Annotated in this window: 41 protein-coding genes (2 of these 41 only partly in view); 37 read left to right on the top strand and 4 right to left on the bottom strand. The window is 36.9% G+C overall.

From position 1 onward, the window contains the following. The 3 genes from HND50_05120 to HND50_05110 all read left to right on the top strand — a co-directional run. Positions 1-1,019, top strand: the 3' portion of a protein-coding gene (locus tag HND50_05120; GenBank protein NOG44588.1) for a T9SS type A sorting domain-containing protein. The gene continues 835 nt to the left of window position 1, outside the view; the window shows 1,019 of its 1,854 coding nt (coding positions 836-1,854); the start codon falls outside the window, past its left edge; the stop codon is at positions 1,017-1,019. A gap of 25 nt (positions 1,020-1,044) precedes the next feature. After that, positions 1,045-3,486 (top strand): glycosyl transferase, encoded by a 2,442-nt coding sequence (locus HND50_05115; protein NOG44587.1) that lies wholly within the window; start codon positions 1,045-1,047, stop codon positions 3,484-3,486. Positions 3,487-3,600: 114 nt separating this feature from the next. Then, on the top strand, positions 3,601-5,367 hold the full coding sequence (locus HND50_05110) for a tetratricopeptide repeat protein (GenBank protein NOG44586.1): 1,767 nt from the start codon (positions 3,601-3,603) through the stop codon (positions 5,365-5,367). 19 nt (positions 5,368-5,386) lie between these two features. On the opposite strand, the gene HND50_05105 is transcribed toward HND50_05110, so the two are convergent. Continuing rightward, positions 5,387-7,684, bottom strand: coding sequence for a tetratricopeptide repeat protein (locus tag HND50_05105; GenBank protein ID NOG44585.1), 2,298 nt, complete (start codon positions 7,682-7,684; stop codon positions 5,387-5,389). Between the two features lie 481 nt (positions 7,685-8,165). Here HND50_05105 and HND50_05100 point away from each other — a divergent pair, with 481 nt between their 5' ends. The 6 genes from HND50_05100 (at position 8,166) to HND50_05075 (ending at position 14,132) form a co-directional block, all read left to right on the top strand. Then, entirely contained in the window at positions 8,166-9,686 is a 1,521-nt protein-coding gene (locus tag HND50_05100; GenBank protein NOG44584.1) for a T9SS type A sorting domain-containing protein, read from the top strand. 16 nt (positions 9,687-9,702) lie between these two features. Further along, the gene (locus HND50_05095; protein ID NOG44583.1) at positions 9,703-10,947 is read left to right on the top strand and encodes a DUF4861 domain-containing protein; all 1,245 of its coding nucleotides are present in this window, start codon (positions 9,703-9,705) and stop codon (positions 10,945-10,947) included. Between the two features lie 30 nt (positions 10,948-10,977). Next, positions 10,978-11,403, top strand: coding sequence for a cupin domain-containing protein (locus HND50_05090; protein ID NOG44582.1), 426 nt, complete (start codon positions 10,978-10,980; stop codon positions 11,401-11,403). 94 nt (positions 11,404-11,497) lie between these two features. Then, positions 11,498-12,331: a 5-dehydro-4-deoxy-D-glucuronate isomerase gene (gene kduI, locus HND50_05085; protein NOG44581.1), complete on the top strand. Its 834-nt coding sequence runs from the start codon at positions 11,498-11,500 to the stop codon at positions 12,329-12,331. 21 nt (positions 12,332-12,352) lie between these two features. Next, the gene (kduD, locus tag HND50_05080; GenBank protein NOG44580.1) at positions 12,353-13,114 is read left to right on the top strand and encodes a 2-dehydro-3-deoxy-D-gluconate 5-dehydrogenase KduD; all 762 of its coding nucleotides are present in this window, start codon (positions 12,353-12,355) and stop codon (positions 13,112-13,114) included. A gap of 40 nt (positions 13,115-13,154) precedes the next feature. Beyond that, on the top strand, positions 13,155-14,132 hold the full coding sequence (locus HND50_05075) for a Gfo/Idh/MocA family oxidoreductase (GenBank protein ID NOG44579.1): 978 nt from the start codon (positions 13,155-13,157) through the stop codon (positions 14,130-14,132). Between the two features lie 13 nt (positions 14,133-14,145). Here the strand turns inward: HND50_05075 and HND50_05070 are convergent, their stop codons facing one another. Then, on the bottom strand, positions 14,146-15,369 hold the full coding sequence (locus tag HND50_05070; protein ID NOG44578.1) for a hypothetical protein: 1,224 nt from the start codon (positions 15,367-15,369) through the stop codon (positions 14,146-14,148). A gap of 260 nt (positions 15,370-15,629) precedes the next feature. On the opposite strand from HND50_05070, the gene HND50_05065 reads away from it, so the two are divergent. From HND50_05065 to HND50_04960, 22 genes are all read left to right on the top strand, one after another. After that, a complete protein-coding gene (locus HND50_05065) occupies positions 15,630-16,868 on the top strand; it encodes a glycoside hydrolase family 88 protein (protein NOG44577.1) in 1,239 nt (412 codons plus the stop codon). Positions 16,869-17,488: 620 nt separating this feature from the next. Beyond that, positions 17,489-20,518, top strand: a complete 3,030-nt coding sequence (locus HND50_05060) for a TonB-dependent receptor (GenBank protein ID NOG44576.1) — start codon at positions 17,489-17,491, stop codon at positions 20,516-20,518. 128 nt (positions 20,519-20,646) lie between these two features. Then, complete coding sequence (locus HND50_05055; GenBank protein NOG44575.1) at positions 20,647-22,314, top strand: T9SS type A sorting domain-containing protein; 1,668 nt, start codon at positions 20,647-20,649, stop codon at positions 22,312-22,314. A 69-nt stretch (positions 22,315-22,383) separates the two neighbouring features. Beyond that, complete coding sequence (locus tag HND50_05050) at positions 22,384-23,769, top strand: glycoside hydrolase family 28 protein (GenBank protein ID NOG44574.1); 1,386 nt, start codon at positions 22,384-22,386, stop codon at positions 23,767-23,769. Beyond that, on the top strand, positions 23,753-25,087 hold the full coding sequence (locus tag HND50_05045) for a pectate lyase (GenBank protein ID NOG44573.1): 1,335 nt from the start codon (positions 23,753-23,755) through the stop codon (positions 25,085-25,087). The genes HND50_05050 and HND50_05045 overlap by 17 nt, the downstream gene beginning before the upstream one ends. A 49-nt stretch (positions 25,088-25,136) precedes the next feature. Next, the gene (locus HND50_05040) at positions 25,137-25,853 is read left to right on the top strand and encodes a FadR family transcriptional regulator (GenBank protein ID NOG44572.1); all 717 of its coding nucleotides are present in this window, start codon (positions 25,137-25,139) and stop codon (positions 25,851-25,853) included. 130 nt (positions 25,854-25,983) lie between these two features. Next, a complete protein-coding gene (locus HND50_05035) occupies positions 25,984-27,009 on the top strand; it encodes a LacI family DNA-binding transcriptional regulator (GenBank protein ID NOG44571.1) in 1,026 nt (341 codons plus the stop codon). 6 nt (positions 27,010-27,015) lie between these two features. Then, the gene (gene uxaC / locus HND50_05030; GenBank protein NOG44570.1) at positions 27,016-28,428 is read left to right on the top strand and encodes a glucuronate isomerase; all 1,413 of its coding nucleotides are present in this window, start codon (positions 27,016-27,018) and stop codon (positions 28,426-28,428) included. A gap of 33 nt (positions 28,429-28,461) precedes the next feature. After that, a complete protein-coding gene (locus HND50_05025) occupies positions 28,462-29,445 on the top strand; it encodes a TRAP transporter substrate-binding protein (GenBank protein ID NOG44569.1) in 984 nt (327 codons plus the stop codon). Between the two features lie 13 nt (positions 29,446-29,458). Further along, entirely contained in the window at positions 29,459-29,971 is a 513-nt protein-coding gene (locus tag HND50_05020; protein NOG44568.1) for a TRAP transporter small permease, read from the top strand. Positions 29,972-29,986: 15 nt separating this feature from the next. Beyond that, a complete protein-coding gene (locus HND50_05015) occupies positions 29,987-31,282 on the top strand; it encodes a TRAP transporter large permease (protein NOG44567.1) in 1,296 nt (431 codons plus the stop codon). A gap of 42 nt (positions 31,283-31,324) precedes the next feature. After that, entirely contained in the window at positions 31,325-32,575 is a 1,251-nt protein-coding gene (locus tag HND50_05010) for a hypothetical protein (GenBank protein ID NOG44566.1), read from the top strand. A gap of 27 nt (positions 32,576-32,602) precedes the next feature. Next, on the top strand, positions 32,603-33,427 hold the full coding sequence (locus HND50_05005; protein NOG44565.1) for an SDR family oxidoreductase: 825 nt from the start codon (positions 32,603-32,605) through the stop codon (positions 33,425-33,427). 14 nt (positions 33,428-33,441) lie between these two features. Continuing rightward, positions 33,442-34,851: a decarboxylating NADP(+)-dependent phosphogluconate dehydrogenase gene (gene gnd / locus HND50_05000; GenBank protein NOG44564.1), complete on the top strand. Its 1,410-nt coding sequence runs from the start codon at positions 33,442-33,444 to the stop codon at positions 34,849-34,851. Between the two features lie 18 nt (positions 34,852-34,869). Next, positions 34,870-36,141 carry a DUF2088 domain-containing protein gene (locus HND50_04995; GenBank protein ID NOG44563.1) on the top strand — a complete coding sequence of 424 codons (1,272 nt, stop codon included), beginning with the start codon at positions 34,870-34,872 and terminating at the stop codon, positions 36,139-36,141. Between the two features lie 50 nt (positions 36,142-36,191). Further along, entirely contained in the window at positions 36,192-37,235 is a 1,044-nt protein-coding gene (locus HND50_04990) for a sugar kinase (GenBank protein ID NOG44562.1), read from the top strand. A gap of 333 nt (positions 37,236-37,568) precedes the next feature. Continuing rightward, on the top strand, positions 37,569-39,029 hold the full coding sequence (locus tag HND50_04985) for a pyridoxal-phosphate dependent enzyme (protein NOG44561.1): 1,461 nt from the start codon (positions 37,569-37,571) through the stop codon (positions 39,027-39,029). Between the two features lie 47 nt (positions 39,030-39,076). Next, a complete protein-coding gene (locus HND50_04980; GenBank protein NOG44560.1) occupies positions 39,077-40,738 on the top strand; it encodes a hypothetical protein in 1,662 nt (553 codons plus the stop codon). A gap of 8 nt (positions 40,739-40,746) precedes the next feature. After that, on the top strand, positions 40,747-42,069 hold the full coding sequence (locus HND50_04975) for an amidohydrolase family protein (protein NOG44559.1): 1,323 nt from the start codon (positions 40,747-40,749) through the stop codon (positions 42,067-42,069). A gap of 122 nt (positions 42,070-42,191) precedes the next feature. After that, entirely contained in the window at positions 42,192-44,585 is a 2,394-nt protein-coding gene (locus HND50_04970) for a xanthine dehydrogenase family protein (GenBank protein ID NOG44558.1), read from the top strand. Further along, a complete protein-coding gene (locus tag HND50_04965) occupies positions 44,585-45,448 on the top strand; it encodes an FAD-binding protein (GenBank protein NOG44557.1) in 864 nt (287 codons plus the stop codon). The genes HND50_04970 and HND50_04965 overlap by 1 nt, the downstream gene beginning before the upstream one ends. Positions 45,449-45,673: 225 nt before the next feature. After that, entirely contained in the window at positions 45,674-46,129 is a 456-nt protein-coding gene (locus HND50_04960) for a (2Fe-2S)-binding protein (GenBank protein NOG44556.1), read from the top strand. 36 nt (positions 46,130-46,165) lie between these two features. On the opposite strand, the gene ygfK is transcribed toward HND50_04960, so the two are convergent. Beyond that, positions 46,166-49,303: a putative selenate reductase subunit YgfK gene (gene ygfK, locus HND50_04955; protein ID NOG44555.1), complete on the bottom strand. Its 3,138-nt coding sequence runs from the start codon at positions 49,301-49,303 to the stop codon at positions 46,166-46,168. 134 nt (positions 49,304-49,437) lie between these two features. On the opposite strand from ygfK, the gene HND50_04950 reads away from it, so the two are divergent. The 4 genes from HND50_04950 to HND50_04935 all read left to right on the top strand — a co-directional run bounded on the left by HND50_04950 (position 49,438) and on the right by HND50_04935 (position 53,697). Continuing rightward, positions 49,438-50,634: a YgeY family selenium metabolism-linked hydrolase gene (locus HND50_04950; GenBank protein ID NOG44554.1), complete on the top strand. Its 1,197-nt coding sequence runs from the start codon at positions 49,438-49,440 to the stop codon at positions 50,632-50,634. 122 nt (positions 50,635-50,756) lie between these two features. Further along, positions 50,757-51,767, top strand: a complete 1,011-nt coding sequence (locus HND50_04945) for an ornithine carbamoyltransferase (protein ID NOG44553.1) — start codon at positions 50,757-50,759, stop codon at positions 51,765-51,767. A 60-nt stretch (positions 51,768-51,827) separates the two neighbouring features. Then, complete coding sequence (locus tag HND50_04940; GenBank protein ID NOG44552.1) at positions 51,828-53,075, top strand: pyridoxal-phosphate dependent enzyme; 1,248 nt, start codon at positions 51,828-51,830, stop codon at positions 53,073-53,075. Between the two features lie 16 nt (positions 53,076-53,091). Next, the gene (locus HND50_04935) at positions 53,092-53,697 is read left to right on the top strand and encodes an NTP transferase domain-containing protein (protein ID NOG44551.1); all 606 of its coding nucleotides are present in this window, start codon (positions 53,092-53,094) and stop codon (positions 53,695-53,697) included. Between the two features lie 55 nt (positions 53,698-53,752). On the opposite strand, the gene HND50_04930 is transcribed toward HND50_04935, so the two are convergent. Then, positions 53,753-55,981 (bottom strand): NADP-dependent isocitrate dehydrogenase, encoded by a 2,229-nt coding sequence (locus tag HND50_04930; protein NOG44550.1) that lies wholly within the window; start codon positions 55,979-55,981, stop codon positions 53,753-53,755. 245 nt (positions 55,982-56,226) lie between these two features. Between HND50_04930 and HND50_04925 the strand changes: the two genes are divergently transcribed. Further along, positions 56,227-57,273 carry a hypothetical protein gene (locus HND50_04925; protein ID NOG44549.1) on the top strand — a complete coding sequence of 349 codons (1,047 nt, stop codon included), beginning with the start codon at positions 56,227-56,229 and terminating at the stop codon, positions 57,271-57,273. Positions 57,274-57,279: 6 nt separating this feature from the next. Continuing rightward, positions 57,280-57,671 carry the beginning of a polyphosphate polymerase domain-containing protein gene (locus HND50_04920; protein NOG44548.1) on the top strand. Its footprint extends 406 nt past the window's final position, so 392 of the gene's 798 nt are visible here — the first part of the coding sequence; the start codon lies at positions 57,280-57,282; its stop codon lies off the right edge, out of view.

The following is a 57,671-nucleotide window of genomic DNA, read 5'->3' as shown; positions in this document are numbered from 1 at the left end:
ATTCTGATTGGAATCCAAATTTAGGAAGTACATTTACGTTTACAGGCCATTTTCTTAAAACAGCATGGTGTTTGGCACGAATCTATTTAATAATTCCTGAACAAAAATATATTGATGGATCTACTTTGCTGCTTGACGAAGTACTGGCAAAAGGTTATGATGATCAATACGGTGGCTGCTATACAAATTACAACGGCCTGACAGGACAAAGATATAATACGAACAAAGAGTGGTGGCAAATGGAGCAAATGTTTACAGCCGCCATTATGAATTATTACATAACCGGAAATGAATTATTCCTTCAAAAAGCAGATGAAACACTTTCTTTTTACATGAAATATTTTCGGGATAAAGTATATGGTGATGTTTTTGGATCTACCAGCAGAACGGGCCAGGCACTTGGAACATCAAAAGCATCTTATTGGAAAGCCGGCTACCATTCTGTGGAATTAGCATTCTATACATATCTTTATGGAAATCTCTTTATTCACCAAAAACCTGCAGAGCTGTACTATTATTTTCCTGCAACTGACAGTGCCCGATCAATTTCACTTTATCCACTGGCAATTGAAGATGAAAATCTAATTGTAACTAATGTGTTGCTAAATGACAGTCTTTTTGATGATTATAATCCAATAACACGGGAGCTATCAATTGACTCCGGTGAAGGTGGGATTTTCAAAGTAACTTTTGAAAATATAAAAACCAGTACTATTATATCTCCACAATTTGAAGCTCCTGAGAATTTTGTTTTATTTCAAAATTGGCCAAACCCCTTTAATCCTAGTACCACAATACGATTTAATTTACCCAGCCAACAAGATGTTAACTTATCGATTTATAATGTTTTAGGAAAAGAGATATATACAATCGTTAATACACAGTTGCAAAGTGGAGAACATAATTATTATTGGGATGGATTTGATAAAAATAATAAAAAAGTGGCAAGCGGAGTATATTTTTATATTTTAAAAGCAACTAATTACAGTAAAATTAAAAAAATGATATTAGTGAAATAATTTGTATCCAATGGAGTGATCTTTAATGAAATACGGTTTTTTTGATGATAAAAATAAAGAGTATGTTATAACTCGGCCTGACACTCCGATGCCTTGGATCAACTATTTGGGAAGTGAAAAGTTTTTTGGGATTATCTCAAATACAGCTGGTGGTTATTGCTTTTACCAAGACTCACGTTTGCGCAGATTAACGCGTTACAGATATAATAGTATCCCACTAGATTCGAACGGGCGATATATTTATATAGCAGATGGTGACTCTGTTTGGAATCCTATGTGGAAACCTATGCGCGTTGCACTTGATAAATATGAATGCCGGCATGGAATGGGATATACAAAAATTATTTCTGAGAAAAACGATCTTGTTGTTGAAATAACTTTTTTCGTACCACCCGGGTTTAATACAGAAGTTTGGAACGTAACTGTAATCAACAAATCACAAAAAGTGAAAAATGTTAAATTATGGAGCTTTGTTGAATGGTGCTTATGGGATGCATACGATGATATGACCAATTTTCAAAGAAACTATTCGATTGGTGAAGTTGAAGTTGAAAAGAGTACTATTTTTCATAAAACAGAATACAGGGAACGACGCAATCATTATGCATTTTTTAGTTGTAATCAGGAAATTTCAGGATTTGATACAGACCGTAATCAATTCATTGGGGTTCATGAAGATTTAAGTAATCCGCTTGTTATTCAAAACAAGAATAGCAAAAACAGTTTTGCACATGGCTGGCAGCCTATTGCTTCACACCAGTTGGATTTGAATCTTTCTGCAGGCGAAGCAAAAAAACTTTCTTTTCTGCTAGGTTATGAAGAAAATGAAAATGAAAATAAACACATCGCACCTGGTGTGATCAATAAGGAAAAGTTTTACTCTACTCAAAAACAGTTAAAAAATGAAGAGTCAATATCAAACTCATTTAACGATTTAACTTCTTTTTGGCAAGGAATGCAAAATAAATTCCAGGTTAATACGGAAGATGATCTGGTCAATAGAATGGCAAATATCTGGAATCCATACCAATGTATGGTAACATTTAATCTATCCCGGTCAACATCTTTTTATGAGTCAGGAATTGGTCGCGGTATGGGCTATCGTGATAGCAACCAGGATATATTGGGATTTGTCCATATGATACCGGACAGGGCCAGGCAGCGGATTTTAGATATATCAGCAACACAACTTTCTGACGGAACATGTTTTCATCAATACCAGCCGCTTACAAAAAAAGGTAATGCCGATGTTGGCGGTGGCTTTAATGACGATCCTTTATGGCTTATTTTATCGACATCAGCTTATATACGTGAAACAGGTGATACATCAATTTTGCAAGAAAAAGTTGGTTTTGCAGATATTGAAAAGAAAGACGCCACATTAATTGACCACCTTGATATTTCCGTAAAATACACCTTAGATAATAGAGGGCCGAACAATTTACCATTGATTGGCCATGCAGATTGGAACGACTGTTTAAACCTCAATTGTTTTTCTACAACACCCGGAGAAAGTTTTCAGTTAGCTGAGCATGAAAGTGATGGCAAGACTGCAGAATCAGTTATGATTGCAGGATTGTTTTGTGCAGCGTGTGAAGATCTTTCCGCATTATATAATAATCTTGGTGAAAAAAGGAAATCTAAAAAAATGTCTGGACATGCTGAAGACATGCGGCAGGTTATAATGGAATCTGGTTGGGATGGCGATTGGTTTTTACGTGCTTATGATGCCAATGGTAATAAAATTGGTTCAAAAGAATGTACTGAAGGAAAGATTTTTATTGAAAGCCAGGGTTGGTGCATTATGGGTGGAATAGGTACCGAAAATGGTGTTGCCCGGAAATCATTGAAAAGTGTTAAAAAACATTTATCAACAGATAATGGGATTATGCTTCAACAGCCTGCATACTCTGAGTACCATTTAGAGCTTGGGGAAATTAGTTCTTATCCTCCTGGTTACAAAGAAAATGCTGGAATTTTTACTCATAATAATACCTGGATCCAAATTGCTGAAACAATTCTTGGGAATGGTGACCAGGCGATGGACTACTATAAAAGTGTATGCCCATCGTCAAAAGAATCGCAGATAGATATTTATAAATCTGAACCATATGTATATAGCCAAATGTCTGCCGGGTGTGACGCAGCTATTCCGGGTGAAGCGAAAAACTCATGGTTAACCGGAACAGCAGCCTGGTCATTTGTGGTTTTATCACAATATATTTTAGGGATAAGGCCGGATTTTGATGGACTTGTGATAGACCCTTGCATTCCAAAAGCCTGGAACGAATTTACTGTGGAAAAGCAATATCGAAATGCGTTGTATAAAATCCATATTACAAATCCTGATAATATCAGCAAAGGAGTCAGTTCAATTTGTGTGGACGGGAAAAGAATTGAAGGTAATATGTTGCCGGATTTCCAAGACAACAAAACACATATCATAGAAGTAATAATGGGCAAGTAGGCAATGCTTAGTTCTTTTAATCGAAGACAAAACCAGAAACAGAAAAAACAAAGAACTTTTTTTTTAATTACACTTCTACTCCCAATCCTTTTTTTTATTCTGTTAGAAATAATATTGTCACTATTGGACTATAGTGGCAATAAAGACTTGTTTATAAATACTCCCGAAAGTAATAACAAATATTATCGTATAAACCCCGATGTTGCCAAACGCTACTTTGTAAATCAAACAACAGTTCCAACGCCTTCATTTGATGTATTTCTAAAGCAAAAGCCAAAAAATGGATATCGTGTTTTTGTGCTAGGTGGATCCAGTGCGGCAGGCTTCCCTTACGGAAACAATATGATGTTTTCCAGGATACTTGAAAAGGACCTGCAAAAAAGGTTAACTGATAAAAAGGTAGAAGTTATAAACCTGGCAATGTCTGCAATAAATAGCATCACCTTGTTAGATTTCATGGATGAGATACTTGAACACGATCCGGATCAAATCCTAATCTATGCCGGCCATAATGAATATTATGGTGCTCTTGGTGTTGGCTCCAACGAGTCAATAGGAAATAAAAGGTGGATCGTAAGTGCATACCTTAGTTTTAGAAATTTTCAAACTTTCGATTTTTTAAAGGACATAATAACAAAAACTAAAAATGCATTTTTAAAACTATTTACTGGCAGCACACAAAAAGATCCAAATGAAACTTTAATGTCACGCATAGTTGCAGAACAGGTAATTCCGGAGGGAAGTGAGCTGTTCGATCTAGGTAATAAGCAATTTGAAGAAAACCTTAAGGAAATAATTGTTAAAGCCCAAAAAGCCAATGTTGATATCATTTTAAGTGAGGTAGTAAGTAATTTAAAAGGTCAGGCTCCATTTATTTCACTCGATTCGGAAAGCCCATCCGCAGATGATTTTTATGCGAAAGCGGTTCAATTTGAAACAAAAGAAGAATGGGCCAAAGCCAGGGAAAGTTATATTCTTGCCAAAGATAAAGATGTTTTGCGTTTTAGGGCGCATACGAAATTAAATTTAATCATTAACAAATTGGGCAATGAATTCCAGGTTCCAGTTGTACCAATGCAAAAAGTATTTGAAGCCAATAGCCCCAATGGATTAATGGGACATAATTTATTCCTGGAACATTTACATCCAAATATTAAAGGGTATTTTATAATTTCGAATGCATTTTTGAGTACCATGTTCAAATCAAATTTTTCTATAGAAGATATTAGCCTAAAAATTAAAAACTGGGGTATCTCAGAGTTAGACAGTGTTTATGGTAATTTGTCGGTAAAAAGTCTTAAAGCAGGTTGGCCTTTTAAGAAAGGTGATTTATTAAACACATTTTTTGATAATTATAAACCAGAAAATGAAATCGAGCAATTAGCATTTAACGTTCTAACCAATCCAGATTTTAACCTTCAAACTGCGCATTTGCAGTTAGCCTCAAAATATGAAGAGCAAGGGAAATTGAATAAAGCTTTTAAAGAGTACCAGGCATTAATCAATACAATCCCAAATGAAATTTCTTTTTACAATAAAGCCGCAACAATTAAACTTAAACAAAAGGAGTTTCTGGAAGCACGTTCCATTTTAAAAGAATCTTTACGTTATAAGAGAGGGTTATATGCTTTAAAGTGGATTGGTCAAATTGCAATTATGCAAAAACAGTTTAATCAGGCAATAAGGCATTTAACAGAAGCCCTGAAACTGGATTCAAATGATGAGCAAATTATTTTTAATTTATGCAGAAGTTATTACTTTGTTAAAGATTTTAAAAATGCAGAAAACACGTTTCAAAGATTGAAAAAGACAACGACCAATCCGGAATATGTTTCCAATATTGAACGTATAAGGGAACGGCTTGTGGGCTTTAAGAATTAGACTTGCTGTTTTATATGAACTATCTTGGTTTGTCTTTTATATAATTTAAAATTTGCTGGCCAACACCGCTGGCAGGAAAATTTGTATTAATCTTCTCAGCAATTATTTTGGCTTCTTTAAATTTATCTCTTTTTATATAATGATCAGCTAAAGTGTATAAATAATCTAAATTCATTGGCTCAATATTTAGTGCAGTTAGCAATGCTTTTTCTGCCTCATTATGTCTATTTAAAAATTGCAGCATCAACCCTAAGTTATAAAATATCCTTGGCCGTTCCGGCATTAACTCAGATGCTTTTTGTAGATAAGATACTGATTCTTCATATTTTTCTTTTTCAGCTAATAGTAAACCTAAGGAGTAGTAGGCATCAGGAAAATCAGGTTGAGTTAAAATCAAGTCACGCAGAACTGTTTCTGCCTCATCATTTCTTCCAAGCTTGTTTAACACAACAGATAAATTAGCTTTTGCCGGATAAAATAAACTATCAATTTTTATTGCTTCATAATAATGTTTTACCGCTAAATCATATTTCTCTAAATTATTATTTAATATACCCAGGTTGTGCTGCGAGCTTGCAAAATCTGCTGAATAGTTCATCGCAATAGTAAATTCTTCAATCACATTTTGTAGTAAGTTTTTCTTTTCTGCAGGAATTCTTTCCATTGGTAATGATGAAAGTTTAAAACCAGCTTCAATCCGGATGGATTTTATAGGATCATTTAGTAAAGGTAAAATGTTTTTTAGTAAATCCTCATAATCTTGATGGCTATATGAACGCACAGCATTTAACCTGATTAGTGGTTCGGTTTCATTTAATGCCCAGGTAATAGCATCAAAGCTTTCTTGATTTCTATAATTTGCCAAAAGTGATATTGCAGTGGCGCGAACAATTGGCAGGTACATTCCATTTTTTGCAATTTGAATAATTTCTGAAAGTGCTTGTTGGTTAGCCTCTCTTCCTAATTTAAAAATTGTTCCAAAGTGTGGTTTCCTTTTTTGCCCATACCACTGGTTGATGTAATTATCAGCCCATTTTGCTGATTGGTTTTCGTGGCATTGATTACATGCATTGGGAACTTCAATTGCAATTGTTAAATCGGGCCTTGGCACTCTGAGACTATGATCGTTTCTAAAATCATTACCCATGTAATATGCGCCCGGCATATGGCAATTAACGCAAAGTGCTCCCTCACCAATATCGTATGTATGGTCTTTAATAACTAAAGGATAGCCTGATTCTCCTTTTTTCTTATGAAAATGATGAGAGAAATCATCATAAACTTTTGGCTGATGGCATTGAGCGCAGAGGTCATTCCCCTCAAACAATAGTTTGCCGCTATGCACGTTATGACAATTGTTACATTTGATATTGTTTGCATACATTTTACTATGAGCAAAAGAACCGTACACATAATCTTCTTCTAAAACTTGTCCATCGGGATAGTAGTTTTCATCAAGAACCTGAGGTGTAGCTATGTTCATAAAATGCCCCTTGGAGAAATCCAACGGCCCTAATGATGAACGTCTGGAATGGCAATACCCACAAAGATCAACATACTCTCTATTGGTAATATTGCTGGTTTTTACAATTAAATCGTAATTGGTTGTTGAAGATCGCTCCGTTTCCAACAAATTTGCCCACTCTTCATGTTTTAAGCCAGGGCCATGGCAAGCCTCACAGCTGACATCTATCTCTGAATATGTTGTATTGTATTCTTTTGTCTCTGGATTATAATTCTTCTGCAGGTTTGTTGAATGGCATTCTGCACACATTCCATTCCAGTTCTGGGCATTATTGGTCCAGTACAACCAATCCGATGGTTCGGGAATATTTTCGCCATAGGCTGCTTCTATCAAAGAAAACCATTTATTCTTCTCAGAATCCCAGGCAATAGGAAGGCATTGATATCTGCCTTTTTCAAAAGGAATTAAATATTGCTGAAGTGGTGTGAATCCGAATGTGTGTGTAATTTCAAAATCATCAATTTTTCCACCGGGGCCATTTGTCCTTACAAAAAACTTTTTACCTTTTCTGAAAAACTTGCTTGTTACTCCATTGAACTCAAACTCGGCATCATCAAAGTCACCCAAAACAGTAGAATCAGTTGCAATGTCCATTGCTTTGTCATGATGAGATCCAAGCCAGGCTTTGTACTCTTGTTGATGACAACTTTGACATCTATCCCGGCCAATATATTCTATTATATCGGAATTAGAATTGTTTTGTTTTTCATTGTAAAAAAAGGCAACATAAATAAGTATTGTTAATACAATCATCGCGGCTGCAATAATGCCGGAAAATTTCCATTTCTGCATAAAATATCCTTGGGTAAACAATAAATATTAATTTAAAAGGAATAGTTTTAATAATTCAAAATTTCTTACAAATTAAGCCTAAAAGACTGGATTGTTTTACAAACAGACCTAAAATTTGAACACTAAAACCAGTATTGGTTATTGTGGGGTGCATTAATGTCACCTTTACAGGGTAGAATTTTGGATATAGGGGGAATATTTTTTCTCTCTTTTAAAATGACTCCTACAATGATTTTAGTACATGAAAAGGTTTACCGGTTTCACAGTTATTCACAGTTGTTCACTTATTTTGTAGCCAAATTTTTCGCATATAGCAGTTTATGTTTCTAAACATGTAAATAATATTTTGAGTTTTGACGCAGTGCGGATTTAATGAGGTTAGGAAATTTGTATTGGATTTGAATTGTAAAAATCAAACTTAGCGAGCTATTATTTTTAAAAAATGCGAAAGACCGTTCTACGATCATTAAAAGGTATTAAAATGAAAAAATTAGTATTTTCAGCACTATTTATATTAAGTTTTATTAATAATATTTTTGGTCAGATATATATTGCTACTGATGGTGATGATGGTAATAACGGAACGAATGAGCAACCCTATGCTTCATTTCCAAAAGCTATTTCTGAGGTTTCACCTGGAGATACGATTTATGTCCGTGGTGGTGTTTATAATATTTCAACAACAATAATAATTAATAACTCCGTAAGTGGACAAAAGGATGAACTAATCACTCTAACAGCTTTTAATGATGAGGTTCCCGTATTGGATTTTTCGGGGTTACCTTCCGGCGACAAAGGGATAAAATTAGAATCCAATTACTGGCATATTAAAGGTTTGCATATCACAAAGGCAGCAGACAATGGAATGAGTATCGATTCTGGTTCAAATAATATAATTGAACAGTGTCAGTTTTATAGAAATAAGGATACGGGTTTGCAACTCAATAATGGATCATCGTTTAATCAAATCATTAATTGCGATTCTTATTATAATGCTGATCCACCGGACTATGGCGATGCTGATGGATTTGCTCCAAAGTTATCGGTGGGAACGGGGAATTATTTCTATGGCTGCCGTGCCTGGGGTAATTGTGATGATGGCTGGGATGGATACTTACGTGGAGCGAATGATGTATCGACAACTTTAGAAAATTGCTGGACCTGGGGCAATGGATATCTCGAAAATGGGGAGAACCCTGGATCGAAGGCAAATGGTAATGGATTCAAATTTGGCGGTGGTGATAACAGCAATAGTGAACAATTAATGCATCATATGAAGTTGATAAATTGTATCGCCTTTAACAATAAGAATAAGGGATTTGATCAAAACAATGATGTTGGATCAATAACCCTGATTAATTGCACGGGTTATAACAATCTTACTGCAAATTACAGAGTGCAACGAGTCTTAAATTCGGGACAATATTTAATTGTAAAAAATTGTATATCTTTAAGAGGAAATGCTCAGTTTGGCAGCTTTGCTATTCAGGAAACCAATAGTTGGCTCTCTCCATTTGATGCAACCTCTAATGATTTTTTAAATCTGGATATATCGTATGCTCCTGCACCGCGTATGGCAGATGGGAGCTTACCCGAAATCGAATTATTACATCTGGCACAAGGCAGCGATTTAATAGATAGTGGTGTAGATTTGGGATATTCCTTTAAAGGATTAGCACCTGACCTTGGGGCTTTCGAAAGTGATTATACAACATCGATTGAAAATAAAGGTACCCCGGGCAGTTTTTATTTGTCACAGAATTATCCAAATCCGTTTAACCCTGGCACAACTATCCGGTTTTCGTTGGTTTCTGCCGGAATGGTTAATTTTTCAATTTTTGATGTTTCCGGGAGGCGGATTGAAACGTTGATAAATACCTGGATGGGGAGAGGCATCCACAATGTAAAATTTAATGCAGAGCACTATCCATCGGGTGTGTACTTTTACAGGATAGAAAGCCAGGGTTATTTTGAAACGAAGAAAATGATACATGTTAAATAGACTTAGTGAGGTAATTATGAAATATATTTTAATATTGTTATTTATCGCTTTTATAACAAGTTGCCGGCAAAACCACCCTTTGCAAAAAGAGTACCCAAATACTATTTCTGTTTCAATAAGTAATGACTCTGATATTGATCGTACGGATGAATTAATTTCAATTAAAATAAAAAGTTTAGCGGAGCATTTTAATGCAAATGCTTTTGTTGTTATCGATGGTCAAAACGAATTAGCAAGCCAGGCAATTGATTTAGATAGTGATGGTAATTTCGAGGAAGTTGCTTTTTTGTGTACCCTGAAGTCAAGGGGAGAAAAAACAATAAAAATCATTTATGCCAAAGAAGGCAAAAAAACAAGGGAATATCCAAAACGAACCCAAGCCGAACTGTCGCACAAAACAGGTGGTAAATGGGTAAAGCGTGAATATGAAGGCGGAGAATTCAAGAATGTTAGTTTTTTAAATTTGCCTCCGGAACATACAGATCATTCCTGGTATTTGCGTTATGAAGGACCCGGTTGGGAGTCTGATAAAGTAGGTTATAGGTTTTATATGGATTGGCGCAATGCGGTTGATATTTATGGTAAAAAAACTCCAGAAATGGTGCTACAGAATGTTGGAAAAGATGGATTTGATTCCTACCATGAAATGGCCGATTGGGGAATGGATATATTGAAGGTTGGCAGCTCTTTGGGAATTGGGTCAATTGGTATGTGGATTGCCGACAGTGCTCAACGGGTAGAAAAAACCGATAGCATTTCCTGTTCAATTGAAACTAACGGGGTAATTCAATCTTCAATTAAAACAAACTATTTTGGTTGGCAAATAGATAATCAATCATTTAATCTTTCATCGTCTGTCACTATAAATGCAGGATCTCGCCTGACAAAGTGTGATCTCAAAGTGCGGAAAAATCCTTCTAATTTATGCACAGGTATTGTTAAGCATGACTCTGCAGAAGTGATAAAATCAAACAATGCTAAAAGTGAATGGCAATATTTGGCTACATATGGCAAACAATCGCTTAATAATGATAATCTCGGAATGGCGGTTATTTATAAAGCAAGCGAGCTGGAAACTTTAACCGAAGACAAACATAGCAATGTTGTTGTGTTAAAACCTTCTCAGGGGTTTATTACTTATTACTATTTAGCAGCATGGGAGCTTGAGCCTAGTGGAATAAAAAACAAAGAGACCTTTATTGGCTATTTGGACGACATATTAAAAACACTTAATAATCCAATTTCAGTCCGATTTAATTAATAGGGGAAAACAATGTTTCTTTTAAAAATAATGAAGTTGTTTCTGGTAATATTTTTTATTACATGTGGAGTTATATGTGGTCAAGATAAATCAGAAAATGAACAAGTAAAATATACAATTGATAATTGTGTCACTTACTTTAATCCAGACGAAGTGGATTCAACAAAAGTAGGTTGGCAATTCTGGTTTGTAGATAAAAAATTTGCAGACGGTTTTACATTAAAAATGAGTAATGTCGAAGCCAAAAAAGCTACACATCCGCCACATGCGCACCAGGAAGATGAAATTTTTTATGTTGTTGAAGGAAAAGCAGAGTTTATACTGGGAGATGAAAAAAAGACAGGTGGACCAAATTCCAGTTTTTACTGTCCGACAGGTGTGCCGCATGGAATCCGCAATATCGGTGATGGTGTACTAAAATATCTTGTAATAAAAACCTATTTGAATGTTAAATAAAAAATGCCTGCTATTTGCTGAATAAAACCAGCTGATTTGTCATGGCCCAGCAAATCTGAAATGGAAGAAAATAAAATTAAAAGGAGATTTATAAATGGATGTACGATATGTAGCTGATAATATCCGTTATCAAAGAATGGATACAAAAGAATTACGCGACTCATATTTGGTGCAAAATCTGTTTGAAAATAATATTATAACATTATTATATGTTGATATTGACAGGGCAATTATTGGATCTGCCGTTCCTGTTAAAGGTGATTTAAAGTTAGAGGCAACAAAAAAACAAATGGCCGCTGATTATTTTACGGAACGTAGAGAAGTGGGTGTTATAAACGTTGGCAATAAAGGGTCAATCACAGTTGATGGTAAGAAATTTGAACTGGAGAACCGTGATGTACTTTATATAGGTAAAGAGAGCAGAGAGATACTTTTTAGTAGTGAAGACTCTGAGGAACCAGCATATTTTTATATCCAAAGCTATCCTGCCCACCAGGTCCACCCAACACAATTAATCCCATTTGGCCAAGCAAGAAAAGTGGATTTGGGAAGCAAAGAAGAGGCCAATGAGCGAACGATTTATCAGTATATTCATTTGGAAGGTGCAAAAAGTTGCCAATTAGTTATGGGATTTACCCAGTTGGCGGAAGGTAGTATTTGGAATACGATGCCTGCACACACTCATATGCGCCGATCAGAGATTTATATGTATTTTGGTATAGATGAAAACAACGCGGTTTTCCATTTTATGGGTGAACCGGATAAAACCAAACATCTTGTTATGCGAAACCGTCAAGCTGTTATTTCGCCAAGTTGGTCGATCCATGCTGGCGCAGGAACGAAAAATTATGCATTTGTTTGGGGCATGGGTGGTGAAAACCAAGAATTTACTGACATGGATGGTGTACCACTATCTGAGATTTTGTAACAAATAGCGGAGAAAAAAATGATTCTTGAGAGTTTTAAATTAGAAGGCAAGGTAGCAATTGTTACTGGTGCAAGCAGAGGCCTTGGCCAAGGTATGGCCGTTGGTTTAGCAGAGGCCGGTGCAACAATAATTGCATTAAGTACGAACAAGGACAATCTTTTAGAAACTATAAAACTGGTTGAGCAGACAGGGCAGCAATGTATAGGTATGACTTGCGATGTTACTGATAAAGAAAATACGAAGAAGGCAATTGAAAACACTCTTGCTAAATTTGGCAAAATTGATATTCTCGTAAATAATGCCGGAACAATCCGAAGGTCTCCTGCGGAGAAATATTCTGATGAAGATTGGCTCACAGTTCTGGATACCAATTTAAATTCATTATTCAGATTATCGCGCGAAGTTGGTGCAGAAATGATAAAACAATCGTCAGGAAAAATTATTAATATAGCATCCCTTCTCAGCTTTCAGGGCGGAATTACTGTACCGGCTTATGCGGCAAGTAAGGGTGGTGTAATGCAATTAACCAAAGCTTTGGCCAATGAATGGGCAAAACATAATATCCAGGTTAACGCAATTGCTCCCGGATATTTTGCCACAGACAATACTGCGGCTTTAAGGGAGAACCCGGAAAGAAATCGTCAGATAAATGAGCGCATCCCTGCCGGTAAGTGGGGAGTTCCTGATGACTTGAAGGGCACAGTTGTGTATCTCGCATCAAAAGCCTCAGATTATGTAAATGGCCATATTCTTCTTGTTGATGGTGGTTGGATGGCCAGATAATATCTATTAAGTTGATACATAAATTTATGAAAGATACACAATGAAATTTGTCCTGATAGGCACTGGAAATATTGCAAAAACATATATTTCTGCAATTAAGAATATTGATGATACAGCTATCGTTGGAGTAGTTTCGAATACTCTGGGCAGTAACTCAACTTTTAATAATATTGATACCTTTAAAACACTAAAAGATGTAGATCGTGAATTTGACACTGTAATAGTATGCAGCCCAAATGGACTTCATCATGTTGATGCAATTCAATCTGCCAAGCTAAAAAAACATGTATTATGTGAAAAACCGATTGATATTTCAATTGACTCTATTGATAAGATGATCTCTGCATGCAAGCAGAATGGAGTTAAGCTAGGCGTTGCCTATCAAAGAAGATTGAGTTCAGATAATCCCCTGGTAAAACAACTACTAAGCTCAGGCAAAATTGGTAAGATATTCTCAGTTGATTTGGCTGTTAAAAACTATCGAGATGATGATTACTATAATTCATCGGCTTATCGTGGAACTTACAAAATTGATGGAGGAGGTCCATTTATTCAGCAAGCTTCGCATTATATTGACTTATATTATTGGTTTTTTGGTAAACCGGCAAAACTTGTAAGCAAGCTAAATACATTTGTTCATAATATAGAAGTTGAGGACCATGGAACAGCAATTTGCGTTCATGACTCGGGACTAATAGGAACAATTACAGCATCAACGGCTACAAAACCAGGGTTCCCGGCAAAAATGGAAGTTTATTCTGATAAAGGTTATTTTATAATTGAGAATGACATTATTACGCAATGGGAAATAGATGGGTTGGCAAATCCTTCAAGCCAGTCTGGAACAAATACGCATAGTGGATCTTCAAGTCCATTTGTGGATGATACTACGAACCATGAGTTAATAATCAAAGATTTTATAAATGCTGTTGAGGAAAACAGGGATCCCTTTATTACAGGTGAGTCAGCTAAAAATGCTACAGAAATAATCTTAGAAATTTATAAAAACCAATTTTAAAACATTCAAAATATTAATTCTCTTTAATCTCATTTAATACAAGTATATCTCTGGAATAAGCAGTCTTATCAATCCCGACCACTTTAAATAAAATCTCGAAATATTGAGGTGTCCGACCAATACGTTCATTAAAAATGTCTTTAAGCTCGGAATGAGTTTCTTTTTTTGTAAAATAATTAACTATTTCAGGCGCACCTAAAGAATGATATGAAGCGATAATCATAATTGAATTATCTTTTGGCCCGGGTAGCTTTAAAACTAAAACCAAATCTTCATTTGGACCTGTGGAATGAGTAGGTGTCGAAAATTCCAATACATCACCACTATCAGGAGGTGTAAATGTTACTTTGTGTGGGGAGATCCCAAATTTAAAATGAGATTTCTCGATAGTATGTTTAAGTGTATATAATGTTTTAATACTTCCAACAAAAATGATATTATATTCATCTAACATTTGTGGGTTTATGCTGGAAGAACTTCTTAAAATGGGATTTTGATTAACGGAATAAAGTATTGAGAATAAGGAGGGTAAACTCCAAATACTGTGATAAGGGAAATAAGACTCGGGTTCCGGGGTTATTGAAGGATCAGAGGTCTTTATTTTTAGCGCCTCCATTTCTTTTAGTGAGTTTGTCTTGAAATCCCGAATCGCCATATTTCTGTTATATTTTTTGATGTAGGCATTAAACATAAAATGATCGCCGGGTACAATTAAAACAGGTAATTCTGATTGCAAATACTCTTTCCATATAAAATTATCCTTATCAATTATCTGGTAATTGCCTAACTGATTTTGCAACGATTGGTTTGAAAACCAGAATAGAAAAAGTGCTATGATAAGAAAAAATATGATTGCTAGTTGATATTGTTTCGTAATCCATTTTAAAATATTAGTTGGCTGATAGAGTTTATCTGAAACTTGAACAATGTTGACGCGGTAATGACCCTTTGGTATTCTAATTCTATATTTTTCGTCTTTACCTTCAGTAAAGTAGTAACGTTCAAGTTTTTTTCGAAGCTTGTAAGTGTGTGACCTGACAATTGTATCTTCGGCGGGATTAAATTTTGAGTCTTTTTCAAAAAACTCAATTGCAATAGTTGTTTCTTTAAGGCTTTTATTTTCGATTGAAGATTTAATTAGATAGCTAAGGTAGTTCCCATAAATTGAAGAGCTTGCAAATTCCTGACTATTTAATATTTTTTCAATTAGTTTTTGCCGGGTAGATTCATTAATCATAGATATTAAGTATTGTTTTTATAGGAATAAGTTATTTTAATAAATTTTGTTTATTAATCAAGAAGATTTCTGAACGCTGTTTCAATTCTATTTCTGTTCCATGTGAGAGGTATTAATTATAGTCATTTTTTTGATACATAAAAAGAACTTTCACAGTTTTTAACAGTTTTTCACTTATTCTTTAACGATTATTTTGCTAATTAGGTTTTGTATTATTAAACATCAAAATACTTAAAAAATTATAAAAGTTAGGAAGCATGATGACTTTAAATTATAAGATAAAATCCAAACTAATATTATCATTTTCAATTTTAATAGGTATAATAAGTTGTTCAGAAGAAAAAGCTAAAGCAACATCAAATCAATCGGTAAAAAATGAAATCCCGGTGCATATAAAAATGGCTGACTCTGAAATGAATCGTCGGGCCGATTTTTTGGACTATGGAAAATCAGATCCGAATGCGAAATGGAATTACCAAACAGGCCTGTTTCTAAAATCACTCATCGATGTTTGGGCCGAAACAAAAGAGCCAAAGTATTTTGATTATACAAAAAGAGTGATCGATTCCTTTTTGGAAGAAGACGGCACAATCAAAGCTTATAACATGGAGGATTTTAATATTGATAAAATTAACTCCGGTAAAGTATTGTTAAGCTTGTATAAGGCTACGAACGATGAAGTTTATAAAAAAGCTGCAGATATCCTCCGGGAACAACTGGAAAAACATCCAAGGACAAAAGCGGGAGGTTTCTGGCATAAAAAAAGATATCCATGGCAAATGTGGCTCGATGGAATTTATATGGGATCACCTTTTTATGCAGAATATTCCCAGATATTTAATCAAGCGCAAGGGTTTGACGATGTTGTGAACCAAATTCTGTTAATTGATGTTCGCACGCGTGACCCCAAAACAAAATTGCGTTATCATGCCTGGGATGAAAGTAATAAACAAGAATGGGCAAATCCGGAAACCGGGTGTTCTCCAAATTTTTGGGGCAGAGCGATGGGATGGTATGCAATGGCGTTAGTTGATGTATTGGATTATTTGCCAACAAATCATCCAAAAAGGGAAAAAGTATTATTTATACTAAATGATTTGTATGCGGCAATTGTTAAATACCAGGATAAACAAACTGGATTATGGTATCAGGTTGTAGATATGCCTGATGAAAAAGGAAATTACCTTGAAGCTTCCGCATCATCAATGTTTGTTTATGCAATTGCAAAAGCAGTAAATAATAATTTAATAGACTCTTCTTTTGCGGCGATTGCAGAAAAAGGATATGCCGGTATTTTAGATCATTTGATAAAAACAGATAAAAATGATCAGGTAAACTTAACACAAGTATGTAGCGTTGCTGGTCTTGGTGGCGATCCATACCGTGATGGTTCTTTTGAATATTATATAAATGAACCTATTGCCGTAAATGACCTGAAAGGCGTTGGACCTTTTATAATGGCTGGGTTGCAAATAGCAAAGTTGAAACCAGGCCATTAGCAACAGCAATAAGTAGGCAGCTAACAAGCTTTTGTGTTTGATTAAATTTTCACCCCTCATAGACCTTTTGTGGTTATATAAAACAGATAAAACGGATTTTCGGTTTTATCCGCCATTCCAGATTTAGTTTTTTTGATTGGTTCTAATCGGTGGTTTAGTAAGAGATATGGAAATGAAAATCCAACTATCCACATATTGTGAAAGTCCGGCTTAAAGATGCATGCAAAAAGTTGGGCAACCCACCGGATTCATCTTACATTTTAAGATGAGGTTTTCACCTCACTAATTGTTCATAATTATTATGAATTCTGAGTTTTGCAGAATGGATTCTTCTCTTATAATAGTGCATTAAAAAATATTGGAGGTTAAAATGTGAAAATCATTAATTCACAGTTTTGAAGACAATCGAAAAAACAAATTTAATGTAAATATTTGATATTTAATTAGTTGCGAGAGTTTGATGGATAGGAAAATTACAATGTTAAGTAATGTTATTCACAGTTTTTCACATCAATTATCTTTTATTTTCAGCCAGTCTCCATTATGATTGTATCGTCACGTTGTGGCATGCTCTCCAAACTAAAACATTTCGTATAATCAGTTTTGAGGAATTTAAGATTATGTTGAATTTAAAAAATCTTATGAAAAGTAGTTTACTTGTCTTGGTTTTTTCTGTGGCTGCATTTAGTCAGGGAAGTATAAAAGGAATAATTTCCGATTCGCTTTCCAGTGAACCACTTGCGGGGGCAAATATTTTTATCCATGAAACATCTTATGGGTCAGCAACAGATATAGATGGTTATTACAGAGTTACAAGCATACCTGAAGGCTCTTACATTCTTGAAGTAGCTTACATCGGTTACAAGCCAAAACAAATGGCAATAGAAATTAACGAGGATGAGAACCTTACAATAAATTTTGAGGTTGCTCCGGATGTTATAGAGGGCGAAGTCATTTCTATCACCGCCCAGGCCGAAGGACAGATTGCTGCTATAAATCAACAGATTAATTCCAGTACAATTGTGAATATTGTCTCTGAAGAAAAAATTAAAGAATTACCCGATGCAAATGCTGCAGAAGCTATTGGTCGTTTGCCTGGAGTATCTTTAATACGTGCCGGTGGAGAGGCTAACAAGGTTGTGCTGCGGGGGATGAAAGACAAATTTACCGCAATAACTATAGATGGTGTAAGAGTGCCGGCAACCGATCAGAATGGACGGGGTGTAGATTTAAGCATGATTTCTCAAAGTTCATTGGCAGGGATTGAGTTGGCAAAGGCGGTTACGCCGGATAAAGATGGTGATGCCTTGGCCGGATCCATTGATATGATCTCTAAAAAAGCCCCAAAGATTCGCGAGGTTAGGACAAACTTCAAAGGTAATTACAACGATTTAATGGAATCAACAAGTCAATATGATCTCTCAGTGCACTATGGAGAGCGGTTTTTTGATGATATTTTAGGTGTGCAAATGGCTGGAAACTTAGAAAAGAAAATTAGAAGTAATGAAGAAATCCACCTTGATGATAGATATGAGTCATCGATTCCAGACTATAGAGTTGAAAATTTTGAGGTTGAGTTTACAAATGAAGTTCGCAAGCGGAATGGGTTTAGTGTTTTATTTGATATAAATACGCCGGATGATGGAACCATAAAAATTAACAATGTGTATGGGGCAACAAATAGAAACTATTTATGGCATTTTAGAGATTACCCACTGGATGGCTCTGATGCATCTTATAATTTTCGTCAACGAGTTCAAAATATTAATACAATTAACAGCTCTATTCGTGGTGAAAATCATTTGTTTGGACACGATATAAATTGGGGGTTGTCATTCGCTGAGTCAAAGTCGGAGTTCCCTTTTGATTATCAATTAACGTTTGAAGAGGGTAATCCTCTTACGGAGCTTCCCTCAATATCAAGTAGGGACTACAAAGATATTCCTGATGCATTAATTCCTTTTGCAAGAAATGATTTTGCGACAGCAGATCTGGCCTGGGGAAGTTTCCGAGATCAGGATAATTATGAAAAGGAGCGCACGGCATATTTCAATGTTAAACGAAATTACAATTTGTTAAACAATCTCTCTGGTGAAATTAAAATTGGTGCAAAATATAAAGTTAAAGGCCGTACCAATAAAACAGCAGAGGATTTTACGCCTTATCATTTAGAAGGAAAGTGGAAAACAAATCAGCTGAGATATGTTGATGGCGACACCCTAAATATCCCAAAAGATTATGAAGGTAGTTATTTTGAGGAATGGTACAATGCGGGTGGTGGAAGCAGTATATCTCTGGATCATTTTTTTTCTGATGCAAAAATAAGGGACATTTACGGTTCATATAACCTGTCACCACTTATAATAAAAGAAAGATTAAAACAATGGCACAGGTTAAATAAAAATGGTGTAGATCCAGCTGGTGGAACAAACCCTGAAAAGCTTCAACTGGAAGTATGGGATAACCCACTTTATCGCTCAAGTGATTATGACATTTCTGAACATGTAAGTGCTTTTTATATAATGAATACATTAAAGCTTGGGCAGGATTTAACTTTTATTAGTGGCCTGCGCACTGAGCATGAATATAATGACTATAAAGCATTTTATATGAAAGGTAAAGCAGGAGGTTTTCCACTAGCTGATAGTTTATTGTTTGATACTACTTCAACAGCACAGCAGACTGTATTCCTTCCTAATTTTCATTTAGCCTATAATGCAACCGATTATTTGAAAATCCGTTTGGCCGCATATAAAGCATTAGCCCGGCCCGATTTTAATATGCGTGTTGATAGGTATATCGGTGGAAGAGGCGCTATACTTGGATCCGACTTTGTTGCAGAAGTTGGTAATCCTAGTTTAAAAACTGCTTCAGCTTGGAATTTTGAATTCAATACATCTTTTTATGGTAATAATGTAGGGTTGATGTCAGTATCGGTTTTTTATAAAGAAATCGATAACATGTTTCATATGTTAAATCGTTTTGGAACAAGAGGTGCCAGAGGCGATTCGTTACGCCAGGAGTTTGGTATAGGTTGGGATAAACAATTTGATGACTTTAATGAAACATCATATCTGCTTTCAGTACCATATAATTCCAAAAAGCCAACCAAAGTATGGGGATTAGAGTTTGAACATCAAATCAATTTCCATTTTCTCCCCGGTTACTTAAAAAACATAGTACTGTCATACAACGCTTCCATCGTGCGTTCCGAAACATATGCATTTGCAGCCAAAAAAGACTCTATTTGGGATCCAAATCCTCCAGGGTTTCCTCCCGGTATTGGCGCCTGGGACTTTTTTAATTCATTAGTTGAAAGAAAAAATAAGCTTGAAGGGCAACCAGAATTCTTTGGTAATATTTCTTTAGGGTATGACTTAGGTGGTTTTTCAGGCAGGTTGTCTGTCTTCTATCAAGCTGAGTATAACCAATCGTATTCCGCAAGAAGTTATAGTATACGAAAATCATTTACACGTATTGACCTCGCCTTAAAACAACAGGTTACAGATAATTTTGCGCTATTTCTAAATGTTAACAACCTCACAGATGCTGAAGAAGGTAGTTTTAATTTTAATGAAAACATCAGAAGGTTTAACAGAAGTGAAAGATATGGCGCAACGATTGATTTTGGCATTTTGGGGACATTTTAAATGAATAAAAACAACAAAAATAAGTGCATGCAATTATCACCAATAGAGTAAAAATATTAAGGAGGTGCCTAGACCTAACTAATCGCTAAAGAATAAAAATTTCTAACAATTAATAAGAGGAGATTATTATGCTATATGGTAAAATTAGGAGTGCTGTATTGCTACTGTGTTTAATACCTGTGTTTATGTTTGCACAGGAAGATGTATTAAAGCTTGTGCAGTATGATGGCAATGCCAACACATTTGTAAATGCCCAGATAATAGCGGATACCACGGCTACCGGCGGTTTACTGCCCAACCGTGTATACGAACTGGACAGAGACGGTTTCTATCTTGTAAATGCTACACTAAGGATGGCCCAGCCCGGTGAAACCCTCCGTTTGCGTGCAGCATCAGGCGATGGTCCATTACCGATTATCTATCTTTGGCAAACAGGTGAAGGAGACAACCCGGAACGCCCGCCAGGATATTTTATCCGCGCGCAAGGCGGCAATCTTGAATTGACCGAAATTGCTGTTGCAGGCTATTATGAGCCGATTGCAGCAAACTTAGATAATATTCAGGGCGGCTTGTTTAGAAATGATTTAGCCGGTTCGTCATTCTTTTTCGATGGTTGTATATTTTCAAATATCAATGGTCAGATCCTTCGAACAAACCAGAACACAATTACAGTAAGTGTAACAAATTGTATTTTTTCCAACCTTGGTTCTTTAACTACCTCAAATTTAGGCGCAGGGAAAGGCCTGGACTTACGTGATAAAGAATGTGTTAATTTGATAGTAGAAAACAACACATTTGTAAATTATCAGGACAGGGTAATCCGCCATTATAACTTTGGTGACCCAACCGCCGGAACCGGTTTAATCCACTCCGGACGTATTAATCATAATACAATCATAAACGGTATGGGCTATCACGGATTGTTTTCATTGGGTAGCGTTGGTGCCGAAATGACCATTACCAATAATTTATTTGTTGATGGGTTTGGTTTGGGAGAAGATTCAACAGATGCATCGCGTGCAGCCGAATGGGCCAACACAGGTGAAGTATATGAAAATGGCAACAATAAGATCAGCTGGATTTTTAGCTCCCCAAATGATGTAACCAGTTGGGATATCAGCAATAACTATTTTGCGATTAGCGCAGCCGGCCAGACATTTTTAGATGATTTCAGTTTTGGTCCTGCCGCCCAGCTTTCAGACCACATTAGTGGCAAATTAGGTTCAGGTGCAGCTACGGCCTTCACCAAGATAGACATGGACCTTGTAGAAATACCTGCAATGATGACCGATTTTATGCGCTGGTATGAAGATCCAAATGGTGGAAACAAATCCAAAGACACAGATAACTATAACAGTGCAACGGATGATATGGACCGCCGGGTAATTACATATTACCGCGATACTTTGGATGCATCTTATTCTACATCATCTGCGGCCTATACCGGTGGCAGTGATGGTTTGCCAGTTGGAGATCTTAACTGGTTTGGTTTGGTTACTGCAATCGATGAGGACATTTCCGATAAACGGCCGATTCATTTTACATTGGGTCAAAATTATCCAAATCCATTTAACCCATCTACTAAAATTACATTTTCAGTAACAAAAAATGAAAGGGTCGTTTTAGAGGTTTTCAATATAGTAGGACAGAAAGTCGCTACTTTGATTAATAAAAAATTAGGTTCCGGGCAGTATACAGCTAGCTGGAATGCTACTAATTATAGCTCAGGGCTCTATTTTTACAGGTTAACACAAGGCCCAATATCATCAACTAAAAAGATGATTTTAGTTAAGTAATTAATAATAAAATCACAAAAACGAGGGTAGCAAAACTATCCTCGTTTTTTATACTTAAAAGATTATAAAATGAAATATTGCTATTTACTTCCATTATCATTGCTCTTATTCTCAATTTATGGCTGTTCAATTAAACAAAAAGAAAAATCCGGTTGGGACAAAGTACCTGAAATATTGAGCACTATATCTATTCCACAGTTTCCAGGCCGAGATTATGATATTACAGATTATGGTGCTGTTGGTGATGGAAAAACTTTTTCTACAGAGGCAATTAAACGCGCAATTGATGAGTGCAGTAAATCTGGTGGAGGACGTGTTATTGTGCCTGAGGGAGTTTTTTTTACGGGTGCAATTCATTTACAAAGCAACGTAAATTTATATGTTTCAAAAAATGCAAGGATTCTGTTTTCTACAAATCCAAAGGATTTTCTGCCAGTTGTTTTAACCCGGTTTGAAGGTGTAGAATGCTATAATTATTCACCGTTTATTTATGCTTATGATCAGGAAAATGTTGCGATCACAGGCGCTGGAATAATTGATGGTAACGCATCTGTTGAAAACTGGTGGATCTGGAAAGGTAAGGAAGAATATGGCTGGGATAGTAGCAAAGTAAGTGGAAAAACCGATGAACAATTAATTTACAAAATATCACAGGAAAGCTCAGAAATTAGTGACCGTGTTTTTGGAGACGGACATTTTCTCCGTCCAAATATGATTCAATTTTATAAGTGTAAAAATATTCTAATTGACAGTGTAAAAATAGAACGATCTCCAATGTGGGTAATCCACCCGGTCCTCAGCGAAAATATAACTATTCAAAACATAACAGTTGATAGTCACGGCCCAAATAATGACGGTTGTAATCCTGAATCATCAAAAAATATTTTAATACGAAACTGCTTTTTCACGACGGGCGATGATTGTATAGCAATTAAATCCGGAAGAAATGCCGATGGCAGGAGAGTCAACGTACCTTCAGAAAATATAATTGTTCAAAATTGTAATATGAAAGATGGGCATGGCGGTGTTGTTATAGGCAGTGAAATGTCGGGAAGTGTCCGAAATATATTTATCGAAGACTGTACAATGGATAGTCCAAATTTAGAACGTGCTCTGCGAATAAAAACCAATTCACTGCGAGGTGGTATTGTTGAAAACATTTATATGCGAAACTGCTCAATTGGTGAAGTTAGTGACGCAGTGATAAAAGTAAACTTTCAATATGGTGAGGGTGATGTTGGAGATTTTACACCAGTGGCAAAAAACATTTTTGTTGATAACATATCCAGCCAAAAGAGCAAGTATGCCATCTTTATTGATGGTTATGAGCGATCTCCGGTAAATAATCTAAATATTAAAAATAGCAGTTTTAACGGGGTCGAAAAGCAAAATTTTTTAAATCACTTTATTAACCTAACCTTAACAGAAGTTTCAATTAATGGTGAGACCCAGTAAATACTTATTTTTCTGTATTTCATTTCTTATTGCTTCAACAAGTTCGTTATCCCAACAATTGGCCTTTCCAACTGCAGAAGGGTTTGGCAAGTTTACCTCGGGAGGACGTAGCGGCGAAGTTGCTATAGTTACAAATCTAAGCGATAATGGGCCTGGCAGTTTACGAGAGGCAATAGATTTAGAAAAACCAAGAACTATTGTTTTTCAAGTATCAGGTACGATTATCCTGGAATCCCCACTAATCATTAAAAATAACGATTTAACAATTGCCGGCCAAACAGCACCCGGTGATGGTATTTGCTTGCGTGGTTTTCCAACAATAATTAATGCTGACAATATTATAATACGTTATATTCGATTTCGTCTGGGCGATGAAAACCGAGTCCCGGAAGATGCTTTAATGGCGATGAATCAAAAAAATATAATAATCGATCATTGCTCAATGAGTTGGGGAGTGGATGAAGTTGGAACCTTTTATGATAATGAAAAACTTACTGTTCAATGGTGTATAATTAGCGAGAGCTTAAATCGATCATTCCACCCAAAAGGTGACCATGGGTATGGCGGGATTTGGGGTGGAATTGGCGCCTCTTTTCATCATAATATTTTAGCACATCATGCTAGCAGAACACCGCGTTTTCATGGTAGCCGCTACCATAAAAAACCGGAAATTGAGTTAGTTGACTTTAGGAACAACGTAATCTATAACTGGGGTTTTAACGGCGCTTATGGGGGAGAATCCGGCAATCATAATATAGTTGCCAATTACTATAAAGCTGGTCCTGCAACTAAAAATAAAAACCAGATAATTGAACCCTGGGACGCATTTGGTAAATGGTATGTTGCGGATAATTTTGTTTATGGAAATCCGATTATATCAAAAGATAACTGGTTGGGCGGAGTTAGGGGGAAATATGTTGACAGTGTTATGGTTAATAGCCCTTTCCTTGTTGAAATTATCAAAACACAAAACACAGAAGAGGCATTTGCAGCTGTACTGGAAAATGCCGGGGCAACTTTTCCAAAACGTGACTCTGTGGACAAACGGATTATTGATGAAATAAAAAATGGCACGGCAACATACTCTGGAATTTTTGGGCCGGGTATTATCGATTCTCAGAAAGATGTGGGTGGTTGGCCAAAACTAAAATCTATCCCGCCTCCGAAAGATACTGATAAAGATGGTATTCCGGATATCTGGGAGATTGAAAATGGCTTAGATGTCTCTGTTAATGATGCGAACCTGGATAGCAACAAGGATGGATATACAAATATTGAAAACTATATAAATAGCATTTCTCATCGTTCAAACAGATAGTAACACTAAATTTCCAAAGTTGAAGGTCTCTTAAAGGAATCATTGATTTATGTTTACTAAAATTGGAAACCCACTTAGCCTTAGCAAGCAAATTGCACGAGATATTGAAAAATCCATTTTAGAAAAAAAGTTCATACCTGGTCAAAAGTTACCTACTGAAATGGAATTATGTGATATGTTCGACGTAAGTAGGACTGCGCTTAGAGAAGCGATAAAAATGTTGTCTTCGCGTGGTTTAATAACAGTAAAAAAGGGCAGTGGGATTTTTGTAGAGGATTATTCTGCCACGAATGTTACAAAACCGATGCAATTATTTTTAGAGCTTAATTTAGATAAGGAATACCTGAAACACATTATTGAGGTTCGCAAACTTTTGGAGCCTCAAATAGTAAGATTAGCTGCAGTTAAAAAAAACGATCGTGATATTGCGGAGATGGAAAAGATTCTTCAAGATCTTAATGATTGTCCAAAGGATAATTTTGAGAAAGAAGGTATGCTTGATCGCAACTTTCATCTTGCGCTTGCAAAAGCAGCCGGGAATCCGATGGTACCGATGATACTTGAACCAATTTTCCAGCTAATGCCTAAAATAAAAATGTTAATATATTCAAAAGTGGAAAACGCCAAAAAAGCTGCAGAATTATACCATGAAAAGATTTTTGTTTGTATCAAAAAGGGTGATGCAGATGGGGCTGCTCAGGCAATGAAAGAACATTTAAGAATAGCTGAACAGCATTCCACAGAAATTGAAGAAGAATTATGGTAGAGTGTTGCAGCAATTCTTCAAGTTGGTTGGATGGACCTTGTTAATTTAATGTTGTTAACAGTTTTTAACTTGCAAAATTAGGTGAATTTTGCTATCATCAACTTAAACGATAACTTTATCGGTTAAGGAAATGAAACAAAAGCCTCAAATCACACTTACAGACATCGCTAAAAAATTAAACATTTCTAAGGTGGCTGTATCCAAAGCGCTGCGTGATCACTCCGACATAAGCATTAAAACCAAAACACGTGTTAAGAAGATGGCTGTCGAATTAGGCTATGTCCCAAACTACATTGCCCGAAATCTTTCAGCAAAAAAATCAAATACAATTGGCCTGGTTGTTCCCAAGATTGCACACCATTTTTTTGCTGAAGCCATAGAGGCAATTTATGAAACCGCGTATCAAAATAATTATGAAATAATTATGACTGTCTCTCAGGAAAATACGGAGCATGAACAAAAGCATATTGAAACTTTGCTTGCAATGCGGGTGGACGGATTGCTTGTTTCAACTACAGAACAAACTGATGATAGTTTTGTCTTCGAAAAGGTTCGACAGCAAGGTGTTCCAATGGTCTTTTTTGATCGTGTAATTAACGGAATTGGTTTTAATTGTATCACGACAGAAGACAGAAAAGGATCATACAAGGCACTTAAATATTTAATTAAATCAGGATATACAAAAATAGCTCATTTGGCCGGTTATCAATCAACCAATATTGGTCTGAACCGTGCTATAGGTTTTAAAGATGCCATGAAAGAATCAGGACTGAGTGTAAAAAGTAACTGGTTTATTGAAGGTGGGATTGCGGAAATTGACGGCTACGAGGGTTTTAAGAGGATGTATGAAACAGGTTCTTTACCGGAAGTAGTTTTTACAGTTACTTTTCCGGTTGCGTTGGGAGTACTTCAGGCAGCGAAAGAAAAAAAATTATCGATTCCAGGTGATTTGGATTTATTGTGTTTTGGCGGTAGCGGATATAATAGTTTCCTGCAGCCATCCATTAGTTATATAAAACAACCAATTCGGGAGATTGGATCGACGGCAACCAATTTGGTTATTGAACAAATTCAGAGTCCAAAAGAATCAGTTCGTCGAAATATAAAATTGCCAACAGAATTGGTGATCTGTGATACTTGTAAAGAAAAGGATTAGTTGACTATGAGTAAATTTGATATTCACCCGGATCGGTTCTTTGATCCCAACCCAAAAGTACGAAAAATAGCCCGTGAGTTATATAATAATATTAAAGATCTGCCAATAATAAGTCCCCATGGCCACGTTAACCCAAAGATTCTTGCGGACAATCAATCTTTTCCTGATCCAACTGAGCTTATCCTAATCCCCGATCATTATATTTTTCGGATGCTTTATTCTCAGGGAATTCCTTTGGAAAAATTAGGCGTTCCAACGGTTGATTGTAGCGAAGTGGAAACAGACCACAGAAAAATTTGGCAATTATTTTCAGAAAATTTTCATTTATTCGCCGGGACTCCTACAGGAGTTTGGTTAGCACATGAATTTGTGGAAGTGTTTGGGATTGAAGAACGGCCAGACTCCAATAATGCAATGAAAATTTATGATAAGATCAATGAGAAATTAAAATCGGCCGAGTTTAAACCGCGCACACTTTTTGAACAATTTAATATTGAAGTATTAAGCACAACCGATGGCGCTGCAGACAGTTTGGAACACCATCAAAAAATTAAAAACTCAGGTTGGACAGGAAGAGTCGTACCGGCATTCCGTCCGGATGCTGTTGTAAATATTTTAGCGGACGACTGGAAATTTGAAATTGAAAAATTAGGGAAAGCAACAGATATAGAAATTAAATCGTTTAAAAAGTTCATATCGGCCCTTGAGAATCGCAGGGCCTTTTTTAAAGAAATGGGCGCTACTTCTACCGACCAGGGTGTACTTTCACCTTATACAAATAAACTTAGCAGCTTAGAATCTGAGGCGATCTTCCAACGTGCTTTAAAAGGGCAGGCAGATAAAAATGACGCACACTTATTTACAGCAAATATGTTGATGGAAATGGCCAGGATGAGTGTTGATGATGGCCTGGTTATGCAAATACATGCCGGATCATTCCGAAACCATAATCAAATAATATTTGATAGATTTGGTCTCGACAAAGGCGCAGATATTCCGATTCAAACAGAATACACACGTAACCTACAGACACTTCTTAAAGCTTATGGTAACAATCCTGCATTTAAATTGATTGTTTTTACCCTCGATGAAACTGTTTATTCCAGGGAGCTTGCCCCACTTGCCGGTCATTATCCGGCGATGAAACTTGGTCCTGCATGGTGGTTTCATGACAGCATTGAAGGGATGACACGCTACAGGCATATGGTAACAGAAACGGCGGGATTTTATAATACAGTTGGATTTAATGATGATACGCGTGCTTTTCTTTCAATACCGGCACGGCATGACGTAAGCCGACGGGTTGATTCAAATTTTCTGGCAGACCAGGTTGCCAGACATATTATTGATATGGATCAGGCAACGATTTTAAGTAAAGCCCTGGCTTATGACCTGGCAAAAGAGGCATATAAATTATAACAATTTGTTGATGAGGTTTTATTAAGGGCTATTATGAAAATACTTCTTAAAACGAAAATAACACTATTAATTGTACTTGCTGGAATTACTATTTCTTGTAAAAATGAAAGCAGTACTACTGTCATAAAACTGGCTCATGTTTTAGATACCAGCCACCCAGTTCATAATGGGATGGTTTATATGGCTAAGAAGATCGCAGAAAAATCTGGTGGAAAAATGCGCGTTGATATTTATCCGGGTGGCCAATTGGGTGGAGAGCGTGATCTGATTGAATTGTTGCAGATTGGAAGTTTGGCGATGACCAAAGTATCTACCGCGCCAATGGAGGGATTTGTTCCAGAAATGAAGATATTTGGTGTACCATATATCTTTCGCAACGATGAACATAAATGGAATGTTTTAAATGGAGAAATTGGTAAAAACTTATTGCTTTCCGGCGAGCCTTACTACTTGAGAGGTATGTGTTACTATGATGCAGGCAGCCGCAGTTTTTATACAAAAGAAAAACCGGTTAATAAACCTGATGATCTTGCCGGGTTGAAAATCCGCGTAATGAAAAGTATTACAGCAATGCAAATGGTTAAATCACTCGGAGGGTCAGCTACTCCAATTCCCTGGGGCGAGTTATACACTTCCTTGCAGCAAGGAGTTGTTGATGGCGCGGAAAATAATCCCCCCAGTTTTTATCTATCAAAGCATTATGAAGTGTGCAAATATTATAGTCTGGATGAACACACGGCTGTTCCGGATATTTTAATTATGAGTACAGTTGTTTGGAATAGCTTAAGTGAGCAGGAGCAGATCTGGTTACAAGAGGCCGTGGATGAGTCTGTAGAATTTCAAAAAACATTATGGAAAAAAGCAAGTGACGAAGCGCTGGCAGCAGTACAAGAGGCCGGTGTTCAGGTAATTTACCCGGACAAAACGCCGTTTCAGGGAGCCGTTAAAGAAATGCACGAATCGTATAAAGGTACATCAATTTATACGCTTATTAAACAGATAAATGAAATCAAATAAATAGGTAAGAAGTATGCAAAAGCTTACAAAGACAATAACAAAAACTTTGGAGATTTTTTTGATATCTCTGATGGCACTGATTGTTATTGATGTTTCATGGCAAATATTTACGCGGTTTATATTAAAAGATCCAAGTTCATACACAGAGGAACTTGCCGGGTTTCTATTGATTTGGATAGGATTGTTGGGGGCATCGTATGCTCTATATACCCGTGCCCATCTTGGGATTGATATTTTGACAACACAACTTAAGGGTACCAAAAGAAAAGGCGCGGAGATATTGATCTATTCCATTGTATCGCTTTTTGCATTGTTTGTATTGGTTGTTGGTGGATTAAGATTAGTTGACCTGACTTTTACACTAAATCAAATCTCTCCGGCAATGGGAATACCGATGGGTTATGTTTACCTGGTATTACCTCTAACAGGGATTTTAATGATCTATTATTCGGTCGTTTTTATAATTGATGCCTGGCGAAAACAACCGGGAGAGTTTTCAACTCAGCAAACTAATGTAATTGATTAAATAGGAACGATATAAATGGATATTTCAGTTTTTGTATTAATCATAAGTTTTGTCATTTTACTGGCCCTTAATGTGCCAATTGCAATAAGTATTGGTATTTCTACAATCCTGACAATGATATTTACAATTGCTCCTGGGCCGGCAATAACTACTGTTGCACAACAAATGGCAACAGGTATAAACAGCTTTGCATTATTGGCGATTCCATTTTTTATTCTTTCGGGATTATTGATGGGACGCGGAGGAATTGCTCGGCGGCTGATTGACTTTGCGAAAGTTGTTGTTGGTACTTTTCCGGGTGGTTTGGCCTATGTAAATATTGTGGCTTGTATGTTTTTTGGCGCGATTTCCGGATCGGCGGTAGCAGCCACATCGGCTATTGGTGGATTTATGATCCCATCCATGAATAAAGAGGGATATGATAAGAATTTTAATACAGCATTAACTGTAACAGCTTCAACAACCGGGCTGCTAATTCCACCGAGTAATATTTTAATAGTTTATTCCCTGGCCAGCGGGGGTGTTTCCATTGCGGCGCTTTTTATAGCAGGATATCTTCCGGGGATTTTGGTAGGAATGGGTTTGATAGCTGTAGCTGCTTTTACTGCAGTAATAAAAGGTTATCCAAAAGGGGAGCGTTATAGTTTTATTTATGCCGGGAAAAAATTACTCGATGCAGTGCCAAGTTTGTTGTTGATTTACATTGTTATCGGCGGGATTATCGCAGGTGTTTTTACAGCAACTGAGGCAAGTGCGGTTGCGGTAATTTACTCACTTATTCTGGCTGTAGTGGTTTATCGCGAAGTAAAAATAAAAGACCTACCGGGCATTCTTCTAAAAACCGTAGAAACAACAGCAATAGTAATGTTACTTATCGGAACATCAAAAGCAATGTCCTGGATTTTATCCTATGAAAATATTCCCCAAAATATAACAGCAGCTTTAGTGGGTATGACGGACAGTACAATTGTTATTTTATTGATTATCAATGTGCTGCTATTAATTGTTGGTACTTTTATGGATATGACGCCAGCAGTATTAATTTTTACGCCCATCTTTTTGCCAGTTGTTGTTGAGCTGGGAATTGAGCCTCTTCATTTTGGCATTATGATGGTGTTAAACTTAAGCATTGGATTGTGTACTCCACCGGTTGGGAGTGTGCTTTTTGTGGGCTGTGGAATAGGGCAGACATCGATTTCAAAGCTTGTACGGCCATTATTGCCATTCTATATCGCTATGATTATTGCTCTAATGCTGGTTACTTATATACCTGAATTAAGTCTGTGGCTACCATCATTGTTTGGTTATTAGAATTAAAATAAAAAATGAAATTTAGAAAAGGATAAATAAAAAATGAAAGAAATAATAACCAAGTTTTCATTCGGAGTTGGAGACCGTTTTGCACACCAGGCAAAAGCCCAACTGGCAGCAATTAAACATGCTGATGATGCTGGAGTTGAACTTACTCCAGTTTGGAATAAATCTTACCGCGAGCATCAAACAATTAGCAGTGAACCCATCACAGCCAGGCAGCAAGCAGATATTGCTGTAAAAGATCTGACCTGGCAAAAACCTTATCTAGTAGATGCGGACCATATCAATCTTGAAACAGTTGATTTCTTTATGGACCATTGCGATTTCTTTACTCTGGATGTTGCAGACTTTATTGGTGAGAAAGTTGAAGATGTTGCCATTGATGATTTTGTAAAAACTAATTCAAAATATATCGGCGAACTTGTTTTACCCGTCCTGAATCAAAAACTTGAGATTAATGAAAAATTAATAAAAAATGTAGCTGAAAAATACCTTTACGCAGCACAACAGGCTGGAAGAATATTTAGGCACATCGCATCCCAAAAAGCGGAGAAGCCTTTTGTAATAGAAGTTTCTATGGATGAGACGGATCAACCGCAAACACCCGGAGAGATGTTCCTGATACTTTCCGCATTATCTGCTGAAAAAATCCCACTACAAACTATTGCACCGAAATTTAGCGGGCGCTTTAACAAGGGTGTGGATTATGTTGGGGACCTGCAAAAATTTAAACAAGAGTTTGAACAAGATCTCGCTGTGCTAAAAGTAGCTATAAAAGAATTTAGTCTACCGCAAGATTTAAAATTAAGCGTGCATTCCGGAAGTGACAAATTTTCCATTTATCCTATTATTAGAGAAGCCATTAATAAATTTAATGCCGGCTTACATTTAAAAACAGCCGGAACAACGTGGCTTGAAGAATTGATTGGGCTGGCCGAAGCAGGTGGTGAAGGGTTGAAAATTGCGCAAGATATTTATAGAAAATCATTAGATAATTTTGATGAACTATGCGCTCCATATGCATCGGTTATTGATATTGACAAAAACAAATTGCCTACAGCGGACGAAGTTTCAAAATGGGATGGAATAAAATTTTCTGAGTCACTTAGGCATGATCAGCAAAATCTAAACTACAATCTTCATTTTAGGCAATTGTTACATGTTGGATATAAAATGGCTGCCAAGATGGGTGATACTTATTTAAAGGCCCTGGAAAAGAATGAAGATATAATTACCAAAAATGTAACTGAAAATATCTTTGAGCGACACATTAGACCTCTTTTTTTTTAAATAATTATAACAGAATTTAGGAGATAAATTTTGAACAATTCTCTTTTTGATATAAAAAACAAAGTAGTCGCAATAACCGGTGGCGGTGGTGTTTTGGGCAGTGTAATAGCCTGTGCCTTAGCCGAACAAAACTGTAAAGTTGCAATTATGGATTTAAAAACTGATTTGCATGAACCTGTTTTAAACAGGCTCGAAAAGTCAAAAGCAGATTATGCAGTTTTCAAATGTGATGTTTTAAATAAAGACTCCATTGAAGAATGTAAAGATGATATTCTTAAAAAATTTGGCCAAATCGATGTGTTAATAAACGGTGCTGGGGGCAATCATCCAAAATCAACAACCAACGCGGATATGAGTTTTTTTAATATCCCGGCTGAGGCATTTAACTGGGTTATGCAGCTTAATCTCACGGGTACGGTTTTACCAAGTCAGGTGTTTGGGAAACTTTTTGCAGATCAGGGAAGTGGTAATATTTTAAATATTTCCTCCATGAATGCTTTTCGTCCTTTAACACGAATTCCGGCATATTCTTCAGCAAAAGCAGCGGTGAGCAATTTTACACAATGGCTGGCGGTACATATGGCACAGGAGTATTCTGCAAATATTCGTGTAAATGCAATCGCACCAGGATTTTTTCTGACCAATCAGAACCGTTTTTTGTTAACCGATGAAAAAACAGGCAAGCCAACGGAGCGTGGTAAATCAATAATTGGCCATACACCTATGGGGCGTTATGGAAATCCGGAAGATTTGGTTGGAACAATTGTATGGCTCTTATCAGATGCCTCAGCTTTTGTAACCGGGATTGTTGTTCCGGTTGATGGTGGATTTTCTGCCTTTAGTGGAGTTTAATAAAGGATTTTAAAATGAAATATAATATAGGTGTTATCGGACTTGGTGTTATGGGGCAAAATTTAGCCCTGAATATTGAGCGTAATAAATTTAGTGTTGCCGGATTTGATCTTGATGAAGAAAAAAGATCAGCGGCAAAAGATAAGTTTAACGGAAAAGTTATGCAGGTCTGTTTAGACTTAAATGAGTTTGTTTCGGCATTAGAATCCCCAAAACGCATTTTAATGATGGTGCCTGCTGGTAATCCAGTTGATGCGGTCATCAGCGACCTGAAACCATATCTGAATAAAAATGATTTATTGATCGATGGAGGAAACACACATTTTCCTGATACGGAGAGACGTTGGAAGGAACTTAAAAAAGACGGTATTTCTTATATCGGTACGGGTGTTAGTGGTGGTGAAAAAGGCGCTTTATGGGGACCTTCGATTATGCCCGGCGGAGACCCGGATGCTTGGCCATTGGTCAAACCAATCTTACAGGCAATTGCTGCTAAAACGGATGAAGGTGAATCTTGTGCTGAATGGGTTGGTGAAGGTGGTGCAGGCCATTTTGTGAAAATGGTACATAATGGAATTGAATACGCGGATATGCAGATGATTTGTGAAGCCTATCATTTAATGGACCAATCATTGGGAATGTCTTCTGATGAAATGCATAAAACTTTTGCCGAATGGAATGCAGGAGAATTAAATAGTTATCTTATTGAAATAACCGGTGATATTCTGGCCAAAAAGGATGAAGATTCCGGAAAGCCAATGGTTGATGTTATTCTGGATACAGCCGGTCAAAAAGGAACGGGAAAGTGGACAAGCATTGCTGCGCTTGATTTGGGCATCCCTGTACAAACTATTGCTGAAGCAGTTTTTGCGCGTACATTAAGCGCAATAAAAGAAGAACGGGTAAAAGCATCTAAAAAGCTAAATGGGCCTGACCATTTATATGATGGCGATAGAACTGAATTTGTAGAAATGATCCGCAAAGCGTTGTTTGCTTCAAAGATTTGCTCTTATGCTCAAGGGTTTCAATTAATGCGTGCTGCGGATGAAGAATATGGCTGGAATCTCAATTTTGGAAATATTGCTCTTTTATGGCGGGCGGGATGTATTATCCGTGCACAATTTTTAGATAATATAAAATCTGCTTTTGAAAATGATATTAACCTTGCAAACCTATTGCTGGATGATTACTTCAAATCTGTCATTGATGCAACACAGGGGGCCTGGCGTAAAGTAATTTCTAAAGCCACAGAATTAGGGATTCCTGTCCCGGCATTTAGCAGTGCATTGGCTTATTATGACAGCTACCGCTGTGAACGTTTGCCAGCTAATCTTTTACAGGCACAGCGTGACTATTTTGGCGCCCATACTTATGAACGTGTGGACAAACCGCGTGGTGAGTTTTTTCATACACAATGGATTTAAAAATCAAACAGGAAAAATATGCTTTATTATGCAAAAGGATCGGTTGATACAGAGTTTAGTTCGAACAACCTGAAAGAAGCTTTGTTTGAGGCTCTGGACAAAATGGGAAAGCGCAAAAAGGTTTTGGCAGTACCGCCGGATTATACGCGTTTTCATTCATTTGCTGGTGAACTTACCCGGTATTTGTATCAATATTATGGTGAAGCCTTGACAGAGGTATTGCCTGCCTTAGGCACACATTCAGCCATGACAAGTGATCAGATAAATCACATGTTTAAGGATGTACCGGATGATTTGTTTCGCGTTCATGATTGGCGAAATGATGTGGTAAAACTTGGCGATGTACCATCTGAATTTGTTAGTGAAGTTTCTGAGGGGAAACTCAATTATACAATGCCGGCAATGGTAAACAAACTTCTGGCGCATGGTGATCATGATTTGATTCTTTCCATTGGTCAGGTTGTCCCGCACGAAGTGATTGGGATGGCCAACTATAATAAAAATATTTTTGTTGGAACGGGCGGTTCTGAAGGAATAAATAAAAGCCATTACCTTGGTGCCGTTTTTGGAATGGAACGTATAATGGGCAGGGCAATAACACCTGTCCGCCAGGTGCTGAATTATGCTTCCGATCATTTTGCGAAAGATTTACCAATTGTTTATGCCCACACTGTTGTCGGTAAAAATGCAGCTGGTGATTTGGTAGTAAGGGGGCTTTATATTGGCGATGACATGGAGTGCTTTGAAAAAGCGTCTGAGCTTTCATTACAAGTGAATTTTCAAATGCTGGATAAAGAGCTAAAAAAGGTAGTGGTATATCTTGATCCTTCTGAGTTTAAAAGTACCTGGCTTGGAAATAAAAGTATATACCGCACACGCATGGCCATTGCAGATGAAGGTGAACTTATCGTTCTTGCTCCGGGTCTGGAAGAGTTTGGGGAGGATAAAGAAATCGACAAGCTGATCAGAAAATATGGCTATCTGACCACACCCGAAATACTCAAACTGACCAGTGAAAATGACGATCTCCAGAATAATTTGAGTGCGGCTGCACATCTTATTCACGGCTCTTCGGAAGACAGGTTTAAAATAACCTATTGCCCGGGGAATCTTACAAAAGAGGAAATAGAAAGTGTAAATTTCCAATATGCAGATTTAATGCAGATGCAAAAAAAGTATGATCCACAAAAGTTGCAAGATGGTTTTAACACCATGCCTGATGGTGAGGAAATATTTTATATCTCCAATCCGGCGCTTGGCTTGTGGGCATTTAAAGACAGATTTAAATAATTTGGAGGTTTGAATTGAAAATTGAATTAAAAGATAACTGCAAATATTCCATGTTGGTGCCAACCAGTATGGGTGTACGAATTACCCCGGTAAATGGTCAGGCTGTACATTGCAGCGATACTTTCAAAATGCAGGCAACAAGTGCAGAAACAAATGTGGCAAGTGTATCATCTTACCTTGGGTTGCCAGTAAAAGTATTAACAACTTTTGTAAAAGGCAGTCCAATAGCGCGCTTCATAAAGGATAACCTTGCGGGAAGACACATGGATTATGAAGGTCCTGAAGTTGAGCAGGGAAATCCGTGGGGATATCGGCATCAATTTAATATTGCAGACAGCGGTATCGGTGCGCGAGGTCCACGGGTTCAAAACGACCGCGCAGGTGAAGTTGGCCGGACGCTTAATGTTAAAGATTTTGATCTTGATCGCATTTTTGGAGAAGAGGGAGTTCAAATTATGCACTTATCCGGATTAATTGCTGCGTTGTCTCCCGAAACCAGTAAGTTCTGTTTAGAACTGGCAAGGGCGGCGAGAAAATATGGAACGCGGGTTTCATTCGATCTTAATTACAGGGCATCATTTTGGGTAAACCGCGAAAAAGAATTAGCAGAGATCTTTTCAGAAATAGCAGGTGTTTCAGATATCCTGATTGGCAATGAAGAAGATTTCCAGTTATGCCTCGGTATTGAAGGACCTGATGCAGGCGGTAAAGATATTTCAGCTAAAATTGACGGTTTTAAAAAAATGATTAACCGGGTAAAAGAGGCTTATCCAATTGCTTCTGTCTTTGCAACAACCTTGCGTGAAGTTGTTAGTGCGAACAGTCATCTTTGGGGTGGAATTATGCGTGCCGGAGATCATTGGGAAGTTGTTGAGCCACGTGAGATTGGTGTAATTGATCGTATTGGCGGTGGAGATGGATTTGTTGGCGGAATGTTGTATGCCATTTTAAAAGGATGGGAACCCGAAAAATGGATCCAGTTTGGATGGGCTTCCGGCGCATTGGCGGCCACACAGTTGACGGATTATGGACAGCCCGCCGATGAAGATATGGTCTGGAGTATCTGGAACGGAAATGCAAGGGTGAAAAGATAATTTTACTACAGTATTAGCTTATCAGGTTCCGTTGTTATAGGTTCATCACTTGGCATGGGACCTGATTTTTTTCCAATCTAAGAACATTTTATAATAAATTAATATGTAATGTTATTCTATGTTTTCAAAAGTACCGATAAAAATATTTTTGTTACAATTTTTTAATTTCTCTTAATCATTTATCATTTCCACGATATATTTTATTGAAGTCATTATTTAGACTTTAATGCAATCCCCAGCACTATATTTTTTTTTAGAATTCTACTATTTCCCTTTGTATATTTGGTATCGAGCTGTTTCGCTATACATGAACATTAAATTGCAAGGAGTATAATGGGAAACTGGAATTGGAAAATTGAAAATAAAGATTCACTAAATCGCACGATTAAAAGATGCCGAAATAAGAATATTGTTCTACCAACTTTTGAACAACTAAAAAAGCCAGAAACGATTTCAGCTGAAATCCAGGAAAAATTAAAAAACATCGCATTTGATGAATTAGATCCGTTAAACCTTTTCCGTATTAACTGGTGCAACGATGCCGAAACAAAACAAATCGGTGAACCTAATTTTTTAGAAATCCCAAAAGAGATTACAGGCGTTAATGCGCGGATTATAGGATTGGTTGGCAAGCACTTTCCAACTGGTGCACACAAAGTTGGCGCAACATATGGTTGTTTGGCACCTTATATGGTTACAGGGCGTTTCGATCCGGAATATCACAAAGCAGTTTGGCCCTCAACAGGTAATTATTGCCGCGGGGGTACTTTTAACTCGGCATTACTCGGTGTTCATCCTGTAGCCATTCTACCTGAAGAGATGAGCAAGGAACGATTTAGCTGGCTAAAAGATTTTGGAGCTGAAATTTACGCTACGCCGGGATGTGAGAGCAATGTTAAAGAAATTTATGACAAATGCCATGAGCTTGAAGCAGAAGGTGATGAATACCTTATTATGAACCAGTTTGATCAATTTGGTAATCCAATCTGGCATTATGAAGTCACGGGTTATACCATTGAAAAAATCTTTAATAATATTAAAACGGGCAATCAAAGATTGAGCGGCTATGTAAGTGCAACAGGCTCAGCCGGAACAATTGGTGCCGGAGATTATTTACGAGAGATTTCTCCAATGATCAAAGTATTGGCCTCCGAAGCATTGCAATGTCCAACACTTTTTATGAATGGTTTTGGAGGACATCGTATTGAGGGAATTGGCGATAAGCATGTACCTTGGGTGCATAATGTAAAAAACACAGATGCCGTTTGCGCCATTGATGATGAAGATCCGCTTAGGATTTTACGATTGTTTAATGACGAAGCTGGACAAGAATGGCTGGCCAACAAGGGTGTTGCCAAAGACGTAATTCAGCAATTACCTTTGCTTGGTATTTCGGGCATTTCAAATATGCTAAGCGCCGTTAAAATGGCCAGGTTTTATGAGATGAATGAGAACGATGTCATCTTTACTATTTTTACCGATTCGGTTGAAATGTATCATTCCAGGCTGGATGAAATGAATGATGATTGGGGAACTTACAATTCACAGCAAGCAGAAACCGATTGGACTGCGGTTATAAAAAAACAGGGTATCGATTATTTTAAAGATTTAACATATTATGACAAAAAAGCCATCCACAATTTAAAATATTTTACCTGGGTAGAGCAGCAGGGTAAAGATGTGGAAGAACTAAATGCCCAGTGGTACGATGATAATTACTGGCCGGAACGTTTTTCGGTTGTATCAAAATGGGATAAGTTGATTGAGGATTTTAACAAAGAGGTCGCTAAATAAATAAGTTTTTTTTAAAGAAATTATCCTTTCACACAGGAAAAGTAAAAATGATTTTAAGGAAATTAAGATATTTAAATGTGCTTATTCTAATAGCTTGCCTGTTTAGCTTTTTATTTGCAAATGACAAAGATGAAAATAAGGAAACATTTGATCCTTTAATTCTTAAAATTAATGATACTACTGAATGTTTTGTAAGCACTTTTTCTAAATATAACAATAAAGTGATTAAAACTAATGGCTCCTATTATTTTAATTTTACTAGCACTTTAGGAAGACTTACTGAATCAAAGCAACTAGAAGTTTTTAGAATTCCCAAAGGTGAAAATCTATATAGCAATAGAATTAGATCTATCGAATTAATTAATGATACCTTGTGGGTTGGTGCTTCTAAAAATGGTATTTGGTTATTTGATATTTTCAGAAAAAAATTTATTGATCAAATTATTGTTTCAAGAAATGAGAGAGGCCAAATAAATGGTAACTTAAAGTTTACTTTTGATAGGAAACACAATATCCTCTGGGTTCCAAGTTCAAGAAGATTAGACATGTATTCCAAATCTACTAACAAGTGGTTAAATCTAACAGATTTGTATACTGATTTTGACATTGGCGAATTCCCCGGCAGACAGAGTATTCTTTTAGATAATGAAAATGTTTGGGTTATTAGTTCTGCCCATGCTAAATCAAAGGGTGGGATTCTTAATTATAATTATTCAACAAACGAATGGAAAGCTTACGTAGAAGATTTAAAAGAAAAAAATTCTTTTCCATTTACAAGATACGACCAAAGTGGAGTATGGGCTACGACTGAATATCTTTGGGTAATGACCTCTTTTGGTGGGAATTCTATTGCAAACTTAAGACTTGCTCTTTTAAATAAAAAAAACAGACACTGGACGTATTTTCATCCTAATGATTTTAGTGACCTTGGGCCTTTGCTGAATAAGTTGGAAAACTGCAAAAAACAAAAAATTATTAGGCCATTATTTAAAAGATCAAAAAGATACATCAAGTTTTACAAATCAATAGTAAGTGGGGAATATAGCGAGAAGCATATAAAATATTTTTCAAAAACGGATTCAAATAAAGTTTCTAATAGTATCCAATTTCTTGAAAAACAAGTTTCACAAAACCATCAAGACTTATGCCCCAGTCATGATCACAAATTTGTAACAAGAGCAAACAAAATATTCCAGGTTAATGGGCAGGATGAAATTGATTCTATTGCTTTCACAGATTTTGCTATGAAATATGAAAAAGTTTTTGCAGTTCATAATAATAAAGTCGTTATTGGGAGTAATAATGGTTTTATTATTCTAGATTTGCGGACAAAGAAAATTACAAAATTTTCTGAACACTTAAGAAGATATCCATATAATGAAATGTCCAAAGCCCGTATTAATAATGACAAAATTTATATATCAGATTATAGCGAAATAGGAGCGTGTGAAGACAATCCTTCCGCAATAATACATTTATATGAAATAGATTTAAAAAATGATAACCTATTTGTTTTTCATTCAGAACGCTTTGATTCAGAAAAAAGATTAGATCCACCATTTAAAGTGGAGAATGGAATTCGGTATAGGTTTAATGAAAAGGTGCTACAAGTGAATGGTGAAGAAGTAGAGATTAACAAACTCCCATTAAATATATTTGATAATAAAAAGTATTTTGTTGACTTGGAAGGTATTAAAATAATAAAGTAAATAATAAGATGAGAATAAATAACACCTGGATTTGCCAGGTAGAAAATAAAAGCATAAAACCCGTTTTTGGTGATCTGATTTTTACTGGTGGTAAGATTGAACAAATCATCCCGAAAGATCATGCTCAATACATAAAAGCACCAAAGAGTGATAAAAATGATACTTCTGTTTTTGATGCGGAAGGCGGGGTGACGACTTTGCCAAATGTAAATTTTCATGAACACTTTTATTCACGTCTGGCGAAAGGATTAAATCTCACAGGTCCGATGGATAGTTTTTTGAATATCCTGGAAAACCTTTGGTGGAAACTGGACTTGAACTTGGATAAAGCAATGGTCCGCGCCAGTGTGCAAATGGGAGCAGTGGAATCGATCCGCAATGGTGTCACTTATACATTCGACCATCATGCCTCTCCCAATTTTACAAAAGGAAGCCTGGCTACCATTGGCAATGTCCTCTCCGAGCTAAACTTACGTGGAGTGCTTTGTTTTGAAACATCTGATCGTAATGGGTCTGCCAAGGCAAAAGAAGCAATGGATGAGAACATTTCCTTTTTTAATAAACGTACAAATGATGACTTGAAAGCTATGGTCGGTTTACATGCATCTTTTACAGTTTCTGATGAAATCCTGGAGCAGGCTGCAAAAGCCATCCAGAAATATAATTTGGGTGTGCATATACATCTTTGTGAAGGATTAGCTGATCGTGAATTAAGTTATGCCGATCACGGAGAGATGCCTGTGCAAAGATTAGAGAAATTTGGTTTGTTAAATGATAGAAGTATTTTGTCACATGCTATTTACCTGGAACCAAATGATCGTGATATAATATTAGAAAAGGGAAGTGCAATTGCCTATAATCCTGATTCAAATATGAATAATTCAGTTGGTTTACCGGCCTTCAGTAAAATGCCAACGGATACGCCAATAATAACCGGGACTGATGGAATGCATGCAAATCCTGTAAAAAGCTTAAAACAGTTGTTTTTGCTTGAACGTCACAATGGCAATTCATTTGATGATGTGTTTTCCTGGTTTCAGAAAATCTATTTTGATCAATTAGATTTTGTAAAAAAATATTTTCCGGATTTTGCATCTTTGCAGGTCAATGATCGTGCTGATTTTATTATTTGGGATTATGTGCCGCCAACGCCGTTAACTGATCAAAATTTCTGGGGGCATTATATTTACGGAATTACTGAACGGCCTGTAAATTCTGTTGTTCAAAATGGAAAATTCTTAATGAAGGATTATGGCTTGGTAAATATTGACGAAGAGCAGGTTAACAAAGATATTTATAAGCAGGGTGCAAGATTATTCAATACATTTTAGGAGTACAAAACATTCTGTCATTCTGAATGGAGTTTACGAAGTGAAGAATCCCAAGACTTTTAGGGGATGCCTCCTGGAAAGCATGACATCTTTCATATAGAATTACTTGGATATACAATTTTATGAAGAAAAACTTTAATCATATCGGAAAAAATATTATCCGCCAGGATGGGCTGGAAAAAATAACCGGACAGGCAAAATTTGCAGATGATTATTCTTTCCCAAATCAGTTACATGCCGTCATGGTTAGAATCCCTGCAGCACATGCAAAAATCAATTCAATTGATTATTCTGCTATTAAAAATGATCCGGCAATAATTGCTATTGTGGACTCAAATGACATATCGGGTTCAAAAAAGATCGGTGCCATTCGCCAGGATCAACCTGTATTTGCGTTTGACAAGGTTCGCACACGCGGCGATGTTGTTGCCATGCTTGTCGGGGAATCTCACGATGACCTTCTAAAGCTAAAGAGTAAGGTAAAGATTGATTATTCGGAGCTTCCAATTCTTTCAAACCGAAATAAAGCCTTAGAAAAAGATGCACCACTAATTCATGAACAATATGAAAACAATGAGATTGTTCATTACCCTTTAAGAAAAGGTGATATTGAAAAAGGTTTTAAAAATAGTGATCATATTCTGGAACAAACCTACACAACTCCTTTAATTGAGCATGCCTATTTGGAACCTGAAGCTGTCACGGCTATTCCGCGGGAAGGTAACAAAGGGGTTCAAATTATTGGCAGTATTCAAAATCCACATACTACACAAAATGTCGTTGCCGCCGTTCTTGGATGGCCATTGGCCAAAGTTCGCATCCAACAAGCAGACTTGGGCGGGTCTTTTGGTGGTAAAGATGACATCATGAATGTGCTATCAGCACGTGCGGCCATTGCTGCCATTAAAACGGGTCGTCCGGTAAAAATTCGTTATAACCGCGAGGATTCAATTCTTGAGTCATACAAGCGTCATCCTTATACGATGCATTACAAAGTGGGTTTTAATATTGATGGCAAATTACAGTCAATGAAAATTGATATCATCGCTGATGGTGGCGCTTACTCTTCGATGAGCCCTTTTGTGACATGGCGGACTGTGGTTCAGGCAACCGGGCCTTACGAAGTTGAAAATGTATGGACAGATGTTCGGGCGGTTTATACAAATAATCCCTATACGGGAGCTTTTAGGGGATTTGGATCTCCACAGCCGATTTTTGCCCAGGAATCTCTTATGGATGAAATCGCCATCAAACTAAAAATGACACCTGACAAGATTCGTCAAATTAATGGTTTTAAAGCAGGATCGATAACTGCCAGTAACCAGGTGCTTGAAAATCATGATGTAAATTTACTTTCCGTGATGGATGCTGCGATTGCCCGATGCGACTTTCAGGAAAAATGGATAAAGAACTTGCCCGAGCAACCCAAAATTTTTAATGGGGATGAAATCGATCAGGAGAGCCTGGTTTTAAAGAGTAATGAATTTATTGATCCAAAAGATGCTGTAAAAAAGGGCATTGGACTGGCAGTAAGTTTCCGTGGCAGTTCTCTTGGGGCAGAAGGGATTGATGCAGCAGCAGCTTATCTTTCAGTTCAAAAAGATGGATCGGCCTATCTGCTTTGCGGTTTGGCTGAAAATGGCCAGGGTTTACGTACAACTTTTTCGATTATAGCTGCAGAGGTTTTAGGAATTGATGTTGATGATATTTTTTACCTGGAACAGGACACCGGTCTTATTGCCGATAGCGGGCCGACGGTGGCTTCACGCTCAACCATTATGGGCGGTGGCGCTGTTAAAAATGCGGCGGATAAAATAAAAAATCGACTGATAAAAGTATTGTTAGAAGAATGGAATTTGGAAAACGCCGATAATATAATCTTTAAGAACAACAAAGCTTTCAACCCGGAAATCAAATCTCAGGAAATGAGTTTTGGTGATTTGTGCAGGTTGGCCAATAGCAAAGGCATAAGTCTTTCTGAAATTGGCTGGAACAAAGGGCCCGATGTTGGCTGGGAAGAGGAAACAGGGCAAGGCGATGCATATTTTACCTATGTGTATGGCTGCCAAATTGCCGAGGTTTCTGTTAATACAGTTACTGGTGAAGTGAGTATTGACAGGGTTGTAGCGGCACATGATCCGGGAACTGTTATTAATAAACTTGGTGCAGAAGGCCAGATTTATGGTGGCGTAACGCAGGGGGCAGGTTACGGTTTATGGGAAGAAATAAGCACACACGAAGGCATGCCGCGAGAACTAAACCTTGATGAATATTTAATTCCAACCAGCCAGGATATTGGTGAGATTATCCCTGTTTTTGTGGAAGGAAAAGAGAAGTTTGGTCCATGGGGTGCAAAATCACTTGGTGAACCGACACTGGAGTTGACGGCAGCTGCCATTTCAAATGCGGTTCGTAATGCGGTTGGAAAGCGCTTTTTTAATTTACCTTTAAACCTGGAAGAGTTGATTTTGGAAAGAAAACTGCATAAAGAAGATTTGCAGAGGGGGAGCCTGTAATGATTCCAACACTTGAATTGATGCGCCCGAATTCTGTGCGAGAAGCACTGGAACTGCTAAAGTCGAACAGCCAAAACAATCGTGTTCTTGCGGGGGGCACAGATGTAATTACTGGCATCCAAATGGGATCCCGCCGTTTTAGTGACATTGAACAGCTTATCGACATAAACCAAATCCCGGAAATGAAGAAGATTGAAGAAACCGATGACCAAATAATTATTGGTGCCGGAGTAACTTTTTCAGAATTGATGGATGATGCGATCGCGCAACATAAGTTGCCCTTGTTGACAAAAGCGGCTTCAACGGTTGGTAACCTGCAAATCCGTAACCGGGCAACTATCAGTGGGAATTTTATAAACAATGCGCCATGTGCAGATTCTGTCCCGCCTTTATTGGTTTACGATGCAGCCATAAAAATTGAATCAGTAAATGGAGATAGAATTGTTGATCTGGAGCAATTTTTAACCGGGACTTATAAAACACTTATTCAAGCGGACGAGCTGGTAACGCAGATTATAATCCCAAAGACTGCAACAGATTTAAAAGGAGATTTTTATAAACTGGGCAGACGAAAAAGTGTGGCAATCAGCCGCATATCGCTGGCAGTTTTAATTGGTTTGGAAAATAGCATAGTTAAGGAAATCAAAATTGCTGCAGGAGCCGTTACTCCAATTGGCGAACGTTTTCCGGAATTGGAAGCCTGGGCAAAAGGAAAGAATATATCAGATGATTTGTTGAAATCGCTTTCCATTAAAATGGCAGAAAAAATTATTAAAGGAAATGGATTGCGTTGGTCTAGCGCTTATAAAGTTCCTGTTGTGCAGCAAGCTTTTTATCAGCTTTTGAAAAAGGTTACGGATTAATGTCTTTTTTTGACACATGTCATTCCTGGTGGTGTTAAGGAGGAATCTGGATCAAAAATTTTGATTCCCGATAAGAACATTCTGGAATGACAGAATAGTTTTATTTAAAAGAATAAAAATAATGTCATTCATAGTGAAGAAGTACAGAATGAAGTGTCCGTTGATTATAAGATTCTTCTCTACTTTGTATTTCTCTCTGAATGACAGATAATGAGATTACATAAAATGCCTAAAATTACATTTAACCTAAATAATAAAGACATTACAATTTCAACCTCTCACAACCGCAGACTGCTTGATGTGCTGCGCGAAGATCTCGGCATGACGGGAACAAAGGAGGGCTGTGCAATCGGTGAATGCGGGGCTTGTACTATTTTACTGAATGACATTGCCGTCAATTCCTGTCTTATGCTAATCGGGCAGGTAGAAGGGAAGCGCGTTTTAACAATAGAAGGGCTCGCCGTTGATTCAGAGCTTCATCCTCTGCAAAAAAAGTTTTTGGAACATGGCGCAGTACAATGCGGGTTTTGTACTCCGGGGATGCTTCTTTCTGCTTATGCATTATTATCTAAAAATCCCAAGCCTAATGAGGATGAGGTAAAAGAAGCTATTGTTGGAAACCTTTGCCGCTGCACGGGTTATAAACAAATCATTTCAGCGGTGATGGATGTGACGAGTTGATTTGGTTGGGTAATTATACTCTTACACAGGCATCTATTACATTTTCAAATAATTATAATTTTGATAAACTGTTTTTGCAAAACGGAGTAACTGGTTAAAATCGTTTTCTTCTTCCTTTTCATTGGGCAAATCAAATCCATCTCGCGCAACTTCAAGCAAATTAACTTTTCCATCCAAGCGAACTTTTAACCTGATTTTTTCTTGTGATGATTTGGAAGCATCCAAAAATAAAAACCCGTCATTAGTGCTTGATGAAAAAGATGGCTCATCCCAAAACAGGGTTACTTTGTCTTTATAGGGCGACCCATTGTATGGGCAGAAAGTCTCGCAATTACCACACTCGTTACACATACCATCCATATGCAAAATTTGGCCGGAGCTATCAAAGTCACCATCAATTAAATCTGAATTAAGAGTAATATTTGCCCGGTTTGGACAGACATCCACGCATTTGTCGCAAACAAAACTACAACCCAGGCAGCGGCTTGCTTCCTCCGTTTTGTTGGATTGGACCTGGTTAAGCAGTGCTTTCTTCTGGGTGATTTCTGATTTTCTTTTTTGAGGATCGAATAAATGTTTGAACGAAGGTTGTTTGGTTGCTTTGTTCAGCGCTTTTTTAATGATCGCCTCTGCTGCTTTTTTACCATCTGCGATAGCTTCTACTACTGTTGCAGGACCGCGTAATGCATCGCCACCAATATAAATATTTTCCAATCCTGTTTGATTTGTTTCAGGGTTAAATAAGGGATCGCTTTTTTCATTTACGGGAATCTTATTGGAAATCAGTAAATCTGAATCAACGTATTCACCAATCGCCGAAATGACAGAATTAATCTCTAAATCGATAAAATCATTTTTAATTGGTTCAACTTTTCTGCGGCCATCGCTGCCTGCTTCTCCCAATTGCATTTTCTGGCAGCGCAAGGTGTTTTTGTTATAACTGACAGGCAAAACCAGTTCCTCATATTTAACACCATCTTTTAAGGCGCCGTCAAATTCCTCTCTGTCAGCGGGCATTTCCTTTTCCGTACGCCGATAAAGAATATAAACTTTTTTTACACCAGCAGTTCTTTTGGCTGCTCGAGCCGCATCCATTGCAGAATTGCCACCGCCAACAACGGCAACATGCTCTCCAAGTTTTGGGGCTGCTTTGCTATTAAAAGCCTGCAAAAAATTGATGGCGTCAAAAAGATTTCCATTCGTACCATCAATGGCAAGTTTATTAGATTTGCCGGCACCAATTGCGATGTAGATAAAGTTATAATCTTGCTGAAGTTTTTTAATTGAGAATTGGGCATCAACTCCAAACTTAAACTTTACACCATGTTCTTTTATAAATTCTAAATCCTTTTCAATGGCCGTTTGCGGCAAGCGAAAATCGGGTAAGGCATGTTGTACCACGCCTCCTGCACGGTCTGTCTTTTCATAAACGGTTACGTCAAATCCGGCTTTGGCCATAAAATAAGAAAAAGCTAAACCCGACGGACCTGCTCCAATTACCGCAACGGAAATGTTATTTTTTGCAGCATCATGGTTTTGTTTAAACTTTTTCAAATACGATGACCAACCTTTCACAGCAGCTTCTTTTTTCAAATCCCGAATCAAAACAGGAGAGTCATAATCCCAGCGTGTACAATGGTTTTGGCATTGGTGATCGCAAATGTAACCTGTAATGTAAGGAAGCGGATTTCGTGCAATAATTGTCTCAAAAGCCTCTTCATATCTTTCTTCTTCAACCAGGCGAATATACGCAGCTACATCCTGGTGGATAGGACAGGCCTGTTGACAAGGTGCCATATAACAATCATATTTTTCTAATTTTTCAGGAACTTTGATGCTTTCAATTTTGCGTGATTCTTTTATATAAGCTTTATTTTTTAATGATGAATCAGCCAGCCTTTCAAGCGCAATTGTATCGATTGAACCTGTATTCTTACCAAAATCTAATTCTTCAAGCGTTCTGGCCATTGGCAAAAGACGTTGGTAGCCTCCTGGTTTTAATAAATCGGTAACCAATGTGATGGGGAATATTCCTGCTTTGAATATTTCAGTGATGTTTGATTGGTCGGCGCCACCGGAATAAGAGATTTTAATTTTTCCTTCAAATTCTTCAGCCAGCTTTTTTGCAAGGTTTATTGTCAAAGGAAAAAGAGAACGGCCTGACATATACATTTGATCATCATTAAGTTTTTGTTTCTTATTCAACGTACCCAAAGTATTGGAAAGTTTTATGCCGAAATTTCTGTTTTCCTGATCCGCTAAATTAGATAATCTTTTTATCATTGGAACAGCATCATGATATTGTAAATCATGATCAAACGAACTCTTTTCCATTTCGATATAATCAAATCCAAGCTCGTCAAGCATGGATCGTACTTTTTCAAAACCCAGCAAAGTCGGATTTAGCTTAATATATGTATGCAGCTTTTTTTCTTTTAACAAGTATTTTGCAATGGCCTCAATATCTTCGGGAGGGCAGCCATGCATGGTTGATAGAGTTACAGAATGAGAAATATGTGGCGATAAATTTGAAATTCTGTTACTAATTTCATTCAGTTTTTCTGTGTTTACAAAAGTAGTAAGAAAACCGGAATTGCTATTAAGAAAATCCAAAGCCTCTTTTTTATAGTGATCAAAATTACCGGACAAGGAAGCATCCTTTAGCTGCTCGATAAATAAATCCATTGGCTTCGTTTTAATACCTTCAAGATCATAGCCTACGCTCATATTAAAAACAAAGCTCTTGTCCGAGTTGCCGCATAAGTCAAAAATATCTTTCAATAAATGGATTAAAATCCAGGCTTTTAAATATTCATCATACGATTCTTCCAGCCTTAATTCCTGCGACCACTCAATATTATAACACTCATCCTGTGCATCAATGCATGGTTTATTAATCTCTAACTGATCGAGTTTTTGAACAGTCTTTAATTCAAAGAATCTACTGCCAACAAGATAAGCTGTAATAATGTTTTGGCTTAACTGTGTGTGCGGTCCGGCAGCGGGGCCAACCGGGGTTTCAATCTGTTCATCAAAGATTGAAAGAATTTGTTTGTTTTGCTTTCTAAAAAATTGCGAAGAGTGAATGCCAAAAATGGAATTAGAGTTTTTATATTCATCAAAAATCCATTTTAAAAGATTTATAAACGGTATTGGTTTCATTTTGTCTGACATATATCCTCGTATTTTTATTTAGAACGATGTAGTTCTCAGATTATCTAATTAAAGCTGTCATTTTTTTGTTAGATATTTAAAATTATTTTCGTATTTTATTACCTCAATTTTCACCTATGCAAATAAGGAGACACATGGAGTTATCAGAACAAATTTACGAACTTGCACGCAAATATGAAAAGTATACTGCAGAAAACTTATCAAAAATTGTAAAACACAAATCATTAAGCTTAAATGAAAAAAGTGTAGTAGAAGAAATTAAGGGATTAATGATTGAAGCCGGATTTGATGAAGTTAAAATTGACGGCCTTGGAAACATAGTTGGACGAATTGGATCGGGCAAAAAAATTATTGCAATAGATGGCCACATAGATGTGGTTGATTTGGGCAATCTGGATAACTGGGATTTTGATCCATTGGGTGGCGAAATTAAAGACGGACATGTCCATGGGCGTGGTACAGTTGATCAAAAAGGTGGGCCGGCTGCTTTTATAACAGCGGGACGTATCTTAAAAGAAATTGGTGTTCCTGAAGATTTGACCGTTTATTTTGTTGGTTCAATTATGGAAGAAGATTGCGATGGTTTGTGCTGGAAATATATTATTGAAGAAGAAAATTTAAAACCGGATTGTGTGATTGTTACCGAACCCACGAATCTCAATATTTACCGTGGACATCGTGGCCGGATGGAAATCGGTGTATCATTTAATGGTGTTTCATCACACGGTTCTGCACCGGAACGTGGTAAAAATGCAATTTACATGGCATCCAAAGCTGCCCTGGAAGTTGAAAAATTAAACGAGAAATTATTAAATGATCCATTCCTTGGAAAAGGGACAATTGCTGTTACAGAAATCAGATCGAGCAGCCCGTCTTTATGTGCTGTTTCAGATTTTTGCTATATGCATTTGGATCGCCGCTTAACCTGGGGCGAAGACAAAGCCTTGGCTGTGAGTCAAATTGAGGAAATTGTTAAACGGGTTGCTGAACCTGCCGAAGCAAAAGTTGAAGTGCTTCATTATGATGTAGAATCTTTTACAGGAATGAAGTATGGAATGGAAAAATATTTTCCAACATGGAAGCTGGAAGAAGATCATCCTGTAATAAGTAAAGGTGTTGAAGTTTATAGCACTCTTTTTAAAGCAGATCCAAAAGTAGACAAATGGACTTTTTCGACCAATGGTATTGCTATAAATGGTTTACACAATATCCCGGTGATTGGTTTTGGTCCTGGTAATGAGGTTCTTGCGCATGCACCAAATGAAAAAGTGCCTGTTGAGCATTTGGTAAAAGCTTCGGCATTTTACGCGTATTTTTGTATGACATTTTGAGAGAAGAAAACAAAATTACAAGCAACAGATTTCAAACAAATAACAATATTCAATACGAAATTAAACTTTGGTTAAAGGTTGTTATTTATTATTTGGATTTTGCTATTTAAACTGGAGGTTTTATGGTATCAAATTTAAAAGGAAAACATTTTCTTACATGTGATGATTGGGATAAACAAGAGCTGGATACAGTTTTTGAAACAGCATTTGACCTAAAAAAGAAATTCGCACTGGAAGAACCAACACGCTACCTGCGCGATAAAACTTTGTTTATGATTTTCTTTGAGCAATCAACCCGAACCCGAAATTCCATGGAAGCCGGAATGACACAGCTTGGTGGACATGCGCATGACTTAACTGCCGATAAAATGCAAATTTCACACGGCGAAGCGCCAAAGGACACAGCAATTATTTTATCCAGAATGGGTCATGGTATTGCTTCGCGCAATTGTTTTTATGGAGTTGGAAATGATTATTTAAATGAGATGGCACAGAATTCCAGAAAGCCAATTATGTCTTTGCAGGATGATATCTATCATCCTTTCCAGGGACTGGCAGACCAAATGACAATTTTTGAACATTTTGGACGAAATACCAAAGGATTAAAAGTTACAGTTTCATGGGCTTATGCGGATACTCATTCCAAACCGTTGTCAGTTCCCCAAACACAAATGCTTCTATTTCCACGCTATGGTATTGATTTGACCATTGCCCATCCAAAGGAATTTCCACTTAGCAAAAATATAATTGAAAAAGCCCGGTTAAACGCTAATGCCGGTGGTGGAAGTATTCGTTTTACAAATGATATGGATGAAGGTTTTGAAGGCGCCCACATTGTGGTTCCAAAAAATTGGGGTGGTTTTGGCCATTACGGCGTTCAGGAATATTTGGATAATGAAGAGAGCTGCAAAAAAGAAATGGCGGAAAATCTTGCCAAATATAAAAACTGGATTTGCGATGAAAAACGTATAAAATTGGCCGATAAAAATGTTAAACTGATGCATGCATTACCCGCTGACCGTGGCAATGAAGTTATCGATGAAATTTTGGATAATCCTGATATTTCAATTGTATTTGATGAAGCTGAAAATCGGCTACACACAGCCAAGTCCATTATGGCCTTGACGATGTAACTTCGACAAGCTCAGTTAGCACAAGGTTAGTTACAACTGATAAGGAATTTTTAATAAACAATGCATTACAAATACAGTTGTTTTAATTGTAAAAAAGAATACTCAGCTACTGAAATTGAAAAAGAAAATTTCTATTTGTGTCCGAATTGCGGATCAGCAAACAAAAATGAACCCTTGAATGGCGTTTTAAAAGTCGATTACGATTTTGATTTTCTTAAATCAAAGCTGACACGAAATGATTTCTTAAATTGTGAACCGGGTGCCTTTTGGGATTATCCATTATTATGGCCATTGGATTCTGCTTCTTTTGAAAAGAAATCCCAATTAGAGAAACTGCGGTTATCAAATAATCCAGTCCAAAAATATCAATTAAACAATAAAGATATTTTGATTTTTGATGATACCCGAAACCCGACTTTTTCTTATAAAGATCGTGCCACCTCATTGGTTGCGATGAAAGCTTTGGAGCTTGGAATTAGTCAGATAACCATGGCTTCAACAGGAAATGCGGGTTCTTCCCTTGCAGGGATTTGTGCACGGCTTGGATTGCAATCGCACATATTTGTTCCGAAGAATATTCCCCAGGCAAAGCGTCTGCAGATTCAATCTTATGGTGCCCAAATTTATTTGGTTGATGGCGATTATGACGCCGCATTTGATTTAAATCTGGAAGTCACACAAAATAAAGGCTGGTACAGCAGAAACACGGCATATAACCCTTTGACAATCGAAGGGAAAAAGTCGGGGGCTTTTGATATTTTTCTTGCTCTAAAAGGAAATCTACCTGATTTTATTTTCATCCCGGCAGGTGATGGTGTAATTTTGTCCGGTATTTATAAAGGGTTTGAAGATTTAAAAAATCTTGGCTGGATAGAAAAAATTCCACAGCTTGTGGCCGTTCAGGCTGATGGCAGCGATGCATTGGTAAGGTTTATTGAAAATGGTAAATTCAATTACAAACCGGCATCGACTATGGCAGATAGCATTCATGCCGGAGCTCCGAGAAATCTGTTTATGGCGGCTTCTGCAATAAAAGAGAGCGGGGGCAAAGCTCTTCGAGTTAGCGATAAAGCAATCAGCGAAGCCCAGAAAATTGCAGCACAGCAACTTGGAATATTAATTGAACCGGCGGCAGCTGCATCGTTAGCAGGCCTTTTAAAATTAACTGGCGATGAATATATTAGAGAAAAAAAATGCATGTTGCTTTTTACCGGGAATGGCTTGAAAGATGTTCAAAGTCTTCAGAATTGGAATTTGAATCCTGAAGCAAAACCTACCTTGGAATGGAAAAAGATATTAATGGGGTAAACTTCAAAGGCTGGCTATGGAAACTTTGCCAAAAATTAATGGACTTGTAATTAGTGCGGGATTATCCAGCAGGATGGGTGTTTTAAAACCTTTAATGGATTACAAAGGAAAACCATTTCTGGCAGGAATTCTATTAAACATGTCTTTAATCTGTGATACAATTCTGGTTGTTACAGGTCATGAATCTAAAAAGGTTAAAGATGAAACACAGGGATTTTTAGGATGCCAGGTCCTTAATATTAATTCCAAAGTAGATTGGTGTTATAATCGTGATTATGAACAAGGTATGTTCAATTCTTTGCAGGCCGGACTTCGCGAGTTAAAAAATGAAGGATGGATATTATATCATTTTGTGGACCAGCCCGGTTTGCCTGTTGATTTTTATTTGGATTTTAAAAAAGAAATTGATGAGTCGGTTGACTGGCTTCAACCAAATTATAACAGCCGGAATGGACATCCGGTCTTGTTCTCTAATAAGGTAAAGCAACGCGTTTTAGAACACAATTCTGACCAATCTTTAAGAAAATTGAAAGATTCAGAAGATATTTTAAAAAAATACTGGTCTTGCAATTACCCGCAAATATTACAGGATTTCAACACCCCTAAAGATATTATTAAATAAAAAAAGCCCGGTTAAAATTACATTCCGGGCTTAATCAAAACTTTTTTATTTCTATTTAGATTGAATCTATAATTCCATTTAAAGTATTACTTGGCCGCATGGCTTTTTCAGCCATTTCAGTATCAGGGATAAAGTAACCACCGACATCGACTGCATCTCCTTGGGCATCAAGCAGTTCTTGAGCAATAACAGCTTCATTGTCTTGCAGATTTTTTGCAATCTTTGTAAAACGGTCTTTAATGGCCGGATCGTTATCCTGTGATGCAAGAGTTTGTGCCCAATACAAAGCAAGATAAAAGGTGCTGCCCCTGTTATCTAATTCATTTACTTTACGAGAGGGCGACTTGGCATTTTCAAGATAAATGCTAATGGCCTGATCGAGTGTGCTGGCCATTAGTGATGCCGTATCATTTCCTGTGTTTGCCGCAATCATCTCTAGTGACGGTACCAAAGCACAATACTCTCCCAGGGAATCCCATCGTAAATGGCCCTCTTTTATAAACTGCTGAACATGCTTTGGGGCAGATCCACCGGCACCTGTTTCAAATAATCCGCCACCTTTCATCAACGGAACAATGGATAACATACGTGCGCTTGTGCCAAGTTCTAAAATTGGAAAGAGGTCTGTTAAATAATCACGCAAAACATTACCAGTAACAGAGATTGTGTCTTCTCCACGACGAATTCTTTCCAGTGAAAATTTCATAGCTTCAACAGGTTTTAAAATTCTTATTTCCAATCCAGTCGTATCATGATCTTTTAAATATGTGTTTACTTTTTTGATTATTTCAGCATCATGTCCGCGGTTTTCATCTAACCAGAAAATCGCCGGTGATCCTGAAGCTTTAGCGCGAGTAACTGCCAGTTTAACCCAATCCTGAATAGGGGCATCTTTTACCTGGCACATTCTAAAAATGTCACCTGTTTCAACAGATTGTTCTACCAAGGTTTTACCGGAATCGTCAATCACACATATTTTTCCTAAGCCAGGTGCTTCAAATGTTTTATCATGAGATCCGTATTCTTCTGCTTTTTGTGCCATTAGTCCAACATTAGAAACACTTCCCATTTTGGAAGGATCAAACTGTCCATGTTTTTGGCAATCTTCAATTATTTCCTGGTACATGGTAGCATAAGAGCGGTCAGGAACCATGGCAATAGTATCCTGAAGCTGGTCATCATTATTCCACATTTTGCCGCCATCGCGAACAACATTTGGCATTGATGCATCAACGATAACATTGTTTGGTACATGCAGGTTTGTGATACCTTTTCTGCTATCTACCATGGCCAAGTCCGGCTGGTTATTGTAAACTGATGCAATATCTTTTTCTATTTCCGCTTTTTTATCTGCGGGCAGGCGGTCAAGTTTTTCAATAACATCTGTAAGACCGTTATTAAGGTTTGCGCCAATTTCTTTCAAAGTAACAGCATGTTTATCCAAGGCTTCTTTATAGTAAACTGAAACGGCATGGCCGAACATAATTGGATCCGATATCTTCATCATTGTGGCTTTAAGATGAAGAGAAAGAAGTATATTTTTTTGCCTGGCTTCTTCAATTGTCTCTGCAAAAAATTTACGTAAAGCCGAAACGTTCATAACAGCCGTATCAACTACTTCATTTTCCAAAAGTGATACTTTTTCTTTAAGGGTTTTTGATTCGCCATTATCAGCTATAAAATCTATTTTCACATCGCATGCTTTATTCATTGTTACAGATTTTTCACTTGAGAAAAAATCTCCCTCTGACATGTGGGCTACTCGAGCCTTGGAGCCACTTTCCGGCCAATCTTTCATCATTCTGTGTGGGTTTTTTTGTGCAAATTTTTTCACTGAAGTCGCCGCACGCCGATCTGAATTTCCTTCACGCAATACCGGGTTTACTGCAGAACCAAGAACTTTTGCAAAGCGTTGTTGAAGAGCTTTTTCAGCATCAGTTTTTGGCTCTTCGGGATAATCCGGAATATCATATCCTTTATTCTGAAGCTCCTTTATAGCACTTTGCAGTTGAGGAATGGAAGCGCTAATGTTTGGAAGTTTAACAATATTGGCCTCAGGTGTTTTAGCAAGATCACCAAGTTGTTGCAAAGCATCTTCAATCTTTTGTTCAGCCGTTAGTCTGTCAGGGAAATTTGCAATAATCCGTCCGGACAATGAAATATCTCTTGTTTCAACATCGATTCCTGTTCCTTTTAAGTAGGCCTTTACAATTGGCAATAGTGCATATGTGGCAAGAGCGGGTGCTTCATCAATCTTTGTCCATATTATCTTTGAAACGGTCATGTCTTCCTCTGGGTTATAATAAATGTCTTTTCTTAGGATCAAAAAGAAAAATTTTGAGTTGTGTAATTTGGTAGATGCTAATTTACAAAAATAAATAGAAAAAACTAAACGAACAGTATTATTTGGTAGTAAAATATCGAACACTAATTTAAAAAAGTATACTACTTTTCTTGATAGTTAAGGCATACTATCCGTAAATTCCTTTTCTATATAAAACAAACTATTTTTAACTGATTGTTTAAACTATGACAAAAAAAATAACGGTTATTTCAATTTCGATAATATTGTTGGTTCTTATTATTGTTTACTTCCCAATTCAAATTCCATTGTCAGTTAGTGTACCGGGGAAAATTGTAACAGAAAAAACATGGGTATTAAAAAAAGGGGCGGGTGAAAGTATTTCTGCAACTGTATATGATAATAATACCGGGCAAATTGATGAATATTTTTCAACTTTGCCGGACAGGGGAGACACATTTGAATTTGACCTGGTTACGACTGACGCTATGTCTGTTTCAGAAGGAGATACAATTGCAAAGATCAAATCCAACCTGCTATCCAGACAAATTGCGCAAGTAAAGAAAAAGTTGGAGGTTTCAAAAGCTAAACTTCAAATTCTATTATCTGGGAAAAAGGAATCTTTGGTGAAGGAAGCAGAACAGAAATTGAAACTTGCCAGGGAAAGTTATTCTTTTTTAGTAAAAACAGCAGAACGGAAAAAGGAACTTTTTGATAAAGGCCTGCTTTCCATTGAAGAATACGAAAAGGCAAACAGTGAAATGCGTGTTGGATTATTAGATGTGCAAGTACGTGAAGCTGCATTGAGTTCTTCTAAAACCGGGGCTAAAGCAGAACAAATACTTCTTGCTAAAAATGAAATAGTTGGTTACGAACAAGAATATGAAGTATTAAAAGAAAAACAAAAGCAACTTGTAATCATATCACCTTTAACAGGAGATAAAAAATACTTCTTTTCATCGGATACAATCCTTGCTGTACAAACAAGAAATATTCTTTTAATGATTCCTTTAAACTGGCAATACCAGGAACTAGTTGGGAACACAACAACCGGGGAAATTGCAGACTTTGAAGATAGAACATTTGATATAATTTATAGAAATTTAACTGTTCAAAGTTTTAACTCGGAACAGGTTATTACTCTTGTAGGTAAACCTCAATCGGAAGACGTATCTTTGCCTGTTAACCTGTGGGTTATGTGCAAATTAAACTTAGGCGATGTGTCTTTGTTAGATTTTTTTAAATGGAAACTTTTATATACTTTTAAAACATGAAAAACTATGTTAAAAAGGGAAATTAAATATTTATTACCTTTAGAAATGTTGCCTAAAGTAAGGGATTTCTTGTCGCCTTATATGCGTTTGGATAAATTTGCCGGACCAAAGGAAGCACCGGACTATACCGTTCGTAGTGTATATTATGATACCAGGTCTTTAAAGTATTATCATGAAAAAATAGATGGATTGCAAAATAGAATAAAAGTAAGAATTCGTAGCTATAACACTTATACAAAGAACAGTGTTACATTTTTAGAATTGAAAAGGAAAAACGGCTCTCACATTTTTAAAAACAGATATCCTCTAATATTTGATCAACTTGATGATGTATTTTCTGGCAAAAAAATTGAATCAAACTTGAAGTTAAAAAGCAGAGACCGAGATCGTGAATTATT

The organism is Calditrichota bacterium (genome assembly GCA_013112635.1).
GTDB lineage: Bacteria > Calditrichota > Calditrichia > Calditrichales > J004 > JABFGF01.
Note: the sequence above shows the minus strand (reverse complement) of the source record. Positions and strands in the feature narration are given on the sequence as shown.

Coding starts and splice junctions, on each gene's coding strand:
- HND50_05055 (NOG44575.1), top strand. CDS start 20,647: ATGCTATATGGTAAAATTAGGAGTGCTGTATTGCTACTGTGTTTAATA.
- HND50_05105 (NOG44585.1), bottom strand. CDS start 7,684: ATGCAGAAATGGAAATTTTCCGGCATTATTGCAGCCGCGATGATTGTA.
- ygfK (NOG44555.1), bottom strand. CDS start 49,303: ATGTCAGACAAAATGAAACCAATACCGTTTATAAATCTTTTAAAATGG.
- HND50_05025 (NOG44569.1), top strand. CDS start 28,462: ATGAAAATACTTCTTAAAACGAAAATAACACTATTAATTGTACTTGCT.
- HND50_04975 (NOG44559.1), top strand. CDS start 40,747: ATGAGAATAAATAACACCTGGATTTGCCAGGTAGAAAATAAAAGCATA.
- HND50_05060 (NOG44576.1), top strand. CDS start 17,489: ATGTTGAATTTAAAAAATCTTATGAAAAGTAGTTTACTTGTCTTGGTT.
- HND50_04960 (NOG44556.1), top strand. CDS start 45,674: ATGCCTAAAATTACATTTAACCTAAATAATAAAGACATTACAATTTCA.
- HND50_05070 (NOG44578.1), bottom strand. CDS start 15,369: ATGATTAATGAATCTACCCGGCAAAAACTAATTGAAAAAATATTAAAT.
- HND50_04965 (NOG44557.1), top strand. CDS start 44,585: ATGATTCCAACACTTGAATTGATGCGCCCGAATTCTGTGCGAGAAGCA.
- HND50_05010 (NOG44566.1), top strand. CDS start 31,325: ATGAAAGAAATAATAACCAAGTTTTCATTCGGAGTTGGAGACCGTTTT.
- HND50_05015 (NOG44567.1), top strand. CDS start 29,987: ATGGATATTTCAGTTTTTGTATTAATCATAAGTTTTGTCATTTTACTG.
- uxaC (NOG44570.1), top strand. CDS start 27,016: ATGAGTAAATTTGATATTCACCCGGATCGGTTCTTTGATCCCAACCCA.
- HND50_04935 (NOG44551.1), top strand. CDS start 53,092: ATGGAAACTTTGCCAAAAATTAATGGACTTGTAATTAGTGCGGGATTA.
- HND50_04980 (NOG44560.1), top strand. CDS start 39,077: ATGATTTTAAGGAAATTAAGATATTTAAATGTGCTTATTCTAATAGCT.
- gnd (NOG44564.1), top strand. CDS start 33,442: ATGAAATATAATATAGGTGTTATCGGACTTGGTGTTATGGGGCAAAAT.
- HND50_04930 (NOG44550.1), bottom strand. CDS start 55,981: ATGACCGTTTCAAAGATAATATGGACAAAGATTGATGAAGCACCCGCT.
- HND50_04995 (NOG44563.1), top strand. CDS start 34,870: ATGCTTTATTATGCAAAAGGATCGGTTGATACAGAGTTTAGTTCGAAC.
- HND50_05065 (NOG44577.1), top strand. CDS start 15,630: ATGACTTTAAATTATAAGATAAAATCCAAACTAATATTATCATTTTCA.
- HND50_05090 (NOG44582.1), top strand. CDS start 10,978: ATGAAGTTGTTTCTGGTAATATTTTTTATTACATGTGGAGTTATATGT.
- kduI (NOG44581.1), top strand. CDS start 11,498: ATGGATGTACGATATGTAGCTGATAATATCCGTTATCAAAGAATGGAT.
- HND50_04985 (NOG44561.1), top strand. CDS start 37,569: ATGGGAAACTGGAATTGGAAAATTGAAAATAAAGATTCACTAAATCGC.
- HND50_04990 (NOG44562.1), top strand. CDS start 36,192: ATGTTGGTGCCAACCAGTATGGGTGTACGAATTACCCCGGTAAATGGT.
- HND50_05115 (NOG44587.1), top strand. CDS start 1,045: ATGAAATACGGTTTTTTTGATGATAAAAATAAAGAGTATGTTATAACT.
- HND50_05075 (NOG44579.1), top strand. CDS start 13,155: ATGAAATTTGTCCTGATAGGCACTGGAAATATTGCAAAAACATATATT.
- HND50_05100 (NOG44584.1), top strand. CDS start 8,166: ATGAAAAAATTAGTATTTTCAGCACTATTTATATTAAGTTTTATTAAT.
- HND50_04925 (NOG44549.1), top strand. CDS start 56,227: ATGACAAAAAAAATAACGGTTATTTCAATTTCGATAATATTGTTGGTT.
- HND50_04945 (NOG44553.1), top strand. CDS start 50,757: ATGGTATCAAATTTAAAAGGAAAACATTTTCTTACATGTGATGATTGG.
- HND50_04940 (NOG44552.1), top strand. CDS start 51,828: ATGCATTACAAATACAGTTGTTTTAATTGTAAAAAAGAATACTCAGCT.
- HND50_05095 (NOG44583.1), top strand. CDS start 9,703: ATGAAATATATTTTAATATTGTTATTTATCGCTTTTATAACAAGTTGC.
- HND50_05050 (NOG44574.1), top strand. CDS start 22,384: ATGAAATATTGCTATTTACTTCCATTATCATTGCTCTTATTCTCAATT.
- HND50_05035 (NOG44571.1), top strand. CDS start 25,984: ATGAAACAAAAGCCTCAAATCACACTTACAGACATCGCTAAAAAATTA.
- HND50_05040 (NOG44572.1), top strand. CDS start 25,137: ATGTTTACTAAAATTGGAAACCCACTTAGCCTTAGCAAGCAAATTGCA.
- HND50_04950 (NOG44554.1), top strand. CDS start 49,438: ATGGAGTTATCAGAACAAATTTACGAACTTGCACGCAAATATGAAAAG.
- HND50_05020 (NOG44568.1), top strand. CDS start 29,459: ATGCAAAAGCTTACAAAGACAATAACAAAAACTTTGGAGATTTTTTTG.
- HND50_04970 (NOG44558.1), top strand. CDS start 42,192: ATGAAGAAAAACTTTAATCATATCGGAAAAAATATTATCCGCCAGGAT.
- HND50_05045 (NOG44573.1), top strand. CDS start 23,753: ATGGTGAGACCCAGTAAATACTTATTTTTCTGTATTTCATTTCTTATT.